A 57,107-nucleotide genomic window follows, 5' to 3' on the forward strand; every position below is an offset into this window, starting at 1 on the left:
GCTCATCCCCGTGCGGCTGTTCAGCAACCGAGGCTTCACGGCCGGATTGCTGATCTACATGTGCTTCGCCGCGTCGATCGGCGCGTTCTTCCTGATCCTGGCGCTGTACGTGCAGGGCGCACTGCGCTTCGAGGCGGTCACCTCGGGCGCGCTCGGCCTACCGTTCAGCCTGGGCGCGATGGTCGCCGCCGGCATCGCCGGCCCCCTGGCTCCGAGACTCGGACGAATGCTGCCGGCCATCGGCGGCGTCATGATGGCGGCCGGCACGGCGTGGACCGCGTACAACATCAACTCGGCCGGTGCCGGGTACTCGTCCTGGGACACCGTGTGGCCGATGCTGCTCGCCGGTATGGGCCTGACCACGATGATGGTGCCGCTGCTGGACATCTCATTGTCGACCGTCGGCCACGAGGACGCGGGCGCCGCCTCCGGCGTGATGAGCACCTTCCAGCAGATCGGCAGCGCGCTCGGCATCGCCATCGTCGGCGTGATGTTCTTCGGCAACGGTGGCAACCCACCGTCGGACGCGCAGCTGGCCCAGCTGGCGAAACTGCCACCCGCACAGCAGCATGTGTTCATGCATGAGGGGCAGCAACACGCCTTGCACGCCTTCAACGTCGGCGTCTGGGTGCCGATCGTCGGCTACGCGCTGTGTGCCGTGTTCGCCTTCCTGCTGCCGGGAATCTCGGCGGTCCGCGCGCGTGCCGAGGCCGAAGCCCTCGCGGCCGAGGAGGAAGACCTGGAGGCGACCGTCGCCGGGTAGTCTGCTCGCGATGAATCGCTGGGCACAAAACTCACTCTGTGTAGCCGCCGGTGCGGCACTCCTGACGATCGGGGCGCCGCTGGCGATCGCCGACCCGATCGCTCCGGCCCCGGCCCCGGCGACCCCGGTCACCGACCACTGCCCCTACCAGGCCGGACCGCCGCCCGCGGTCGACACCTCCGAACAGGCCGCGCCGGGCTCGACCACGCCGACGCCGCTGCCGGTGCCCTCCCCGCCCGTCGGCGGCCAGGATCTGGGTGCGTGCGGCGTCGTGGCGGCCCCGGGCGCGCCGCCGGTCCCGGCCGGCATCACCGCGGCCGGCTGGCTGATCGCGGACCTCGACTCCGGCAAGGTGATCGCCGCCAAGGACCCGCACGGGCGCTACCGGCCGGCCAGCACCATCAAGACGCTGCTGGCGCTCGTCGCCCTGAAGAACCTCGATCTCGACAAGACGGTGACCGGCACCCAGGCCGACGCCGACATGGAGGGCGATCGCGCGGGCATCGGACCGGGCGGCCGGTACACGGTCCGGCAACTGCTCGAGGGCCTGCTGCTGGTGTCCGGCAACGACTGCGCCAACGCACTGGCCGAGCTGCTCGGCGGCACCTCGCAGACGCTGGAGAAGATGAACGACGAGGCGAAGGCGTTGGGCGCCAAGGACACCCGGGCGGCCTCCCCCTCCGGACTGGATGCCGCCGGGATGAGCAGTTCGCCCTATGATCTCGCGCTGATCTTCCGTGCCGCTATGCAGAACACCGACTTCCGCGCGATCACGGCCATGCGCGACATGCAGTTCCCCGGCTACGGCGCCCCGCCGAGCCCCTCCGCATCGATCGACCCGAACAACGGCGGCTGGACCGTGTCGACACCGGGCGGCGAGCCCAGCGTGGTCGGGCACCCGTCCTGGCAGATCCAGAACGAGAACGCGCTGCTCAACCTGTATCCGGGCGCGATCGGCGGCAAGACCGGATACACCGACGACGCGCGCAAGACCTATATCGGCGCCGCCGAGCGCGACGGGCATCGGATCGTCGTCACGCTGATGTACGGGTTCAACGAGGCCGACGACAACTACTGGCATCAGGCCGGCGCCATGCTCGACTACGGGTTCGCCACTATCGGATCGGCGGGCGTCGGCAGCCTGGCGACCGCATCGGACGGGCACTCCTCGGAGGCGTCGAACGGGCACCAGGCGCCCGCCGATCAGTCCGACGACTCGGACTCCGGCTCGTCGAGCCATTGGGGCCGCAAGATCGTCTACGGCCTCATCGGCCTCGCTATCGTCTACGGCCTCGTCAGCGCGGCGCGGCGGATCAACCGGCGTTAACGACGAAGGCCGCGCAGCAGTCGGGAAATACCCAGTCCGGCAAGCAGTCCCACGCCCGCGGGCGCCAGCATCGCGGCCGGTGACGGCTCGGCCGGCATCCGCGGCGCGATGACGACCGGGTCGGGAACCGGCGCCGGCTCGAACTTCCGGTTCATCGGATCGGTGGATGCCCACGCCGTCGCGAAAAGGATGATGCGCGTGGTGAAGTAAGCGAAGACCATGAACCCGACGATCGGGCCGAAGGTGGCTCCTGCGGGCCCGGTCAGAACCGCCTTCAAGTAGAAGGTCGCGATGTATTTGAAGACCTCGAAGGCGACGGCCGTCAGCAGCCCCGCCTTGGCGGCGTTGCGCATCGGTAGTGACACTCGCGGCAATTTGGCGATCACCCAGGTGAACATCAGCCAGGACGCGGCGACAGACAACGCAATCGACACGATCCGGAGTAGCAGGCCCATTCCCCACACACCATCGAGCCCGAGCGCCGACACCAGCTGTTCGGTGAGTTTGCTGCCGGCGAGCGCGGTCAGGCCGATCGTGATCGCCAACGCTACGAACAGTCCCAGCAGCGCGACCGTGTCCGACAGCTTGGTACGCAGAAAACTCTGCTTGGGTGGCTCGTCGCCCCATTGACTGGTCAGTGCCATCCGGAGGTTGGCCATCCAGCCGAGACCCGCGTACGCGCCGCCGAGCAGGCCAATAATGCCGATCGTCGTTCGAGCAGCGATGGCTTGGTCGACCATCTTCTTGATGTCGTCACCCATCTGACCGTGCGCCGAGTCCGCGATCTTGTTCTGCAGTTCAGTCAGCAGGTGGTGGTCGTAGGCCAGGACAAACCCAACAACGGCGAAGCCGACCATCAACAGTGGGAAAAGCGCCAGAATACTGAAGTAGGTGGTCCCGGCCGCATAGAAGTCGGCATTGCTCTCCTGGTAACGCTTGCCCGCGCGCACCAGGTGGTCCAGCCACGGTCGCGCCGCCCGCTGTCTGTCCAAGAACGACGGTTTGCCGGGATCTTTCAATGGAGACGGATCTTTCGGCTTGCGCAATCGCATGCGTCATCCTTCATTACGGCAGCGGGACGAAACCCACCTTCTCATAGACCGCATTACGCGTCGCTCCGGCAATGGCGCGTGCCTTCGCCGCACCGGCAGCCAGGATCTCGTCCAGGTGCCGCTCGTCGGACATCAGTTCATCCACCTTGGCCCGCAATGGGCCGACGAATTCGGCGAGTACCTCGGCCGTATCGACCTTGAGATGGCCGTACTGCTTGCCCTCGTAGTCGGCGACCAGCTCGTCGATCGGCTTGCCGCGCAGCGCCGACTGGATCGTCAGCAGGTTCGAGACGCCCGGCTGCTTCTCGCGGTCGAAGCGGACGACGCCGTCGTTGTCGGTGACGGCCGACTTCACCCGCTTGGCGATCACCTTCGGGTCGTCGAGCAGGTTGATCAGCCCGGCCTCGCTGTCGGCCGACTTGCTCATCTTCGACGTCGGATCCTGCAGGTCGTAGATCTTCGCGACATCGCTGACGATATGCGGCTCCGGCACCACGAAGGTCTCGCCGTAGCGAGAGTTGAATCGCTGCGCCAGGTTTCGGGTCAGCTCCAGATGCTGGCGCTGGTCCTCGCCGACCGGCACGCGGTCGGCCTGGTAGGCCAGGATGTCCGCGGCCATCAGGATCGGATAGGTGAACAGCCCGACCGACGCCGACTCGGCGCCCTGCTTGGCCGACTTGTCCTTGAACTGCGTCATCCGGCTGGCTTCGCCGAATCCGGTGATGCACGAGAGCACCCAGGTGAGCTCCGCGTTCGCCGGCACATGCGACTGCAGGTAGATCGTCGACCGCTGCGGATCGACACCGAGCGCGATCAGCTGAGCCACCGCGCGCAGCGTGCGCCGTCGCAGCTCCGCCGGATCCTGCGGCACGGTGATCGCGTGCAGGTCCGGGATGAAGTACAGCGCCTCGTAATCGTCCTGCAGGCTCACCCACTGCCGCAGCGCGCCGATGTAGTTGCCGAGGTGGAACGAATCGCTGGTCGGCTGGATTCCGGATAGGACGCGGGGCGGCTGGTTGCTCACGTGATCGATTTTCTCATCCTGCGGCAACCGAATTGATCGGGGTCAGTCCGCGTAGGTCACCGCGACCGGCGCGTGGTCGGACCACCGCAGATCGTAGGCATCGGCGCGATGTACCTGGGCGCTCTGCGCGCGGGCCGCCAAGCGCTTGTTCGCCAGCTGGTAGTCGATACGCCAGCCGGAGTCGTTGTCGAATGCCTTGCCGCGCCACGACCACCACGAGTACGGGCCCGGCTCGTCGCCGTGCAGCTCGCGATGCACGTCGCGGAGCCCGTTCGAGGTCAGGTCGGCCACCCAGGCGCGCTCCTCCGGAAGGAAGCCGGGGCTGCGCTTGTTGGTCTTCCATGCCTTCAGGTCGACCTCGTTGGGGGCGATGTTCCAGTCGCCGCCGATCGCCACGTCGCGGCGCTTCCGCGCCAAAGCCGTGATATGCGCACCGAATTCGTCCATGAACCGGAATTTCTCGTCGCGCTTCTCTCCGTCTGACGCACCCTTGGGCAGGTAGAGACTCGCCACGGTCAGGTCGCCGAAGTCGGCTTCGAGATAGCGGCCGGTGTGATCGAACTCATTGCTGCCGAATCCGATTCGCACCGCATCAGGCGCGGTCCGGGACAGCACCGCGACGCCGGCATGCCCCTTCTTCTCGGCCTCGGCGAGGGACAGATGCCAGCCCTGCTCCAACGCCGGCGCCAGCGCCTCGGTCACCTGATCGTGGCTGGCCCGGGTCTCCTGCAGCAGGACGTAGTCGGGGGCGGTGTCCGAAAGCCACGGCAGGAAACCGAGATTCGTCTCCGAGCGGTGTTTGACCGCGGCGCGAATACCGTTGACGTTGACGTTTGTGATGATCACGCGGGCAGCCTAGCCGTCGAGTGCGACAGCCGCACCCAACGCCGACCAGGCCGGCGACAACGGCTTCGTGTCGACCGCGACGATGCGGAACCGCGGCGACCAGCCGGTGGTGTAGTCCGGATCATTCCAGCGCGCCTGCGCGTACCGGATGGTGGTGAGCCAGTCGCCCAGCTGGTCGGGCTCGTCGGCCAGCACCTGCGCGGCGTCCCCGATATACGTCAGATAACCACGACGCTCGCCGAGCCACTCCAGGTCGGACAGCAGGTCGATCAGCGCGTCGGCGTTGTCGCCGGAACCCGCCGGAAAGTCGAACACCCGCGACAGTTCGAGGAAAGCCGTTGCCCGCGTACGCATTCGCGCCCCGTGCACGGTGCGGACAAGCACATTCCCGGCGGCCGCCAGCGATTCCGCCGAAACGGGCTGTGCGGCCACCGCAAACGAGTACTCGGTGCGGTCGGCGACGAAGTCCGCCTCCGGCAGACGCGTCGCGACGGCGAGGCTAGCGGCGGGCCGCTTGAAGATTCTCGTCCAGCGCATTCAGGAATTCTTCGGTGGTGAGGAACGCCTGGTCGCTGCCGACGAGCAGGGCGAGGTCCTTGGTCATCTTGCCGCTCTCGACGGTGTTGATGACGACGTCCTCGAGCTGGTGGCTGAAGTCGATCACCTCGGGGGTGTTGTCGAGCTTGCCGCGGTGCTCCAGGCCTCGGGTCCACGCGAAGATCGACGCGATCGGGTTGGTCGAGGTCGGCTTGCCCTGCTGATGCTGGCGGTAGTGCCGGGTGACGGTGCCGTGCGCGGCCTCCGCCTCGCAGATCTTGCCGTCCGGCGTCATCAGCACCGACGTCATCAGGCCGAGCGAGCCGAAGCCCTGCGCGACCGTGTCGGACTGGACGTCGCCGTCGTAGTTCTTGCAGGCCCAGACATAGCCACCCTCCCACTTAAGCGAGGAGGCGACCATGTCGTCGATCAGCCGGTGCTCGTAATGAATGCCGGCAGCGTCGAACTCGGACTTGAACTCGGTCTCGTAGACGTGCTGGAAGATGTCCTTGAACTGGCCGTCATACGCCTTGAGGATGGTGTTCTTCGTCGACAGATACACCGGGTAGTTGCGCTGCAGGCCGTAGTTGAGCGAGGCGCGCGCGAAGTCCTCGATGGACTTGTTGAAGTTGTACATCCCCATCACCACGCCACCGTCCTCCGGCAGCTTGACGACCTCGTGCTCGATCGGCTCCGAGCCGTCGTCCGGGGTGAACGTCAGGGTGACGGTGCCGCCGGTGGGCGCCTTGAAGTCGGTGGCGCGGTACTGGTCGCCGAAGGCGTGACGGCCGACGATGATCGGCTTGGTCCAGCCCGGCACCAGTCGCGGGACATTCGAGATGATGATCGGTGCACGGAAGATGGTGCCGCCGAGGATGTTTCGGATCGTGCCGTTCGGCGAACGCCACATCTTCTTCAGCCCGAACTCCTCGACGCGCGCTTCGTCCGGGGTGATGGTGGCGCACTTGACGCCGACGCCGTGCTTCTGGATCGCGTGGGCCGAGTCGATGGTCACCTGGTCATCGGTCGCATCGCGGTGCTCGATTCCCAGGTCGTAGTAGTCAAGGTTGATGTCCAAATACGGGTGGATCAGCTTCTCTTTGATGAACTGCCAGATGATCCGGGTCATCTCGTCGCCATCGAGTTCAACGACCGTGCCCTCAACCTTGATCTTGCCCATGCCGCTACGCGTCTCCTTTTGGGAAATATAACGTCCGTACGGTTACAGCCTACGCACGCGGAATTTCCCGGGCGCTGTTAGACCGACCGCATTCAGGCTAGTCCACCGGCTCAGATCACATGCGCTCGCATCACCACTGAGTGGACGTCGGATCGTCGGCAGATCGTTTCCGCGGGGAAGCACGGATCCGGGGGCCGCGCCGAGTCAGATTCGGATCGACCGAAACCGTTGTTCTTCTGAATCGGACGTTGCTATATCCTTGACCACAGGTCAAGAGTGTCAGCGCGAAGTCCCGGCTCGCTGACCGGCAACCCTCCTACCGCGGTGGGGTGCCCCGGGAGAAGACCTGGTCGCAGAAAATCTGCGGCAAGCGCGGGTCCGACGGTCGGGCCCCAGCCGACTCATAGGAGATTTGGGTAGCCATGTCTGAACCCACCAACGACGCAGTAGATCCCACCGCCAACTGGTCCTTCGAGACCAAGCAGGTGCACGTGGGTCAGTCCCCGGATTCGGAGACCTCGGCGCGAGCACTGCCGATCTACCAGACCACGTCGTACACCTTCCGCGATACACAGCACGCAGCCGATCTGTTCGGCCTCGCAGAACCGGGCAACATCTACACCCGGATCATGAACCCGACCCAGAACGCGGTCGAGGAGCGCATCGCGTCCCTCGAGGGCGGCGTCGCCGCACTGCTGGTGGCGTCGGGCCAGTCGGCGACCACGTTCGCGATTCTCAACGTGGTGGAGGCCGGTAGCCACCTGGTGACGAGCCCCCGGTTGTACGGCGGCACGTTCAACCTCTTCCACTACACGCTGCCCAAGCTGGGTATCGAGATCAGCTTCGTCGAGAACCCGGACGACCCCGAGAGCTGGCGCGCGGCTATCAAGCCGAACACGCGGGCGCTGTTCGGTGAGACGATCTCCAACCCGAACAACGAGATCCTCGACATCGCCGGCGTCGCCAAGGTGGCCCACGACAACGGGCTGCCGTTGATCGTCGACAACACCGTCGCGACGCCGTACCTGCTGAACCCGCTCGCCCACGGCGCCGACGTGGTCGTGCACTCGGCGACGAAATACCTTGGCGGACATGGGACTGCGATCGGCGGCGTGATCGTCGACGGCGGCACCTTCGACTGGCGGGTCCAGCGCGACGGCGTCGATCTGTTCCCGGGCTTCACCACTCCGGACCCCAGCTACCACGGCGCCGTGTTCGCCGACCTGGGCGCACCGGCGTACGCCCTGAAGGCGCGCGTGCAGCTGCTGCGCGATGTGGGCGCCGCGATCTCGCCGTTCAACGCCTTCCTCATCGCTCAGGGTCTGGAGACCCTGAGCCTGCGCGTCGAGCGGCATGTCGCGAACGCGCAGAAGGTGGCGAAGTTCCTCGAGGGCCATGACCAGGTCGAGTCGGTCGCCTACGCCGGACTCGAGTCCTCGCCGTACTACCAGCGCGGACAGGAGCTGGCACCCAAGGGTCAGGGCGCCATCATCGGCTTCGAGATCGCCGGCGGCGTGGACGCGGGCAAGCGGTTCGTCGATGCACTGACCCTGCACTCCCATGTCGCCAACATCGGTGACGTACGGTCACTGGTGATCCATCCGGCGTCGACGACCCATTCGCAGCTGACCCCCGAGGAGCAGCTGTCGGCCGGGGTCACGCCGGGCCTGGTGCGGCTCGCCGTCGGCATCGAGGGAATCGACGACATCGTCGCCGACCTGGAAGCAGGCTTCGCGGCAGCGAAATGAGCGCGCACGCGCCAGTGAAATAGCAAGGGGCAGCAACCGCACGTGAGTATCGACGCCACCGGCACCGGGGTGACCCGACCGGCATTTCCGCGTACCTGGGAAGACCAGCCCGACGGCACCCTGACCAAGGTGCCGGTGGGGTCGATCGAACTCGACAACGGCGGTCACATCGACGACGTCACCCTGGCGTTCCAGCGGTGGGGCCGGCTGTCCCCCAGGCGCGACAACGTCGTCCTGGTGATGCACGCGCTCACCGCCGACTCGCACGTCACCGGCAACATCGGGCCGATGGATCCCGAAGGCACGCTCGGCGATACGTCGGCCGGCTGGTGGGAGGGCATGGTCGGCAAGGGCTGTCCGCTCGACACCGACGAATGGTGCGTCATCGCGGCGAACGTCCTCGGCGGCTGCCGCGGCTCCACCGGACCGGCGACGCCGCACCCGGACGGCAAGGCCTGGGGTTCACGCTTTCCGCAGGTCACCGTGCTCGACCAGGTCCGCGCCGAGGTGGCGCTGCTCGACGCCCTCGGCATCGAGCAGGTCGCCGCGGTCCTGGGCGGTTCGATGGGCGGTGCCCGGTCGCTGGAATGGGTCATCGGCTACCCCGATCGGGTCCGTTCCGGACTGATCCTGGCGGTCGGCGCCCGCGCCACGGCCGACGAGATCGGAACGCAGTCGACCCAGGTCGCCGCGATCGCCAGCGACCCCGACTGGCAAGGCGGCGACTATTACGGCACCGGCCGGGTGCCGAACGCCGGCATGCGCATCGCCCGCCGGATCGCACATCTGACGTACCGCACCGAGCATGAGCTCGATGGACGCTTCGCGAACTCCCCTCAGGGAGAAGAGGTTCCGCTCGACGGCGGCCGTTACGCGGTGCAGAGCTACCTCGAACACCAGGCCGACAAACTGGTCAGCCGGTTCGATCCCGGTAGCTATGTGGTGCTATCGAACGTGCTCAGCCACCACGACGTCGGTCGCGGACGCGGCGGCATCGACGCCGCGCTCGCCAGCGCACGGGTGCCGGTGATCATCGGCGGCATCGACTCCGACCGCCTGTATCCCCTACGGCTACAACAGGAATTGGCCGACAAGATGCCGTCCTGCGTGGGCGGCCTGCAGGTGATGCGATCCGACGACGGTCACGACGGGTTCCTCACGGAGTTCGACGCCGTCGCCGATCTGATCAAGCAGACACTCGATCTGGCTCGGCACTAGCCGAAGGCTCAGTCGGTGCCGAGGGAGTCGATGGACGACGCCAGCCACAGGATGAGCGTCCCCGCGACCGCCATTGCGGACACATCGAAGACGCGCCCGCGCACCTGCAGCAGGCCCACCTGACTGACCGGCAGGATCGCCCGCAGCACCGCGCCGACCAGAGTGCCGATGCCGAAGACCAGGGCGCCGCGGCGCCAGCGGTCGATCACCACGAACAGGATCGCGACCAGGACGAACGCGATCACGATGAGGAACGGGATCTGCGCCATCACGACGCGCCGGCGCTGCGCACGGTGCAATCGGCGGGCACGTTTCCGTGCTCGCTGCATCTCCGCCGCCGACTTGACCATCAGTTCTGGATCAGCTGTTCCGCGCGCTCGACGATGTTGGCCATCAGGAATGCCCGGGTGAGCGGACCGACGCCGCCCGGATTCGGCGATACGTAGCCGGCGACATCCACGACGTCGGCGGCCAGGTCGCCGATCCGGCCGTCCGGCCCCTTCGACGCGCCCACGTCGACGACCGCCGCGCCCGGCTTGATCATGTCCGCGGTGATGAGTCCCGGGGTGCCGGCGGCGGCGACCACGATGTCGGCGCGGCGCGTCTCGGCCGCGAGGTCACGAGTTCCGGTGTGGCACAACGTCACCGTCGCATTCTCGGAACGACGGGTGAGCATCAGCCCGATCGGCCGGCCGATGGTGGTGCCGCGGCCGACGACCACCACGTGGGCACCGTTGAGCGGGATGTCGTAGCGGCGTAGCAGGTGAATCACGCCACGTGGCGTGCACGGCAGGGCGCCGGGGGTGCCCAGCACCAGTCGGCCGAGATTCACCGGATGCAGGCCGTCGGCGTCCTTCGCCGGATCCATCCGCTCCAGGATCGCGTTCTCGTCCAGATGCTTCGGGAGCGGGAGCTGCACGATGTAGCCCGTGCAGTCCGGGTCGGCGTTGAGCTGATCGACCACCGCTTCCAGGTCGGCCTGGGTGGCGTCGGCCGGCAGGTCGGCACGGATCGAATTGATACCGAGCTTCTCGCAGTCGCTGTGCTTGAGCCGGACATACGTCGCCGACCCTGGATCCTCGCCGACCAGCACCGTCCCCAGGCCGGGCACGACGCCGCGCTCACGCAACGCATCGACTCGCTGCTTCAAGTCGGCGAAGATGTCGTCGCGGGTGGCTTTACCGTCCAGTGTCTGCGCGCTCACGGGCCCCATTCTTTCAGGTCGTGTGCGAGAGTCGACGACCCTCTCTGCATCTCCAACTTCCCAGGGCAAATACGACACCTTCGGGCCATCGCGGATGACCGTGGGAGTTGGAGATACGCGTTCCGCGGAACGCGGGCGGCTAGCGGTTACCCGGCAGCTTGGTAAGACGCCCAACGGTGTCGTCTGAGGCTCGGCCGATTCAGCAGTTGTCGTTTCTGTCGACCGTCAGGCCTCGACAGTCTGCCGACTAGAGTTGTCGGAGCCTCCGTTGGCGGGCGGCCTACCGTTCCAACGACTCACGCCGGCCCTCCACCTCAGCGGGAGCATTGGCGATGACTGGGAGTCGTATTCGCCCGCACACTCGCATGGTGATGTACTTGCGCAGCTATGTTCAAGATCCTGTTCTATGAGCCCTGCATCCCTCCGAACACGGGCAACGCGATCCGGCTGGCCGCCAATACTGGCTGTGAGCTGCACCTGGTCGAGCCGTTGGGGTTCGAGCTGTCCGACGCGAAACTCAAGCGCGCCGGGCTCGACTATCACGACATGGCGTCGGTGACCGTCCACCCGGATCTGAATGCCGCGTGGAGCGCGCTGGCACCGCAGCGGGTCTACGCCTTCACCGCGCATGCCACGACGTCGTACGCCGGGATCGCGTATCAAGCGGGCGACGTGCTGCTGTTCGGGCCCGAACCCACCGGGCTGCCCGACGAGGTGCTCGCGGATCCGCATGTGACCGCCCAGCTGCGCATCCCGATGCTGCCCGGCCGGCGATCGCTGAACCTGGCCAACGCTGCCAGCATCACCGTGTACGAGGCCTGGCGACAGCACGACTTCGGGGGCGCGGTGTAGCCGCGCCAGGTCGAGATCCCGGCGTGTCTGCCGGGGACACGCGTGTAGTTGCATAAAATGCGTGTCAAAAGTGTTGTGGCACAAAATTTGTCGGACGCCGATGGCATTCTTTCCTCATGTCCGCCGCAGCACCTGAACTCCTCGACGCAGACCTCTCGGTCACCGAGCTGATTCACGCTGTCAGCTACACCGCACGGGTGCGCGGAGCCGCCGACTACCGATTGTTGTTCGGACTGTCCCTGATCCATGAACGCCGCGAAGATGAATACGTTGCCGAGGTCGCGGCCCTCGCCGACCGGGTCCCACCGGTCGAATCCGGCAGCATCAGCGAGTTGCGAACGCCGCGGGAGAAGTTCGGGCCCAACGGCCTGGAACGGGCCATCGGCGATGTCGGCGCCGCGCTATGCGTCACTCCACAGCGGGCCCGCTGCTTGCTCACGACCGCCCACGCCGCCCGCTATCGGCTGGCAGAGACGGCCCGCACGTTGGCTGAGGGATTCATCGACCTGGACCGAATGGTCTTGGCCGTCAAGCGCACCGACCTGGTGAACGATGAAGCTATCGACCGGCTCGATCGCGAGCTCGCGGCCCAGATCGCTCATCGCGGGCCGATGTCCACGCACCGGTTCCAGGCGCTGATCGTCAAGCTGATTCACCAGCACGATCCCGAGGCGATTCGCCGACGCACCTCCCGCACCAACGACGACCGGAACATTTCGATCCGTCCGGACCGGTTCACCACCGGTCAGGCGCGGATCTCCGGCAATCTGCCGCAGGAGCAGGCGGCACTGATCAACGCCCGCCTCGACGCGATGGCTAAAGAAGTCCACAAGGGTGATGGCCGGACGCTCACGCAGCGTCGGGCCGATGCGTACGTCGCTCTCGCGCAGGGACAGCAGCATCTCATGTGCGGCTGCATCGACTGTCAAACGGCGCGCACCGCGGAGCGCGGTGCTACTGCGGCACAACCGGTTCCCGCATCATCGGCCGGCGAGGCAGCATCTTCCGCGCAGTCGGATGCCTGCAATCACCCGACCGAGCCCCTGATGTATGTGGTGGTGAACCTGTCGACGCTGCTCGGCCTCGACAACGCTCCGGCTTACCTGGATGGACAGGGCCTCATCGACGCCGACAACGCCAGAAGGCTTGTTGCCGAAGCCAAACGGGCGTATGTGACGCCGCCGCAGGAAGATCCGGACGCTGCCGCGCAGCGATACCGGCCGTCCCGCAAACTCCGGGCGCTACTGCACGCGTCGGAGCTGTGCTGCCAATTTCCCGGCTGCAACAATCCCGTCAGCGAGGCCGACTTCGACCATCATCACGCCCACCGTGACGGCGGAAAGACCGTTCGCGGCAACATCGGTCCACTGTGCCGTTTTCACCACAGACTCAAAACGTTTGGCCATTGGCGCCAATATCAGGATCTATGGCACAAGACTGTGTTCATCAGTCCGGAGAACCTGCAATATGTCGGCAACGCTTACAGCGGCGTAGACATCTTCGACACCATCGCCGCCAACCCGCCCGACCGGCCACCGAACCATCCCAGTCGCAGCCGATTCGACCGGCATCGCGCAACCGTGCGCACCAAACAACAACAGGCACAAGAATACTGGGAACGAATGAACCCACCGCCGTTCTGATCGATGTCTCACTGCCAGTCGCGCGACCTGCTGCTCACCTTCAGGTCGAGCAGCTGCAGATGCTCGGCCACCACCGACACCGCTCCGGTGGCGTTCTGCAGCCTGCCGCGAATCACCAGGGCGCGAGCCCCGGACGCAACCTTGCGATACCTCGCCCACAGCCCCCGCGAACACACCACGTTCACCATGCCCGTCTCGTCCTCGAGATTGATGAAAGTGATGCCCGACGCCGTGGCCGGCCGCTGTCGGTGAGTCACCGCGCCGGCCACCAGTACCCGCGCTCCATCGTTCTCGTCCAAAAGCTTTCCCGCCGGCACCACGCCCATCGCATCGAGGCGGTCGCGGAGAAACTCTGTCGGATACTTCGTCGGGGTGACGCCGGTGGCCCACACATCGGCGGCCGCCTCTTCGATCCCGTCCATCCCCGGCAACATCGGTGCGGTGGAGCCCGTCTGCAACGGCAGTCGGTCGGCGCGTTCGGCCGCCGCAGCACCCGCATCCCACAGCGCCCGGTGACGATTCTTGTCGAAACACCCCAAAGCGCCTGCGGTGGCCAGCGATTCGAGCTGCTTCGCCCTCATCTCGGTACGGCGCGACAGGTCGGCAGCATCCGCGAAAGGTCCGTCGGCATCGCGGGCGGCCACGATCTTCTCCGCCAACTCCTGCCCAATGTTTCGCACCGTCGCCAGCCCCAGCCGGACCTCCATGCCCCCGTTCTCCAGATTTGCATGCGGCAGCGAGGCATTCACGTCCGGGCCGCGAACAATTACGCCATGCCGGCGGGCATCAGCGACCAATGACTGCGGCGAGTAGAACCCCATCGGCTGGGCCCGCAGCAGTGCGGCACAGAACGCGGCCGGGTGGTACAGCTTGAACCACGCCGAGTAGAAGACCAGCGACGCGAAGCTGTGCGCGTGACTCTCCGGGAACCCGAAATTGGCGAAGGCCTTGAGCTTCTCGAAGATTCGATCGGCCAGCTCTTTGTCTATTCCGTGCCGCTCATACGCGCCGTCCTGGAACAGCTTCCTCAGCTCCTCCATCCGATCCTTCGATCTCTTGGAACCCATCGCCCTCCGCAAGGCGTCGGCCTGGGGTGGCGTGAATCCAGCAACGTCTTGCGCCAGCTGCATCAACTGCTCCTGAAACAGCGGCACTCCCAGCGTCTTTTTCAGGGCACGCTTCATCGAAGAATGGTCATAGGCGACCTTTTCATCGCCACTCTTGCGACGGATGAAGGGATGCACCGAGCCGCCCTGGATGGGACCTGGACGAATAATCGCCACCTCGATCACGAGGTCGGTGAACTTGTCCGGCCGCAATCGCGGCAGCGTCCCCATCTGCGCCCGGGACTCGATCTGGAAGACGCCCACCGTGTCGGCCTTGCAGATCATGTCGTAGACCTCGGGATTCGACAGATCCAGCTTCGCCAGGTCGACGTCGATCCCCTTGTGCTCCTTCACCAGGTCGAGCATGTAGTGCAGTGCCGACAGCATGCCTAGCCCGAGCAGGTCGAACTTGACGAGGTTGATCGCCGCACAGTCGTCCTTGTCCCATTGCAGAACACTGCGATTCGGCATCCGCGCCCACTCCGTCGGGCACACCTCATCGATCGGACCGTCACAGATCACCATGCCGCCGGAGTGAATGCCGAGATGCCGCGGCAGATTGGTCAGCTGTTCCGCCAGCTCGACAACGGCCTTCGGTATGCCGTCGGTATCTGCATCGTCACCCTTGACTCCGTACCACCGACTGACCTGTTTGCTCCAAGCATCCTGCTGACCGATCGAATACCCCAGTGCCCGTGCGGCATCCCGCACCGCAGAACGCCCCCGGTAGGTGATCACATTGGCGACCTGGGCCGCATACCTGCGGCCATACTTGTTGTAGACGTGCTGAATCGCCTCCTCACGACGATCCGATTCGATGTCGACGTCGATATCCGGCGGTCCATCCCGCTCGATCGACAGAAACCGCTCGAACAGCAGATCGTTCTTGATCGGGTCCACATTGGTGATCTTGAGCGCGTAACAAACGGCCGAGTTCGCCGCGCTTCCCCGACCCTGGCACAGGATGTCGCTGTCGCGGCAGAACTTGACGATGTCATGCACGATCAGGAAGTAGCCCGGGAAATTCAGGTCCTCGATGACCTGCAGTTCATGCTCGATCTGTTCGTAGGCCTTCGCATTACCCGCCGGCGGGCCATAACGCTCGCCGGCACCCCGCATGGTCAGTTTCCGCAGCCAACTGTTCTCGTCATGATCATCCGGGACGTCGTGCGGGGGTAGCTCCGGTGCCACTAGATCCAATTCAAAAGCGAGATCCTGCGCCACATGTACGGCGTTGTCGATCGCCTCGGGATGCGCGGCAAGCAGCTTCGCCATCTCATCGCCACTGCGTAGATGCGCACCACCCAGCGGCGCCAGCCACCCCTCGATCTCGTCCATCGTCCGTCGCGCCCGGATTGCCGCCATCACCATCGCGAGCCTACGTCTCTCCGGAACTGCGAAATGCGCTCCCGTGGTTCCGATGATCGGGACCCGATGTGCTGCAGCCAGATCCGCCAATGCAGCATTGCGCTCGTCGTCGCCGGCGACAACGGGCGCAGTCAGCTCGACGGCCACATTGTCGCGCCCGAAATAATCGATCAGCCGGCCCAGCTCGTGATCGGCCGCTCTGGCGCCATCCTTGGCAAGGGCTTGACGCACAGCACCTTTGCGACATCCGGTGAGGATCATCCATTGATCACGCCCGACGTCGGCAAGCTTGTCGATGTCGTGTCGTAGCAACCCTTTCTCGCCCGCCTCCATATGCGCGGCCGAGACCTGAGCGGACAACCGCCGATATCCGTCGACGTGACGGGCAAGCACCAGCAGATGCGCGCCCTCGGGATCGGGAATTCCGGTGCGGGGAGCATCGTGCCGCAGCGTCAACTCGGAGCCATAGACCGTCGGCAGCCCCAAATCCTTTGCCGCCTGGAAGAATTGGACAACCCCGTACATGCCGTCATGGTCGGTGAGCGCCAGGGCCTTGAGATCCAGCCGGTAGGCCTCTTCAGCCATCTCGTCCGGTGACGACGCGCCGTCCAGAAAGCTATAGGAACTGTGCGCATGCAGTTCGGCATACGGCACCGTCGACGGCACCGGCTTGACATCCTTGTTCGCCCGATAGTCGCCGCGATGCCGCGTCCACGCCGGACTGTCGTTGCCATCCCCCGGCACGCCGTCGCCGGTGCGCCCACCGACCGCCGGCCGGCCAGACAAGATCCGTTCCAGTTCTCCCCACGTACGCGGCCCCGTGTTCCAGCCCATCCACCCATTGTATCGAACGTATGTTCTATGCGCGGAATTGTCATCGCGCTTCACCCCGAGGTGCCTTACGCACTTCAAAGTGCCTTCTTCACGTCGGCGGATCGCGCGCCAATCATGGGTCTGGTCAGCACAAACCAGGTGAAGAGGGATGAGCTATGAGCACCACTACCTTCCGGGCAGCCGTCGTCCGTATCCCGAGCGGGCCCGACTCGATCGAGATCATCGACGTTCCCGTCGTCCAGCCCGGCCCTGGAGAGGTTCTTGTCGCGGTCGCCGCCGCGCCGGTCAACCCCACCGACCTCGGCCGCTCCTTCCGTGCGTTCTGCGTTCAGATCACACGGTAAGCAGCGCGCCGCCCGGCGTGAGAATTCCGAAGTACTCGGGGGCAGCAGGAATCAATCCGGTCCAGCTGGGCACCCTCCCCCACACGACGAGAGCGACCGGCCCTGGTCCAGTAGGAAGCGTTGTCGCCCAATCCCAATAGTTGCCGCCAAGATCGGGGCGAGCGAGTTTGTCGGGGAATCCACTGATCCCCGATCCTCCTGTGGACAGATTCACCCAACCCACGGACAACCCCGACGCGCTCGAGTTCCATCGCTGGATCACCGTGACATTCTTTGTGTCGTGGTTGATCACGGCATCAACGGTGCTGCCGGGGAAACCACCGTTCGGATGAGTGATATTGACGACCTGCCCGGTGGCTGCCGGTGTCGCGCGGAGCGTCTGCGACGCCACGCCGGCCGGTACTCCGGCCGCAACGAGTGCCGCCTCGACATCAGGTTTAGGCGCTGCCTGCGCGGTCCCCGCCCCTACGAAGCAGCCGAGCATCATGCCCACCAGCGCGATCAATATTCCGAATTTCCGCATAACCACCATGGTGCAGGCAACCGCATCCACAGGAGACCCACAGACAAGAAGGATGCCAATTTGTTTTCCAAGCCTTACTAATCTGTTGCCGCCACGGCCCGCTCGCTCCAGTCGACTAATGCCATGCACACAACGCCACGATGTTCGACCGACATGGCACGTCGGAAACTGCTCGGAAACTGCACGGTGACCGCGATCGCCAACGCCCGGCGCCAAGTGGATCTGGGCGCCATGACGCCAGCACAGCGCGCGGAGCGTCAGCCGAACGGCTGAACTTTCGCCAATCCGCCGATACCGGCGAATTCGCCATTAAAGTGAGCACTCGATTCAACGGACCTATTCGAAGGGACCATCCCGATGGCCACCTGGCAGCCCACTCGTGCAGTGGCACTCCGTATCGCAACACTCGCGCTCGCCGGTGGCGTCGCGGTCGGCCTCGCCGGCTGTTCGACCGAGAGCAAGGTCGAGGTGACCAAGACCAACCTGGCTAATACCCTGAAGACACAGATAAATCAGAACGGCACAGCGGCCAACCAGGTGAAATGCAAGGACGCGCTGGACGGCAAGGTCGGCGCCACCCAAGTGTGCGCGGTCAAGGTAAACGGACAGTGGTACACCGCAAACATCACCGCGACATCCATCGACGGCAAAGAAGTGAACTTCAACTACAAGGTCGACCCGCAGCCGACGACCGCGCCGACGTACTGACGCCGTCCCTCACCCACGTGCAGGCGACTAGTTTGATCGGGTGACCCTTCGCCCGCTCGACGCCATCGACACGCCATTTCTGTGCGTCGATCCGGCGATCCTCGACCGCAATATCGCGAAGCGGGCGGAACATGCTCGCTCCACCGGCCTCGCGTTGCGGCCGCACGCGAAGACGCACAAGTGCCTGGAGATCGCGCGACGCCAGATCGACAGTGGCGCAACCGGACTCACCGTCGCCACGATCGGCGAGGCGGAGGTGTTCGGCGACGCCGGCTTCGACGACCTGTTCATCGCGTACCCGCTGTGGCTCACCGACTCCAAGTCACGGCGGCTGCGGTCGATCGCCGACCGCGCCCGGCTGACGCTCGCGATCGATTCGGTCGACGGCGCCCGGCGCCTGTTCGACGGACTCGGCGCCGCCGCGAGTGCGGTCGACGTGCTCGTCGAAATCGATTCCGGACATCATCGGACCGGCGTCGCCCCGGCCGATGCCGGACCGGTGGCCCGCGCCGCCGCCGATGCCGGACTGCGGGTCACCGGCGTCTTCACCTTCCCGGGCCACGGCTACTCCCCCGGCGATCGTGTCGCCGCCGCGATTGGCGAGAGCACGGCGATCGCGTGCGCGACCGACGAATTACGCAGCGTAGGAATCGAACCCGTCGTCCGCAGCGGCGGATCGACGCCCACGGTGGCCGCCGCGGACGCCGGCGTGCTCACCGAGATCCGGCCCGGCGTCTACCCGTTCAACGATGCCCAGCAGATCGAGTTGGGCAGTTGCGACTTCGATGACGTCGCCCTGACCGCGATCGGCACCGTGGTCCATCGCCGGGACAGGGTCGCGATCCTCGACGCCGGCAGCAAGATCCTCGGTGCCGACAAGGCTGCCTGGGCAACTGGGTTCGGCCGGATCGCCAACGATCCGCACGCCCGAGTGACCGCCCTCTCCGAGCATCATGCGACCGTCGAGTTCGCCGGCTCGGCACCGGATCTGGGCACGCGCGTCTGCGTCATTCCGAATCATGTCTGCAACGCCGTCAACCTGGTCGACGAGTTGGTCGTGGATGCCGACGATGGCCCCGTCAGGTGGACGGTCGCGGCCCGGGGAGCGAACGCATGACGGTCCGGCGATGGGGGATCGTCGCGATGGCACTGCTGTTGCTGGCGGGATGCTCCACGTCGACCTCGACCCCGACGTCGGTGGCCCTCAGCAAGGCGCCGAAGGTTCAGTTCGACGAGGTCGGCATCGACCAGGTGCGCGACGGAGTTCCGGCGGTGGTGGCCGCGACGACCCGGCTGGGTCTGGCCCTCGCCCCGGACGCTGCGGCATCGAATGCGCTTGTCGCACCGTGGAGTACGGCGACGCTGCTGGCGATGCTCCGAACCGGCGCGAGCGGCGTGACCGCTGCCCAGCTGGATCGGCTGCTCGGCGGCGCTTCGACGGAGACGGTGACGGCATTGATCGGCCAGGTCCAGCAGGTCGACGGCGACCCGGGGACGGTCACCGTCGATGCCCCACCGCAGACCCCGGTGTACCACCAGGGTGTCGGGCTCTTCATTCGCAAGTCCATTCCGGTCGAACAGGACTTCCTGCGTCATCTCGGCACCGACTTCGGGACCGGCTACTACCCCGTCGACTTCTCCGGAAACGACCCCCTGGCCGGAGTCAGCGAATGGCTGTCGGTCAACACCGGATCGGATTCCGCGCGGGCCCCGGCCGACATCGCGGCGCCGACGAGTTCGATGACGGCGATGACCAGCGCTTTCCTCTCCGCGGCATGGGCCAGTCCGTTCGCCGACCAATCCACGGGGACCGGGGCTTTCACCACCGGCGACGGCGCGGCGCTGACCGTGCCGTTCATGTCCGGCATGCCGGCGGCGCAGTCGGCCCGCGGCGCGGGCTGGGCGGCGGTACGGCTACCGTTCGGCCCCGGCCTCGCGATGAACATCCTGCTGCCCGACCCGGCCGTACCCGCGTCGGCCATCACCTCCGACGCACTGCTCGACGCCGACGCGGCGCTGCGATCGGCGCCCAGCCAGTCCACCCCGGTCACCCTGCCGCGCTGGAGCTTTCACGGGTCGGCCGATATCGCCGGCGCCCTCGCCCGGCTGGGTGCGACTGCTGCGGTGTCGCAGTCGGCCGACTTCGCCGCGATCGGCCCGGGTGCCCATCTGTCCGCAGCCGTCGCCCGGAGCGCGATCACGATCGGCGAACGCGGGACCGTGGCAGCGTCCACCGATTCGCGGGCGATCGCCCCGCTGCCGCCGTCACCGGCTAACGGATTCGTGGCCGATCGGCCGTTCGTCTACGAGATAGTCGACACCGCAACAGGTTTACCGTTGTACTACGGCAGAGTGTCGAACCCAGGAGTGGAGCAATGACCCGATACGTAGGACTGCTGCGCGGCATCAACGTCGGCGGTGTCCGCATCAAGATGGCCGACCTGCGCGACTCGATGACCGCGCTCGGCTACTCCGATGTGAAGACCGTGCTGGCGAGCGGCAACATCGTCTTCGAGTCCCGCAAGAAGGCCGCGACAGTGACAACCGAGCTCGAATCCGCGCTCGGCGAGCGATTCGGTTACGGGGCACGAGTTCTGATCGTCACCACCGAACAGTTGCAGTCGGTCGTCGACGCCTATCCGTTCGCCGCGCGCGACGGCTGGCATTCGTACGTCATCTTCTGTTCCGAGGACGCGTTGGTGGGCCAACTGCTCGACAAGGGCGACGACCTGGACCCGACGCAGGAGCAGATCGCCGGGGGTGACTCGGTGGTGTACTGGCAAGTGGAGCGCGGTCAGACGCTCGACAGCGGCTTCGGCAAGGCGACGGGCAAGGTGATCCCGAAGCGACCCGACAGCCCGTTCGTCACCAACCGGAACCTGAACACGCTGCACAAGCTGCTCTGAGCCGGCAGACCGTGACGAACCGTTCAGCGATACGCCGAGTGGCCGGTCAGCGCCTGGCCGATGACGAGCTGATGCACCTCGCTGGTGCCCTCGTAGGTCAGCACTGATTCAAGGTTGTTGGCGTGCCGTAGGATCGGGAATTCCAAGGTGATGCCGGCCGCGCCGAGAATCGTTCGGCACTCGCGGGCAATGGCGATGGACTCACGAACGTTGTTGAGCTTGCCGAGCGAGATCTGCTCCGGACGCAACTGGTGCTCGTCCTTGAGGCGCCCGAGTTGGAGCGCCAGAAGCATGCCCTTGCCGAGTTCGAGACTCATGTCCGCGAGCTTGGCCTGTGTCAGTTGGTACGACGAGAGCGGCTTGTCGAAGATCTCCCGGTCGCCCGCGTAGGCAAGGGCGGTCTCGAGGCAGTCACGTGCGGCGCCAAGCGAGCCGAAGACGATCCCGAAGCGGGCCTCGTTGAGACACGACAGGGGCCCCTTCAGGCCACGCACGTCGGGGAAGACCGACGATGCCGGCAGCCGAACGTTATCGAGAACCAGTTCGGAGGTGACCGAAGCACGCAGGGACAGTTTGTGTTTGATCGCAGGCGCCGAGAAGCCCGGCGTGCTGGTCGGCACGACGAAGCCGCGTACGCCGCTGCCCGGCCGCGACGGATCGCCCTCATCGGTCTGCGCCCAGACCACGGCCACGTCGGCGACGGAGCCGTTGGTGATCCACATCTTGTTGCCCGAGAGGACCCAATCGTCACCGTCCCGGCGAGCCCGCGTGCGCATACCGGCCGGGTTGGAACCGAAGTCGGGTTCGGTCAGTCCGAAACAACCGATGGCCCCACCCGTCACCATCTGCGGCAGCCACTCGGTCTTCTGCTCCTCGCTTCCCCATTTCCAGATGGCGAACATCGCCAGCGATCCCTGGACCGAAACCAGCGAGCGTAACCCCGAGTCGCCGGCCTCCAACTCCAGACATGCCAGCCCGTACGCGGTCGCCGACGTGCCGGCGCAGCCATAGCCGTCCAGGTGCATGCCGAGCACCCCGAGGCTGCCGAGCTCCTTGGCAAGTTCCTTCGCCGGGATCTGTCCGGATTCGTACCAGTCGGCGATCTGCGGCTTGACCGATTTCTCGACGTACGCCCGGACGGTGTCGCGGATGTCGCGGTCCTCATCGCCGATGAGGTCGTCAATGGAAAAGAGTTCGAGCGGGGTCTGTGACATGTCGGGGTCCTAACGGAGATAGCGAACGGAGTGCCGGACGCATGCGCCGGCTGGGTGCGGTCACAACGAAACCTGCTGGCGCAGCTGGAATTTCTGAACCTTGCCGCTGGGGGTCGTCGGGAAGGAGTCGAACACGACGAGCTTTTCGGGCCAGTACTGTTTGGCAACGCCCTTGGCGGATAGGAACTCCTGCATCTGCTCGAGGTCGAGCCTGCTACCGGCTGTCAGCACCACACACGCGCATGCGCGCTCCTGCAGCCTGGGATCCGGTACCGCCACGACCGCGACCGCATCGATGTCGCGATGCTCGTAGAGGACGTTCTCGATGTAGGCGACCGGGATGTTCTCGCCACCGCGGATGATGACGTCCTTGGTTCGCCCCGAGATGCGCAGGTAGCCCTCCTCGTCGAGGAACGCGAGGTCACCTGTGTCGAACCAGTCGCCCCGGTCATCGTCGGACGCCACCATCTGCCGACGTGCCAACTCGAGCCGCTCGGCGTATCCGACGAAGACGAATGGGCCGCGCACCTGAAGAGCACCCTCGGCGCCGGGGCTCTGCTCGACGCCGTTCGCGTCGACGACCCGGATGTCCATGCCGGGCCACGGATATCCGTCGGTGTCGACGATCTTGTCTTCCGGATCGCCCGGGATGCCGATGGTGACGAGGCCTTCCTCGGTCTGTCCCCAACCGCCGACGACGACGAGACGGGGCAGCTTCTCGGTGGCCTCTCGCACCATGGCCCGCGGGATCGGAGCGCCCATGCAGCAGAAGCGGATCAGCGACGTGGTGTCGTGCTCCGCGAGACCCGGTGCAGCGACCAGGTCGTGCAGGAACGGGGTTGCCGCCGAGGTGTAGGTGATGCCATATCGTTCGACCAGTTCCACGAACGTGGACGCGTCCCAAATGTCTTGCAGCACACAGGTGGCACCGTTCTGGATGCCCAGCCGGGCGCCGTACAGGAATCCGGTGAGATGCGCCAGAGTCGAGGCCATGTGCAGCACGCTGCCGGGACCGATGCCGAGTCGTTCGGGCAACGGATCATTGGCCGCGACCATCGTGTTGTGGGTGTGCAGGACCCCCTTGGGCTCCCCGGTGGTGCCCGAGGTGAAGACCAGCAGCGTGACATCGTTGGGTTCGGGCCGCAGACTCGGGAGTACGGCCGGGTCGACCGCCTCGCCGGCCGTCAGGAGGTCATCCCAGGACCGCTCGCCCACGACCACGACCTCGGGCGCGACGTCCCAGTCGGGAGCCAGGCCATCTAGCATCGGCGGATACTCGAACCCACGGAACTCCCGCGGGACCACGATCAGCTTCGGTGCGGCGAGGCCGACCATGAATCCGACCTCGCGCTCACGGTAGATCGGGATCAACGGGTTGCTGATGGCGCCGATCTGGGTGGCTGCGTAGTGCACGACGATCCACTCGATCCAGTTGGGGATCTGGAACGACACCACGTCTCCGGAGCGGATCCCCTTCACGTACAGGCCCCGAGCGAAGGCATCGACCTCGCTCTTCAGCTCGGCGAACGTGACCTGGCGGCGGCTGTCTATGAAGGCGACCTTGTCCGGGGTCGCCGCGGCGTACTCATCGAGAAAGTCGGTGATCACCTTGCCGCGCCAGTGGCCGGCATCGGTCTCCCGGGCGATCCGCTCGGGCGTGAGAAGTGTTTCGAAGGACACCGGAGACTCCCTAGCTCATCGTGAGGCCGCCACTGACGCTGACGGTCTGGCCGGTGATGAACGCGGCTTCGTCCGAAGCCAGGAACGCGACTGCGTTGGCGAGATCCTCGGGCTGCCCGAGACGCCGCAACGGGATCGCACGCTTGAGTGCTTCGCGCAGCTTCTCCCCGCCGATGGACGCGAACAGCGCGGTGTCGGTCGGCCCGGGTGACACGCAGTTGGCCGTGATCCCCGCCCGCGCCATTTCTCGCGCAATCGTCTTGGTGAAGGCGATGACACCGCCCTTTGCTGCGGAGTAGACCGCCTCACCACTCGAGCCGACGCGTCCGGAGTCGGAGCCGATGTTCACGATCCGCCCGTAGCCCTGTGCCGCCATGATCGGCAGTACCTTGTGGCAGGTGTGGAGCTGGCCGTAGAGGTTGATCTGGAAGATCCGGTCCCAAGTTGCAGGTTCCGAGTCGACGAACGGTTCGGCCTTGTCCCAGCCCGCGTTGTTGACCAGTACGTCGACCCGCCCGAACTGCGCGACGACCTTGTCGATCATTGCATCGACCGATTCGCGGTCGGCGACGTCGGTGCGTAGACCGATCGCGCCGCTGCCCAGCTTCTGCGCCGTCGCGGCTGCGGTGTCCTCATTGATGTCGGTGACGACGACGGCGGCGCCGTCCGCGGCCAGCTTGGTGGCGATCGCCGCACCGATACCCTGGCCGGCTCCGGTGACGATCGCGATCTTGTTGTCGAGCTTTCCCATACTGTGACTCCTTGCTAGGCGGTGGGATTCGTTGCGAAGTTGTGGCGGATCACGGGTTGCAGGTGGACCACGTTGCAGGGGGACTACGGGGCGTACGCGCGGCCGAGGATGTTGCGAGCGATGACGAGCTTGGAGACCTGCGCGGTACCGTCGCCGATCTCGAGACCGATGACGTCACGCAGCCGCTGCCCCACCTTGTGCTCGGTCGAGTAACCGATGTGTCCGAGAGTGAGCAGGCACTGATGGATCACATCGGTGGCGAGCTTCGGCGCCCAGAACTTGGCCATCGCCGCCTCGGCGCTGTGTTCGAGTCCGATATCCTTGCGCCACAACGCCTCATAGCAGACGTGACGAGCCCCGGCGATATACGTCGCGCATTCGGCCAGCGGGAATGCGACCCCTTGGAAGGTGCCGATGGGTTTGCCGAACGCTTCACGATCGCGCGACCACTGCAACGCCTCGTCGAGGCTCTGCTGCGCCGCGCCGAGGCAGAGTAGACCGATGATGGCGCGGGAGTAGTCGAAACCCTGCATGACGGAGACGAACCCGCCGCCCTCATCGCCGACCATGTCCGCGCGGGTCACGCGCACGTCGTCGAAATGGATCGAGGCCCGGCCGATCGCCCGGCTGCCGAGGTCGTCGAAGGCGCCCCGTGAGATGCCCGGGTCGTCCATGTCCACCCAGAAGGCACTGACGCCACGAGCGCCCGGGCCGCCTGTGCGGGCAAGAACGACGGCGCGGTCGGCCGCCATGCCGAGGGTGATCGACGTCTTCTCCCCACTGAGCCGCCACGCGTCCTCTCCGTCGGGAATCGCGTTGAGGGACAGGCTTGCTGCGTCTGTCCCGGCACCGGGTTCGGTGATCATGATGCACGGCACCGTCTCACCCGATGCGATACCCGGCAGCCAATCGGCCCTCTGCTCGGCGGTGCAGTTGCGGACCAGGATGTCGCTGATCAATGCGGTGTTGATGATCAGGTACCCCGCATTGAAATCTGCACGACCGACTTCCTCCGCGGCGATTCCCGCGATCACGGCCGTCGCATCCTGGCCCCCGTACGCCTCGGGAATGCGTAGTCCGGTCAGACCCATCTGCGCCATGTCGATCGCCTGCTGCCGCCGGAACTGTGCGGCCTTGTCATCCGATTGATAGTGCGGGGCAAGAACTTTGTCGGTCCACCGCCGGAGCTCGGTCCGGAAGGCCTCTTCGTCCTCGTCGAATCCGTAGTGCACGACCCCTCCTCAGCGGGCGGAGGGAAAGATCGGGTCGCGCTTCTCGCGCAGCGCGGTGTAACCCTCGACCACGTCGGGAGCCATGAAACAGAGCATCTCGTAGGCGGCCGACTGGTCGAAGATCGGCGCCGCCTGCCGGACCCAGCTGTTGAGTGTGCGTTTGGTGTAGCGGATGGCCTGCTGCGCTCCGGTCGCCATCACCTGCGCCACGCGCATCGCCTCGTCGAGAACCTCCTCGCGGGGTAATGCCTTGCTGACGAGGCCGATTCGCTCGGCTTCGGCGCCGGTGAGCATCTCGCCGGTCATCAGGTAGTAGCGCGACTTCGCCATGCCGCACAGCAGCGGCCAGATGATGGCGGCGTGGTCCCCGGCGGCGACGCCGAGTTTGACATGCCCGTCCCCGAGTTTCGCGTCCTCCGCCATGATCGAAATGTCGGACAGGATGCCGACCACGGTGCCGGCACCGACCGACACCCCGTTGATCGCCGACACGATCGGCTTCTCGCAGTTGACGATGTTGTAGACCATGTCGCTCATTTCGCGAAGCATGTGATCGACCCGCTCGTGGTCACCCGCGAGCCGCTCCACCATGGAAAGGTCACCGCCCGCACTGAATGCCTTACCGGCACCGGTGATCACCGCCACCCGGGTCGCCGGGTCGTCGGAGACGTCGCGGAACACCTTCGCCAGCTCGCCATGCATCTGCTCATCCGTGGCGTTGTATTTCTCCGGCCGATTCATCGTGATCAGCAGGACACCGTTCTCCTGCCGGGTGAAGGTCAGTTGTTCGTAGTCGTCAAAGTTCACGGCACCCTCGCATTGTTAGTGAATATTAGTTCATCTACGATGAACATAGATTCACTCAGAGATGCTGTCAACGGCTCCGGCCGGAAATTTCTCATCTACGATGAACGTCGATTCACTCCCGTGGAGGTGCCATGCCCGACGTCGCTACCGACGACCCGCAGCAGATCGCTCGTCGCACCCTGGCCGAACACCGCTCGCGCCAACTCCTCGATGCGGCAGCACGATTGATGGAGCGCGACGGATCAGAATCCGTCTCGATGCAGGCACTGGCGGCAGAGGCCGGCGTCAGCGTTGGCTTGATCTACCGCTACTTCGGCAGCAAGGACGAGATACTGCTGGCGGTCATCACTCAAGTCCTCGACGCCTTCGCCCGGGAGGTCCCGGCCGCGATCGAGCAGGCAGGCGACGACCCGGTGTTCCGACTGGCCGCGGCGTTCGCGGCGTACTGCCGGGTGATCAACGAGCACCGGCACGCGGCGGTGCTCACCTACCGCGAGTCCAACTCCCTCGATGCCGCCGGCCGCCAGCGGATCAAACAGCTCGAGATCGAAACAAGCCAACCGCTGCGCGACACGCTTCGGCAGGGTGTCGAGGCCGGAAAGTTCATCGCAGACGATTCCGACCTGGTCGCCTACAACCTGCTGCTCCTCGCTCACGCGTGGGCTCTCAAGCACTGGTACTTCGAGCGAACCATGGCGCTCGACGACTACATCCGCGCGCAGCTGGCGCTCACACTTCGGGCAATCCTCGTCGCACCCACGGCCGCCGGCGACTACGCCGAGCTGCTCGAGAAATGATCCCGCCCGCGCGCTGAGGGCCTACGGCCGATAGGGCGTCGCCCGCGGAACCCACGCACGAAGACCGCACTGCGCCTGAGGCTTTGGCGTCGCACCGCGGGCGTATGCATCGCTACCGTCGCATATTGGCAGCGAGTTGGCCGGTCTCACCGAACAACTCGGGCTGCCACCGATTCAGCAGGTCCGTGTTGTCGACGTCGTTCGGATGGAATCCGACGGTGAAGTACTGGCGGATTCGCCGGCGCACCGCCGGTTTCACGAACGGCGAACGGCGCAGGCTCCAGACGCTGCGAGCAAGACGCACCGGGTTGTAGGCGGCCCGGTCTCTGAACAAGGACAGCGCAGTGGATATGACGACGCTGCCCGCAAAAGTGGATGACACCAGACGCATGGTCCAGATGCGGCGACGCTCACTACCGCCGACTGCCCGGTAGACATCGAAGGCGACGGCGCGGTGCTCGGATTCTTCATACGCGTGCCACAACAACATCTTCCGCACCTCGGTGGCGCCGAGCAGGGCCTGCGCATCCTCGTCACCAAGCAGGGATTCCGCGAGGACCGCCGTGAAATGCTCCAGCGCCGCGGTCATCGCCAGGCATGTCAGTGGGGAGAATGTTCGTTCGTCCCAGCGCAGCGCCATCCTGGTGAGTCGTTCGTTGAGCCTGGTGGGATAACCCATCTGCTGCAACCGCGCATTGAGCGCGGTGTGCTCGCGACCGTGGGTGACTTCCTGGCCGACAAATCCCTTGACCTGTTCCTTCAGAACGGGATCGGTGATCTGATCCGCGTAGTGACGCACGGACCGTACGAAGAAGTCCTCGCCTTCGGGAAAGGTCGAAGACAGATATGCGACAAGGTGACTCATCACCAGGTCGCCCTGGACGTAATGACGGTCGAGACCACCTTCCGGATAGTCGAAATGGATGCGGCGGGCCCGCACGGCGCGTGTATGGGTGTCAGTCATGCCTTTCTCCGATCGTCGGCTCCAGTTGGAACAGCCTCCAGTTGGAACAGCATTGTGGTGAAGAGGGCACGCACTTCGGCGATCTTGTCGCGCTGCCCCTCCTGGGTGGTGTCGTACAGACCAAGCCCGTCGTAGAGCGCCGTGATGGTACGGAGCAACACATCCATGAACGGCGCCGCCGCGTCGGTGAAGTACTCGGCGCCCGCCTTACGAAGAATGGCGATGTATGCGTCGTCCCAGGTCGACATCAAGGCTCGCAGCTCCGGGTCATGCCGGGCTGCGATCGAAAGCTCCATCAAGGCACGGCATTCGGGCTGTTCGTAGTACGACCACAGGATGTCCAATGCCATCTGCGGAGTGCGCTGGTGCGGATCGAGTTCGGCCATACGCGTCTCGAAATCCGCCGCGCGCTTGGCGACCAGGTGGCCGGCAGCCGCATTCACCAACGCCGCTTTGGTGGGGAAATGATGAGCGAGAGCGCCGCGGGATACACCGGCTCGTCGCACGACATCGTTGGTCGACGTAGCGGCGTAGCCCTTGTCGACAATGCATCCCAGAGTGGCCTCCAACAAGCGCTTGCGCATCGCCTCGACCCGCTCGGCACGAGGGATACGAACCGGTTCATCTGATTGCTGAGGGCGACCTCTTGCGGCCATGTCTGGACTCTAGGCCCAATTTCACAAACAGGCAAGCCTGCCTGTTATTTCGGAGTCATTCATACACCCCCTCGACCGACCAGCCCTGTCCGGCGAAATGCAGCAGCAGGGCCCGCGAATCATCCAGCAGCACTTGGGCCCTCGCCGCCGGGCCGCCGCCGTCCGGGGCCCACCAGCGTTCGTCGGTCGGCCACGGCCCGGCCCACCACTCCAGATCCCAGCTCCGGCTGCCCCACGACAGCGTGGACGGCTCCGAGCTGAAACCGCCGCGACCGGTCACCCGGACCGGCCGGCCATCCGGGTCGGTGATCTGGACCCGCTGCGACATCAGCACCGCCGGCGCCGGCTGCGGCAGCCTGGCCGGCCACGGCGCCTCCGGATCGGCGTCCGGCACCTGCTCATCACCCAGCGGAATCATCGTCACCTGTTGCGCGGGACCGGTCCCGCCGCTGCGGATCGGCACCTGCACCGCCGCGCCGCCGAGCAGTCCCTGCACCCGCATGAGAGCCCGCTTGGCCCGCTGCGCCCCCTCGGGATCGGTTCCGCCGAGGCCGACCTCGCCCAAACCCATCTGCAGCGCAGCCGAATCCACCACCTCCACCGGCTCGAGCCGCAAAGTGACGATCGGCGAATCCGGCCGATCCCCCACCCCACGAACCGCCTTGCCGGTCAACCAGCCGTCGAGCTGCCAGCGCACCCGGTCGGCCGTCGCCTCCGGCGTCAACGGCTCGGCACACCGCCACACGCGCGAACACTCCTGGCCTGTCTCGGTTTTCGCCGTCACGATCAACCGGGTACAGGCCACGCTCGCCGCGGACAACGCGGCATGCAGTTCCACCGACAGCATCCGGCCGATGAAGGCCGCGGCATCCACTCGGTCCACCGGCGGGTCGCACTGATGCTCGACCACCAGATCCGGCGGCAGCGGCTGCCCCGACGGCGGGCGATCCGGTACCGCCCGCGCGACCCGGTGCGCCGCAATGGCATCGGCCCCGAACCTCGTGGCGACGTCGGCGGGCGACAGCCGCGCGAAGTCACCGATCCGCCGAATACCCAATCGGTACAGCAGATCTACGAGATCCCCGCGGTCCTCGGCGCACAGGCTGGGCTCGGATGCGAGTTCGGCGATCGGCAGCGGCGCCAGGAATTCCGCGTCGCCGTTCTCCGGAACGATCTGCCCCCGACGGGCCGCGGTCACCGCCGTGAAGAGCTGGTCGGCCACCCCTATCGACGACTCCGCCCCATGCACCGATACCGCATCGATGAGACGCTCGGCCGCAATCTCCATACCGCCGAAATACCGCGCGGCACCCGCCGCCGACATCACCAGCAGTCCCGGCCGCAGCACCTCGACGAAGGGAATGGTCTCGATCACCCCGGCCACGACCGGTTCGAAGATCCGCGCATTTCTGCCGGCATCCGCGATCGCGACATGCAGCTCCGGCGAGATCGCCTGGCTCTCGCGTTTGCGCATCCCGCGCCGCACCCCCACCGCTCGGGCGGCGGCGTTGCAGGCCCTGACTCGCCCGTTCTCGAACACGGCGACCGGTCGATCCGGGGAAAGATCGATCTCCGCCGCCGCCGCAATGGCGGGCCAGTCGGGGCACCAGAGTGCGAGAACTCGAGGACACTCCGGGGTATCAGCTGGCTCGTGCACCCGATTCCCTTTCCGGCAGGTCCGTCGGCGCCGCCTGAATCCGTTCGACCGATGGCTGCAGTCGCATTCGGCCGTCGCTGAAGCAGACATCGACCCGGCCGTCAGCGCCGGCGAATCCTTTGCCCGCCGTGCGAACCGTCAGTGTGTATCCGCCGATCCGGCCGTATCCGGGACGTCGATCCGGCAGATGCCGATAGCCGCACACCGTGCCATGGACCTTCAGCCGCGCCCCCGACCACCGCCCGTCGACCACCATCAACGCCGCCCCCTTGCCCCGAGCCCGGGCGGTGACCACCCGGCTGCGCGAGGGCGGCACCGACATCCCGCCCAGGCCCAGCACCACCAGATCCATGCCGTCGAGCAGCACCGCGGCGATCTCCACCGGGTCGGCCCCCGGATCGGGCACCACCCCGATCCGGGACAGATCGGCACCCATATCCGCCGCCGCGGCCAGACACAGCTGCGGCCGGCCGATGACCGCGACCTGCCCGCCCGCGGCGGTCACCTCGGCCACGATCGACAGCAGCACCGAGCTGGCACCGGCGAACTCCGTGACCGTGCCGCGCACCAGCCCGCCACCGGGGAACAACGGCGACAGCGCCGCCGATACCGCCAGCACATCCTGCGGATGGTGCTCGTCGAGCGACGACACGGACGACTGCTGTCGTTGCGGAACAATGGAATTCGCCCGACTCGCCGACGAGACCGCCGCGATGCGCTGCCGCAGCTGCGCCAACTTGTCGACCCGCGCGTCCACCACCGGAGCGCTCACACTCCACCTCCCAGCCGTCGATCCGAACGCGATGACCCAGTGGGAAGCGGATGCGGCCGGGAAGGTGCAACATCACGAAAACAGTCATCGAACAAGTTTTCGAGTCAAGAGTAGGACGGGAGTCTGACAAGACGCAAACATCCAGCATCCGGCCGCCGATCACACCTGCCCCAGCCGTCACAGAGCGCGCATATCCCCATGGAGCCCAAGCGCTTTCGGATTTCCGATAGCCTGGTTCCGATGGATATCAGGGCATCGACCAACCCGATGACAGTCCGCGCCCGCAGCTGCCTGGACCGGCTCAACGCCCGTCATCCGTGGAGCCACAACGACCACTTCCACGGATGGATCCTGCGCAATCTGCCCGAGCAGCGCCGACGGGCGCTCGACGTCGGCTGCGGACGCGGCGCGCTGATCGCGGCCCTGGCCGACCGCTTCGCGCACGTCGAGGGAACCGATCACGACCAGACGATGCGGGACGTCGCGACCCAGCGCACCGCGGAACTGGCCAACGTCACCGTCACCGCCCACCAGCTGGATGAACTCGCCGGCCCCTATGACCTCATCACCATGGTCGCCGTGCTGCACCACCTGGATCTCGACCGCACGCTCGCGCAGATCCGGCGGCTGCTCGCACCGGGCGGCCGCTTCCTCGTCGTCGGGCTCGCGCCGCCGGTCAGCACAGCCGACCAGGTCTGGGATCTCACCTCCGCCGTCGCCAATCCGCTCATCGGGATCGTCAAGCATCCCCGCCCAGCGGCGACTCGGCTCGCCCCGCAGTTCCCGGTGATGGATCCGACGATCCCGTTCGACGAGCTGTGCGCTCGATTCGCCGCCGAACTCCCCGGCAGCCGACTACGTCGTCGGCTGTGCTTCCGGTACACCGCCGTGTGGACGAACGCGCAGGTAATCTGACCCGCAATGACCGAGACATCTTCCTCACAGCCGCCCCGACCGGTAGGGCCGGATTACCTGGTCGCCGGGCGTTACCGTCTGCGCTCGATGATCGGCGGCGGCGGCATGGGTGCGGTCTGGCTCGCGCATGACCAGCTGCTCGACCGCGAGATCGCCATCAAACAGGTCATCTCCACCGTCGGCATGACCGAATCGACCGCCGAGGAGATGCGTCAGCGGGCACTCCGCGAGGGACGTATCGCCGCGCGGCTGTCGCACCGCAACGCGATCGCAATGCACGACGTCGCTCTCGAAGCCGGCGAGCCGTGGCTGGTGATGGAATACCTTCCGTCGCAAAGTCTTGCGCAGATTCTCGATCTCACCGGCCCGATCCCGACGACCCAGGCCGCACAGCTCGGCGCGCAGGTCGCCGACGCGATGGCCGAGGGCCACGAGGTCGGCATCATCCACCGCGACATCAAGCCCGGCAACATCCTGATCGCTGATACCGGCCGCAACGCCGGCATCGTGAAGATCACCGACTTCGGCATCTCGCGCGCCCGCGGCGACGTTCAACTCACCCAGACCGGCGTGATCACCGGGACGCCGGCGTATTTCTCGCCCGAGGTCGCTCGCGGCGAAGAACCCACCGAGGCCTCCGACGTCTACTCCCTGGGGTCCACCCTCTACACCGCGGTCGAGGGCACTCCGCCGTTCGGTATCGACGAGAACTCGCTGGTCCTGCTCCACCGGGTGGCCGCCGGGAACATCAATCCGCCGCGCCAGGCCGGCGAGCTCGGACCGATCCTGCGGCAGATGCTCGATCCCGACCCGGCCGCCCGACCCACGATGACCCAGATCCGCGATCGGCTGGCGGTTATCGCGGCCGGTGAATCGGGCAACACCGCAACGGTTCTCACCGCACCGTTGACGGTCGGCACGATGCCGATCCGGAACTATCCGAGCGCTGCGACCACCCGGGCGCACACCCCCGCCCCGCCGCCTGCCCCACAGTATTCCGTTCCGCCCCAGCCGATCCGGACCACACAATGGCCGCACACCTCGATGGTGAGCGCCCCCGAGTGGCAGTCGGGCCCGGAGTCCGCCGGGCCCACGTCGTATCCGTCATACCCGCCGAGAGACGTTCCGGCGCATGGCTATAGCAGCTCGCCCAAGGTGCTGGCCGCCGCGATCCTCGCCGTCTTCATCGCGCTCTCGGTACTGGCGCTGGTTCTCATCGGCACCCTGCGATAACGACCGTAGCTGGTGATCAGCCGGACGTTCAGCTGGCGCCAGCTACCCGATCTGGCGGTTGGCGGCCCAGCGGGTCAGTGCGTTCCGATTCGACTGCTGCGTTTTGCGCAGCACGTTGGAGGCATGCGTCTCAACGGTTTTGATGGAGATCACCAGATCCTCGGCGATCTCCCGATAGGTGTAGCCGCGGGCGAGCAGTCGCAGCACCTCCATCTCGCGGGGCGTCAACGAATCCAGCTCTGGGTCGAGATGCGGCTCGGGCACCGCCGACCGGCCGGTGAACGAGTCCAGCACGAAACCGGCCAGCCGCGGACTGAACACCGCATCGCCCTCGGCGACCCGTCGTACCGCGTCGGCGAGTTCGGGTCCCCCGATCGTCTTGGTCACGTACCCGCGGGCGCCGGCCCGGATGGTCGCGATGACATCCTCGGCCGCATCCGACACGCTCAGCGCGAGGAAAATTGGAGACTTGTTCTCGTTAACAACCTGGCCGGCCTCCGGCCTGCCCGGCCATCGGTCGGCGACCCCGCGCAGCACCGCGACCCCGCCGCCACCGGGCATGTGCACGTCCAGCAGCACCACATCCGGTGCGGCAGCGATGATTCCGGCGACCGCGTCGGCGACCGTGCCCGCCTCGCCGACCACGTCCATCCCGGATTCGCGCGCCAGCTCGGCCCGCACCCCGGACCGGAAGACGCCGTGGTCGTCCACCAGGAACAGTCGATATCGTCCCGGCGCCTGCCCGGCCCCATCCTGCTCAGTCATTGGACTCCTGCTCCATCCCGCTCCCCGGCACCCCGGTCTCCGCTGTCCCGTTCTCCGCCGTACCGTTCTCCGTGACCACCGTCTCGCGGGACCCTATCTCTGTTTCCCGGGCTGTTTCCCGGGGCATCGTCAGGCGCACCTCGGTGCCCCGGCCGGGCGTGGACTGCACCTCGGCACTGCCGCCGCGTCTATCCACCCGGGTCAGAATGGATTTCGCGACGCCCTGCCGATCGTCCGGCACCGCATCCATGTCGAAACCCTTACCGCGATCGCGGATGAACACCTCGACCTCGAGATCGGTCACCTCGGCGTACACCGACACCTTGCGCTCACCGGAATGCTTGGCCGCGTTGACCATCGCCTCGCGCGTGGCACCCAGCAGCGCCGACCAGCATTCGACCTTCTTGGGTTCGGGATCGAAGGCCAAGTCCCCCACCGTGATCACATCCACCTCGATGCCGTAGCCGTCCTCGACCTCCGCCGCGATGGTGGCCAGCGCCGCCGCCAGGGAACTGCCCGGATCCTGATTCCCGCCGAACAGCCACCGCCGCAGCTCGCGCTCCTGGCTGCGGGCGAGCCGGGCCACCTCCTCGGGCCGGTTGCTCTGCTTCTGGATCAGCGCCAGCGTCTGCAGCACCGAATCGTGCAGGTGCGACGCGATCTCCTCGCGTTCCTCGTTGCGGATGCGGGCCGACCGTTCGGCATTGATGGTGCGCAGCATACGGATCCAGATGGGCACGGTGAGCAGCCCGACCCCGAGCAGGGTCGCGAGCACCGCGAGCACGCTGGTCGCCAGGCCGCCGATGTTCTTGGCGCCGGCCAGGACCGCGACCACCAGGCCGGCGACCACGAGCACGCTGCCACCGGCCAGACGTACCCACGTCAACGCCCGCGGCCGGGTGCGGCCCGCGCCCGTGGTGCTGTTGTCGACCTCCCGCCAGACCAGCATCGCGCCGATCGCCACGACGACCAGCGGCACCAGATATCCGGCTGGTGTTCCCGATGCCAGGAAGGCCACCACGAACATCGCCGCCGCCCCCAGCAGGGCGAGCCCGATGCCCTGCCGCCGCTCGCCGGCCGCGGGCGGGTCGGTGTCGTCGCCCTGCGGGCACATGAACCACAGCAACGCATAGGCGGCCGCACCGGCCCCCGCCATCGCCGCCAGCCCGACGAACACAACGCGCACCTTCAGCGGCTGCACGCCGAAATGGTCAGCGATGCCACCGCAGACGCCACCGATCACGCGGCCGCCGTCGCGGCGCACGATGCGCGCGGGCGAGGCGGACGCCCGGGGCGGAGATGAAGTCACGCTTCGATACTGACATGCCGGGAGCGAATCCGGCATCAGGGCAATGATCAGGGTAAATCCCGATGGCGGGCCGTCGGCGCCGTCGACAGAATCGAATCCATGAACTCCGAGCAGTTGCGTCGTCTCTGGGAGACGCGTCCCGTCCGGGTCAGCCACGGTTCCACCGTCGCCGGGGTGTGCGGCGGCATCGGATTGCGCTATCGCGTCGACCCGACACTGATCAAAGTGGCGTTCATCATCTCCACCCTCTTCGGCGGGTCGGGGCTGGCCCTGTACATCGCCGCCTGGGTCGCCTTCCCCTCGTCGACGCTGCAGGTGGAGTCGGATCCGATCCATCGACGTTTCCATCGCTCTCACGGGGTCCGCGGCATCCGCTCGATGCTGTCGCATCCGCCGACCATCGCACTGATCGTGGTGGTGGCGGTGATCGCCGGGGTCTTCAGCCCCAACAACACCTGGACCATGGGCACGATGCTGGGCCTGGTGCTCATGCTGCTCGGCTGGTGGCTGCTCTATCAGCACCAGCCGGACGCCGACCCCGGCACCAGCGCCGACACCGTCGGGCAGGAAACGGCTGCCGGCGCCGCGTCGACCGCGCCGACCGCCGAGGCGCCCGCGATGAGCTGGATCTCGACGTCGACCACCGCAACGACCGCGACCGCCGACACCGTCCCCATCGACCGGCCCGGCACCGGGCCGATCGGCGACGGACCGCGACAGCCGCCGGCCTGGGATCCATTGGGAGCGGCGCCTTTCGCCTGGGATCTGCCCGACCCCTCGCCCACCCCGCCACCTCCACCGGTCGTGCGCCGGTCCAGCCGCCTGACCCCGGTGACGATGGGCACGGCGCTGCTCACGGCCGCCATCGGAACCGCCCTCGCCACCGCCGCCGGCATCGGCTGGCTCACCGCGGCCAAGATCAGTGCACTGGCCCTCGCGGTGCTGGGTGTCGGGCTGGTGATCGCCGCCTTCCGCTATCGGCTGCCTGACGACCGACGCGGTGCGGCACTCGCGTGGATCACCGTCCCCGTGCTGGCGTTGACCGTTGCCGCGGCGGCGCTGCCCGCCTGGAAGTCCAGCCCGGGTGGCGTCGGCGACCGCACCTGGCGACCGATCACCACGACCGATATCGCGTCGAAGTATTCGCTGACGATCGGCAGCGCGTCGGTCGACCTGACCGGTCTGGCCCTCGACGCGGATCGGCAGCTGACGCTGCAGGTCGGTCTTGGCGAGGCGAAGATCTATGTGCCGGACGACATGCGGGTGCGCGCCCAGTGCGAGGTCAGCGTCGGCGATGTCAAATGCCCGGACGGCACCGTCGGTCCGGCCAGCGGCCCGCTGCTCACCGTGCACGCTCGGGCCAACATCGGCCAAGTCACCCTGATCCGTGGACGGAGCGCACCGAAATGACCGACCCTCTCGAAAACGCCTCGATGCCACCCGAATCCGAGATCCCGACACCGGCGAACTCGCCCATCGACCAACCCGAACGCCGCAGCATCCGGATCGGCCTGGCCTTCCTCGGTGCCCTCGCCCTCGTGATCTCCGGGTGGGTACTGGGCGGCGTCGACTTCGATCACCAGAACACGTCCACCCTGACCTGGGTGATCATCGCCGTCGCGGCGACCGCGGGACTCACGCTGATCGCGAGCGGCTGGCGCAAGAAGCGCTAGTGGCGGAGTGCTAGCTGGTGATCAGCTATTCCCATTCAATGGTTCCGGGGGGCTTGCTGGTGACGTCCAGCACGACCCGGTTGACCTCTTCGACCTCGTTCGTGATGCGCGTCGAAATCCGTTCCAGCACTTCGTAAGGCACCCGGGTCCAGTCGGCGGTCATCGCGTCTTCGCTGGAGACCGGACGCAGCACGATCGGGTGACCGTAGGTGCGGCCGTCGCCCTGCACGCCGACGCTGCGTACGTCGGCCAGCAGCACCACCGGGCACTGCCAGATCTGGCCGTCCAGGCCGGCAGCCGTCAGCTCCTCGCGGGCGATCAGGTCGGCGCGACGCAGGGTGTCCAGCCGGTCGGCGGTCACCTCGCCGACGATGCGGATGGCCAGGCCCGGTCCCGGGAACGGCTGGCGGGCAACGATCTCCTCCGGCAGCCCGAGCTCGCGGCCCACGGCGCGCACCTCGTCCTTGAACAGCAGCCGTAGCGGCTCGACGAGGGCGAACTCCAGGTCGTCGGGCAGACCGCCGACGTTGTGGTGGCTCTTGATGTTGGCGGTGCCGGTGCCGCCGCCGGACTCCACGACGTCCGGGTACAGGGTGCCCTGGACCAGGAAGTCGACGGTCTTGCCGGTCGCGGCCTGTTCGCCCAGCACCTCGGAGACCGCTCCCTCGAACGACCGGATGAACTCGCGGCCGATGATCTTGCGCTTGGTCTCCGGATCGCTCTGTCCGGCAAGCTCTTTGAGGAAGACCTCTTCGGCGTCGACGGTGACCAGCCGGGCTCCGGTGGCGGCGACGAAGTCCTGCTGCACCTGCTCGCGCTCGCCGGCACGCAGCAGGCCGTGGTCGACGAAGACGCAGGTGAGTCGATCACCGATGGCCCGCTGCACCAGCGCCGCGGCCACGGCCGAATCGACGCCGCCGGACAGGCCGCAGATGGCCAGTCCGTCACCGACCTGCGCACGCACCTGGTCGATCAGACCCTCGGCGATGTTGGCCGCGGTCCAGGTCGGCTCCAGTCCGGCGATCTCGTACAGGAACCGGGTCAGCACCTGCTGACCGTGCGGGCTGTGCAGGACCTCCGGGTGGTACTGGACGCCGGCCATCTTGCGTTCGACGTTCTCGAAGGCGGCGACCGGAGCGCCCGGCGTCGACGCGGTGGCGACGAAGCCGGCCGGCGGGACCTGCACGGCATCGTTGTGGCTCATCCACACCGGCTGGTCGGTCGGCAGGCCCACATGCAGCACGCCGGGATCGGAGACCGTCAGCGTGGTGCGTCCGAACTCCCGGCCACCGGTGTTGGCGACATCGGCGCCGAGGCCGAGCGCCATCGCCTGGAATCCGTAGCAGATGCCGAAGACCGGCACGTCCAGATCCAGAACCGCCGGGTCCAGGCTGGGCGCATCCTCGGCATACACCGACGCGGGTCCGCCCGAAAAGATCAGGGCCGCAGGATTCTTCGCCTTGATCTCGTCGAGCGTGGCGGTGTGCGCGATCACCTCGGAATAGATCCGTGCTTCGCGCACGCGTCGCGCGATCAGCTGCGCATACTGCGCACCGAAATCGACGACGAGGACCGGTCGCGGCGTAGTGGAGCTTGTCACCGCCCCATCTTATGCGGTGGCCGAATCCGTGGCGGTGGGGCGCTCGGCCTTGTTCACCACCGTGAGCGGCAGCCGCAGCACACCCGGCGCCCCCTCCGGGACGATCGGGGTGTTCGGCTGCACGGGCTCGATGCGCTGGTAGCCGACCTGCTGCCGCGGACGGGTGTCCTTCTCGTTCTTGTTGGGCCAGAACGACATCGCGCGCTCGGCCTGGGCGCAGATGGACAGCGACGGGTTGACGCCGAGGTTGGCGGTGATCGCCGCGCCATCGGTGACATGCAGCGTCGGGTAGTTCCACACCCGGTGGTACGGGTCGATGACACCTGTGGCCGGATTGTCGGAGATCACACATCCGCCCAGGTAGTGCGCCGTGAGGGGCATGTTGAACACGTCGCCCCAGGTGCCGCCGGCGATACCGCCGTCGAGCTTGTCGGCGATGCGCCGGGTGGCCTCGTTGCCGGCCGGAATCCACGTCGGGTTCGGCTCGCCGTGCCCCTGCTTGGAGGTGACGTACTTGAACGGACCGCGCTTACGGACGAACGTGGTCAGCGAGTTGTCGGTGGACTGCATGACCAGCGCGATGATCGTGCGCTCGCTCCACTGCCGGACGTAGAATAACCGGACGAGCAGGAACGGGTTGGCGACGATCTGCTTGAGCGCCTGCGTCAACCGATTCCGGCGGGTACCGCCGTCGGTCAGGATTGTCTGCAGGAATGCCATCGCGTTGGAGCCCTTGCCGTAGCGCACCGGCTCGACGTGCGTGTTGGACTCGGGATGGAACGACGACGTGATCGCCACGCCATGCGAATAGTCATGCGCGGCATCGTATTTGCGCGACATGGCGCCGAGGATCGACTCGGAGTTGGTGCGCGTCAGCAGACCCATCGCGTCGGAGATCTCGGGCAGCGTCGATCCCTTCGCCGCGTGCATGAGCTTCTGCGTGTTGAACGTGCCGGCGGCCATGATCACCTGTCCGGCCGTGTAGGTGCGACGCCGCGCCCCGAGCGGCCCCCACGCCGACGACCGGGTCGTCTCGACCGCCCAGGTGCCGTCGGCCCGCTGCCGCAGGCCGGTGACCGTGGTGCGCTCGATCACCGTCGCGCCCTTGGACTCGGCGAGTCCCAGATAGTTCTTGAGCAGCGTGTTCTTGGCGCCGACGCGGCAACCGGTCATGCACGACCCGCACTCGGTGCAGACGGTCCGCTCCGGGCCGGCCCCGCCGAAGTACGGATCGGCGACGGTCTCGCCGGGTGCGCCCGCACCGCCGGTCTTGTCGCCGAAGAAGACGCCGACCGGCGTCGCGACAAAAGTGTCGCCCGCGCCCATCTCCTCGGCGACCTCCTTCATCACCCGGTCCGACTCGGTGAAGGTCGGGTTGGTGACGACGCCGAGCATCCGGCGAGCCTGGTCGTAGTGCGGGCTCAGCTCGTCTTCCCAGTCGGTGATGTGATTCCACTGCGGATCGGTGAAGAACGGGGTCGGCGGCTTGTACAGGGTGTTCGCATAGTTGAGCGATCCCCCGCCGACGCCGGCGCCGGCCAGGATCATCACGTCCTTGAGCATGTGGATCCGCTGGATGCCGAGCATCCCCAGTTTCGGCGCCCACACGAACTTGTGCACCCGCCAGCTGGTCTTGGCGAACTGGTCGTCGGTGAAACGGCGACCAGCCTCGAGCACGCCGACCTTGTACCCCTTCTCCGTCAGGCGCATCGCGCTGACCGATCCACCGAAGCCGGATCCGATGATCAGAACGTCGAAATCAGGTGTGCTCACGTCGGGTACTCCTCGGGGGCTGTGAACGTCGGGGCTGTGAACGTGTCAACGGACGATGTTACATCGCCGCATGTGCAACAGATCACCCCGGCTGTGCAGCAGATCACGCAGAGACGGTGAGCCCGACTTTCTGGAATTCCTTGAGGTCGGAGTACCCGGCCTTGGCCATCGAACGCCGCAGTCCGCCAACGATATTCATCGCGCCGTGCGGATCGTGGGACGGTCCGTGCAGGATCGCCTCCAGGCTCGCCGGCTCGTCGTCGCCGACAAGGGTCAGCATGCCGCGCGGCATCGACGGGTGCGCCGCCACCGATGGCCAGTACCAGCCGCGGCCCGGCGCCTGCGCGGCGGCGGCCAGCGGCGCACCCAGCACGGCCGCATCGGCACCGCAGGCGATCGCCTTGGCCAGATCGCCCGATCCGGCGATGTCGCCGTCGGCGATGACGTGCACGTAGCGACCACCGGTCTCGTCCAGATAGTCGCGGCGAGCCGCGGCGGCGTCGGCGATGGCGGTGGCCATCGAGACGCCCATGCCCAGCACCTCGCGGGTGGTGGTGGCGCGCTCGGTGGAGCCGTAGCCAACGATCACTCCGGCCGCGCCGGTGCGCATCAGATGCAGCGCCGTGCGGTGATCGTGGACGCCGCCGGCGACCACCGGCACGTCGAGTTCGGCGATGAAGGTCTTGAGGTTCAGCGGCTCCGGCGCCCCATCGCTGTCGGCCGAGCCGTCACCGTTGGAGACGTGTTCCGCCGAGATGATGGTGCCGTGCACGACCAGCAGTTCCACGCCGGCGGCCAGCAGCGTCGGGGTCAGCCGTTGCGCATGCTGCGGGCTCACCCGCACCGCGGTCGTGACTCCGGCCTCGCGGATCCGGGTGATCGCAGCGCCGAGCAGGTCCGGGTCGATCGGTGCCGCGTGCAGCTCCTGCAGCTTGCGGGTGGTCGCACCGGCGTCGCCGCCCTCGGCGACCGCGACGAGTTCGGCGATCTTGTCCTCGGCGTTGCGGTGGCGCGCCCACAGACCTTCGCCGTTGAAGACGCCCAGCGCCCCGAGGCGACCGAGTTCGATCGCCACCTCCGGCGACATCAGCGCATCGGTCGGGTGGCCCAGGATCGGCGACTCGAACCGGTAGGCATCCAGCTGCCAGGCCGTCGACACCTCCGATGATGATCGCGTCCGGCGCGACGGGACGATGTTGATGTCGTCCAGTTCAAAGGTGCGGCGGGCGGTCCGGCCCATGCCGATGTCTACGAGATCACGCACGACGAGTGCCTTTCAGATCAGGTGGGCAGCGATTGCGCCCAGTTCGCCAGGGTTTCGGCCCCGGGTCACCGGGAATAGTAGTTCGGTGCCTCGACCGTCATGGTGATGTCGTGCGGGTGGCTCTCTTTCAGACCGGCGGCGGTGATCTGCACGAACTGCGCGTTCTGCAGTTCTTCGATGGTGTTCGCGCCGGTGTAGCCCATCGCGGCGCGCAGACCGCCGCCGAGCTGATGGATGACCTGACCGAGCGGGCCGCGGAAGGGCACGCGGCCCTCGATGCCCTCGGGGACGAGCTTCTCCTCCGACAGGACGTCGTCCTGGAAGTAGCGGTCCTTGGAGTACGACTGACGCTGCCCGGACTGGTCCGCGCGGCCCTGCATCGCGCCCAGCGACCCCATGCCGCGGTACGACTTGAACTGCTTGCCGTTGACCAGGATGAGCTCACCCGGCGCCTCGGCCGTGCCGGCCAGCAGCGAGCCGAGCATCGCGGTCGACGCGCCGGCCGCCAGGGCCTTGGCGATGTCGCCGGAGTACTGCAGGCCGCCGTCGGCGATGACCGGGACGCCGGCCGGCTTGCACGCGGCGACCGCCTCGAGCACCGCGGTGATCTGCGGGGCGCCCACGCCGGCCACGACGCGCGTGGTGCAGATGGAGCCGGGCCCGACACCGACCTTGACGGCGTCCACACCGGCATCGACCAGCGCCCGCGCGGCCGCGCGGGTCGCGACGTTGCCGCCGACGACCTGAACCCGCTCGCCCACTTCGGTTTTCAGCTTGGCGACCATCTCCAGCACCAGGCGGTTATGCGCATGCGCCGTGTCGACGATGATCACGTCCACGCCGGCATCCGACAGCGCCATCGCCCGCTTCCACTGCTCGTCACCGGTGCCGACGGCGGCACCGACGAGGAGCCGGCCGTCGCTGTCCTTGGTGGCGAGCGGATGCTGCTCGGTCTTGACGAAGTCCTTGACGGTGATCAACCCGGTCAGGCGGCCGTGGCCGTCGACGATCGGCAGCTTCTCGATCTTGTGGCGACGCAGCAGCCCGAGGGCGGCGTCCGCGGACACGCCCTCCTGGGCGGTCACCAGCGGCGCCTTGGTCATCACCTCGGACACCGGGCGGCTCGAGTCGGCCTCGAAACGCATGTCCCGGTTGGTGATGATGCCGACCAGCTGGTCGTTCTCGTCGGTCACCGGCAGCCCCGAGATGCGGTAGCGCGCACACATCGCATCGACCTCGGCGATGGTGTTGTTCGGCTTGCAGGTGACCGGGTTGGTGACCATGCCGGCCTCCGACCGCTTCACGGTCTCGACCTGACCGGCCTGCTCGTCGATCGACAGGTTGCGATGCAGCACGCCCATGCCGCCGGCGCGGGCCATGGCGATCGCCATCCGCGCCTCGGTGACGGTGTCCATCGCCGAGCTGACCAGCGGCACGCGCAGGCGGATGTTGCGCGTCAGCTGCGAGGAGGTGTCGACCTCACTGGGGATGACGTCGGAGGCGGCCGGAAGCAGCAGCACGTCGTCGAACGTCAGTCCGAGCATCGCGACCTTGTTCGGATCGTCTCCCCCGGTCCGTACGGGGGTGGACGGGGCCGTGATTTCGGTCTTCGCAGCGTCAGACATGGCCAGATCAACCTCCGCATGGATCGAGTAATTCCGGAATAGACCGCCAAGGAACGGGGTGCGCGCGCGTGGCAGATACCCATCGTATCGTCGGATCCGCTGTCACCCGAACGGCGGTATTCGGACGCCGCGCAGCTGCGTCCGCGCGCCCGGATCCGGAAGTTTCGCGGCGCACGCCGACGCAGTACGCAGCGGAAAGTGGCGCGGGCCACCGCTTGCTGACTACCGTGGAGCACGTGCGCGACAATCTTCCCCCGGGCCTGCCCCCGGACCCGTTCGCCGACGATCCCAGCGACCCGTCGGCGGCGCTGGATTCTCTTGATCCGGGCGCGCCGCTCGATCCCGCCGAACGGATGGCGGTCGAAGAGGATCTGGCCGATCTCGCGGTCTATGAGGCCCTGCTGGCTCCGCACGGCGTGCGGGGTCTGGTCGTCGTGTGCGAGGACTGCCAGCAGGATCACTACCACGACTGGGACATGCTGCGCGCCAACCTGCTTCAGCTGCTCGTCGAGGGCACGGTGCGGCCGCACGAGCCGGCCGTCGACCCGGCGCCGGACGCCTACGTCACATGGGACTACTGCCGCGGATACGCGGACGCGATGATGCGCGGCTCGGATATCGACTGACCGGCCCACAGACACAAAAACGCCGATGTCCTTCGACATCGGCCGGGTGATCTCAGGTCACCAGAGTTTCGGAAGAATCCGCGGCGCCTAAAGCCCGCCGTAGGTCGGGATCGTCGGTAGCTGGTACACCCCGGCGCCCGGCTGCACCGGCGGAATCGTCACGGGTGGCAGCGTCGGAATCACGGTCGGGATCGTAGCCGTGGGCACGGTCACCGTCGGAACGGTGACCGTGGGCAGCGACTCGGTCGGCAGCGGGAGCGTGGGCAACGTCACGGTCGGCGGCAGCGTCGGCAATGTCGGCGGCGTCACCGGTATCGACGGAACCGTATGCGAGGACGACGGCGGCTTCAGCATGTTGGTCCACGGCAGGGTCGGGATGGTCAGCGGCGACGTGACGGTCGGCGCCGTCGGCGTCGTCGGCGAGTCGAGCTGATTGCGCAGCACGTCGATCTGGCTCTCGATCTTCTGGCGGTGATCGTCGTCGTGGATCTTCGAGGCCCGATCCTGCAGGGCGTTGAGATATTGCCGCGCGGACGAGCGGTCGCCGCGACTGATGGCCGCGGTGGCGGACGAGGCCGCTTCCTGCGCGGCGGCCATGTTGGTGGTCTCGGCGGCGGCCTTGCTGAACATCACCTGCTTGACGCCCCACAGCGCCGATCCAGGCGACGCGTCGTGGGCAGCGATGGTGACACCGCCGATGGCGATGGCGATGGCGGCCGCAGCGCCCGAGACGACCTGCAGGCGTCGCATGCGGCGGTGGTGCCGGGCCCGGGTGTCGACGCGCTGGATCTCGGCTTCCACCTGCTCCAGCGTCGGCTCGGCCGGCATCGGCGTGGCTCCGGCGTCGATCCGCCATCCGGCGAGCAACGAGGCGAGCTCGTACTCCTGGTCGGACTGCGTGGCGACGTATCCATCGGTGCGCAACGCCTCGATGAGCTGATCGTCGGCGTAGACAGCAGACAGATCGAAAGGCGTTGCGTCTTCCCCGGACAGGAAGTCATCAAACTTGTCGGTCATGTGTTGTCGTCACCCACTCTCACCCTCGTCAGTTCGGTCTTCAGCTTGTTCAGTGCCCGATGCTGCGCGACCCGCACAGCGCCGGCCGTGCTGCCGACCGCCTCGGCGGTCTCCTCCGCCGACATTCCGACGACGAGGCGCAGCACGAGAACCTCACGCTGCTTTTCGGGCAGCAGTTCGAGCAGCTCAGCCATCCGCCGACTGGCGTCTGCATCGAGCGCAAGCTGCTCGGGGCCGTTGTCCACCGACATGGCCTCAGGAAGCTCCTCGACCGGATCCGCCTTCACCCGGGCAGCACCCCGGTGGGCGTCGGCCACCTTGTGGGCGGCGATCCCGTACACGAACGCCATAAACGGCCGACCCTGGTCTCGATACCGGGGCAGAGCCGTCATGACCGCCATGCACACCTCCTGTGCCACGTCGTCCGCAGACAACGTATGCCGCTCTCCAGCACCGACCCGTGCGCGGCAGTACCGCACAACCGGTGGTCTGATGCTCTCGAGGACATCAGCGAGAGCCGACCGGTCGCCCTGCACAGCGGCAGCGGCGGCGCGATCTAGCTCGTCACCTGACAGATTCATCGAAGATGTGTGCCTCAGCGTTACGGAACCGTCACTACTTCGTAGAAATAAGTAGCTTGGTCACTCGAAATTCTCCACGTAAATAGCCTGCCCAGGAAGTCCCCCGACCAGTCCTAGGCAAGCTTAGCGACCGGCCCCGACCGCTCGATGCAAACCCACCTCCGGCACATACATCCAGCTAGACAGCGTGTTCACAGCCCGAACCCAGGGACCGTCCGGATCGAGCGACCGTAGCAGCATCGCCGCGGCCCACTGCAACGGCCGTTGTCGGTGCTCATGTGATGTACCGAACACTTCCTGTGCCATCACCGTCGCCTCCCCCGCATCGCCGCTCGCCGCCGCGGTGGCCGCTCCGATCAGCACCGTCTTGAGCCGATGACGCAGCGACGGCGTGTCGGCATCCATCTGTTCGACGATCGCCCGCGCCGTGGCCGAGTCGCCGCTATAGAGCGCCAGCTCGGCGCCGACCCACTGCCGACGGAGCGTCACCCGGCCCGATCGCCACCACGGATCGTCGGCACTCGCCGCGCCGGACGCCGCCGGATCGACCTCCGCGGCACGAGCCAGCAACCGGCCGGCCGCCGTGAACTCGCCGCGGCCCAGGTTGTCGGCGGCCAACCCGACCAGCGCGTCGGCCAACGACACCGCATCATCGGCCGCCGACACCGCCCGACCATCCCACGCCAACGCGATCCGATGCTGTCCGCACTGACGCAGATGCGACGCCGTCGCACTGAACGCGAGGGAGCGCATCGCCGCCGGGGCCGGGCCGCGGGTCAGGTACCGCAGATCGGCGGCCGCCGCCGCGTAACGGCCGAGTCCGCCGAGCGCGACCGCCCGGAACCACCGCGCCTGCAGCACGTTGTCGGGTCCGAGCGGAAACGCCGCGGGTGATACGTCGAACGCGCCGGGCGAATCGCCGAACGCCGCGTCGATCAGCTGCAAAGGCACTGCAATTCCTTTTGTCCATTCGGAATTTCCGAGAAATTAACCTGAGCGGATTTTCCCACGTGTCCGATTTTTTCTTATGATCGGGTCAATTCAATATTGCCGGCAGGTTACCGATTCGACGGCCCGCAAAGCCGCCACGACACCCCCGCGCGCCCGCCGGTGACCGGCTAATCAGCCGCGAAAAGTGCTGTTGAACAGTGAAGATACTGCCTTTACCCGAGTGAACCGATGCTGGCCAGACCGCATTATCACATCGATTCGTTGACGCCTAGTGTTTACCTGGATCCGCCACAAAAGGGGTTTGGATCACCATTCGCGGGTGGTTGACGACAATTCCCACAATTGCCTACCGTGGGCGATGCCTTACCGGAAAACAGCGCGGTTCACCGGCCCGGCTCCAGCGGGATTACCCGCTTCCCATGTTCCCGGTCCACTACGGCACCGAGGTACCGGCACCAGGAGGATCAGATGCCAGCACCCAACCAACTCCCCGGCCCCAACGCGGACATCTGGGATTGGCAGATGAAGGGGACCTGTCGAGGTGTCGATTCGTCGGTCTTCTTCCATCCGGATGGCGAACGCGGCCGCGCCCGCGCCCAGCGTGAACGACGCGCCAAAGAATTGTGCAAGCAGTGCCCGGTGATCGCCCAGTGCCGTCAGTACGCCCTGTCCGTGTCCGAGCCTTACGGCATCTGGGGCGGGCTGTCGGAGTCCGAGCGCGGCGTCCTGGCCCGGCGCAGCACCGCCGGGCGGCGCATCGCCTGACGGGTTTCGCCCGTCCCCCGGAGACGACTTCGCCCCGGCACCGAATTCGGTGCCGGGGCGAAACGCTTCTTGCCGCGATCTACTTGGAGATGACCGCCAGCACGTCACGAGCCGAGAGGATCAGGTAGTCCTGTCCGGCGTACTTGATCTCGGTGCCGCCGTACTTGCTGTAGACGACGGTGTCGCCTTCCTTGACGTCGACCGGGATCCGGGTGCCGTTGTCGGTCACACGACCCTCGCCCACGGCGATGACGGTGCCTTCCTGCGGCTTCTCCTTGGCCGTGTCAGGGATGACCAGGCCGGAGGCGGTCGTCGTCTCGGCCTCGACGGCCTGGACGAGGATCTTATCCTCGAGCGGCTTGATGTTCACACTCGCCACGATTCGAGCCCTTCCATGTGGATTACGGTGTCCGCTGCAGCTAACCGCAGTGGTCACCAGGTGTTTCGGGATATAACGCATGTGGCGCCGTGCTTGGCCCGTCGTCGCGGTGCCGGACCTCACCGGTGCCAACTAGCACTCTATACATGAGAGTGCCAGCACTCAAGGCGGTTGAGCGCTGGCACTCCCCGGTACGGCCGGCGGCGCTACGCGGCGCGCCGGGCGCGCACCCCGTCGGCGATGAGCAGGCCCACGGTGCCCAGCAGTCCGACCGCGGTCAATCCGACGATGACCAGGAACCCCGCCTGCATGCCGCCGAGCAGCTCACCCTGCTTGACCGTGGTCCCCGAGCTGCCGAGGATCGCGGTGATCACGGCCAGCCAGATCGCGCCGCCAACCTGGATCGACGTGTTCACCAGCCCCGAGGCCAGCCCCTGCTCGTCGTCGTGGATACCGGCGGTCGCCTGCGAGTTGACCGACGGGAAGCAGAGGGCGAATCCCACACCCAGCAGCACGATCGTCGGCAGCAGGAAGTCCGCGTAGTTCATCCCCGGCTGCACCCGCAGGAACCACAGGTAGGCGGCCAGGAACGCGGCCAGTCCGACGACGATCAGCACCTTGGTGCTGACGCGATCGAGCACGCGATCCATCTTGGTGGCGCTCGCCGCCACGATCAGCCCGGCGGGCAGGAAGCCCAGCGCGACCTCGATCGGCGACCAGTGCAGCGAATCCTGCAGGTACAGCGTGACCATGAACTGGAACGCCATGTATCCGCCGAACATCACCATGCCGGACATGTTGGCGTGCACCAGCCGTGCCGACCGCAGGATGCCGAGCCGGACCAGTGGGTGCCGGTGGCGCCGCTGCACCAGGACGAAGATCGCCAGCAGTACCGCCGACCCGGCCAGCAGCCCGATCGTCTGCCCGGAGACCCAACCCACCTGCGGCGCCCGCACGACCGCGAACACCAGCAGCAGCATCGCCAGCGTGCTGCTGGCCGCGCCGGCCGCGTCGAACTGCGCCCAGCTGAACCGCGTCCGCTCCGAGCGCGGGATCACCCGCAGGCCGATCAGCAGCAGCGCCAGCGCGATCGGTCCAGGGAAGAACAGCGTTGCGCGCCATGACCATTCGGTCAGGAGACCGCCGAAGACCAGGCCCAGCGAGAAGCCGCTGGCGCCGCAGACGGTGTAGATCGACAGCGCCTTGTTGCGCGCCGGCCCCTCCGCGAAGGTCGTGGTGATGATCGACAGGCCGGCCGGCACGGTGAACGCCGCAGCCACGCCCTTGAGGAAGCGCAGGGCGATGATCAGCTGGTCGATGCTGACCAGCGCGCTGATCACCGACGCCACGCCGAAGACGCCGACTGCGACCAGAAGCACCCGGCGCCGGCCGAGCAGATCGCTCGCGCGCCCGCCGAGGAGCAGCAGTCCGCCATAGCCGAGCACGTATCCGCTGACGATCCATTGGAGTTGCGACGGGCCCATCCCCAGGTCACGGCCGATCGACGGGAGCGCGACACCCGCGGCCGAGACGTCCAGGCCGTCCAGGAACAGGACGCCGCCCAGCACTACGAGCAGCAGCCACACCCGGCCCGGCCAACCGGCCGCCGATGTGACGAGTTGGTGTATCGGGCGTCGACCGGCGGTCGCATCCCGAGCGCTTTCCGGAGGTTGAATGAGAAGTTCTGTCGTCATGCGAGGAACTATATGCATATGCATTAGTTCTGTCTACATATATTGCAGACGCATGTTTTGCAGTTGCATGTGTTAGGATGCGGACATGTCCGACGATGTATGCGACGAGGAGCTGGCGGCTCAGTGGCATCGACTCACCGTGCGATTCCACAAGCTCAACTGCACCATCGATCGGACGCTGCAGACCAACGCACAGGTGTCGGCCAGCGAGTTCGAGACGCTTGAACAGCTCACCGAGGCGGACGGAAAGATGCGGATGAGCGAGCTCTCCGACCTCGTCCACCTCAGTCAGAGTGCGCTATCGCGGCTGGTCACCGGCCTGGAGAAGAACGGCTACGTCAATCGCACGATGTGCGACTCCGACCGCCGATCGGTCTTCGTACAACTGACCGATGCGGGCGCCGCCAAATACGCCGAGGCCAAGGTTGTTCAGCGGGCGGTGCTGCGCAGCGAGGTCTCCCGGGCCCTGCTGCAGGCCGATGGCGAGACCCGCAGCACCGGCCTCTGCGGCGCCGACGAGTTCGCGGCCGCCGCCCGGGCCCACCTGACTGTCTAAAGTCGTCCTATCTAGAGTCGCCGCGAACGGCGTGCTCGATTGCGCGCCTGGAACTCGCGACGCGCCCGCAGGTACGCACCGCCGGCGAAGCTCGCGACCAGGGTGACCAGTCCGCCGAGGGTCAGCAGTGCTGCGAGTACCCAATTGCCGCGCCACTCGCTGGTCGAACCGAATTTGATCGCCGCGCCGGCGTCCATCAGGTACCAGGTGACGTAGGCGGCCAGCACGACCGCGACGAGCACCAGCAGCGCCTTCACGAAGGCCAGCGACCGCGCCGCGCGGAACGCCAGCACCGACGCGGGGATGATCACGATGCCGAGCACCAGCAGCAGCAGGATCGACAGCGCGTAGAACTGCGTCTTTCCGGTCGCGTCGTTCGAGCCGCCGGCCACCTTGAACCAGTCCGGCATGGCGATTCCGGGAGCGCTCAGCACGATCGCTGTGTAGATCACGCAGGCCAGGCCGAACGCGACGCCGCTGAACAGGCCGAACGCGATCGAGCCGCCGACCTCCGGGGCCAGCAGCTGATGCGGCGAGGTTTCGGTACCCGCCGGCGTTACGAGTTCGCCACGGCCGCGGCGCACTCCTGACGTATCGATCTCGCGGACCCGGCCCGACGGCGGCCCGCTCCTCCGGGTTTTCGGGGCACTGCCCGGGCGCCGGAACCGGCCGGTCACCATCGGCGGCGTCGGCGGTCGGCCGGCTGCGTCGACCCCCGATTCGAGATTCGCGGAATCCTCACGATCCACCACCGGGTCGATCGCGGGCTCCGTCACCGGTTCCGGACGGGGCGGGCGCGGCGCCGGATACGACTGCTGCGTCGGCGGGCCGGCGGGGCGTGGCGATCGCGACAGCCGACCACCCGTCGGCCGCGGCGCCGACTGACCGGTGGGCGCCGGCGGACGGGGACGACCGGCAGGTGGCGGGTCGAATCCCTGTCGGTCGAATCCCTGCGGGTCGAATCGCTGTGGGCCGGAAGCATTCCGGGCTGCGGGCGGACCGACCGGCGGCTGCGCGGGCCGCTGCACCGGCGCCGAAGGCCGCAGGGTCGGCGGGCTCCCGCCGGCATCATGCCGGCCGCTCGGCTCGGCCGCGCGGTAGCCGCCCCCGCCCGCAGCCTGCGGTCCGGCCGGCCGCTGCCACTGCGGACGACCGGGCGGCGCCCAGTCGTCATCATCGAGCGGGATGCCTCGCTCGTAGGGTTCGTGGGCGGGGTCGGGCAACGGCCGCTCGTGGTGCGGCCGACCCGGGCGGCCCCCCGGCCGTTCGTTTGACATGGGGAAAAACTAGCCAGCCCAGAACAGGGCCGCAATAGTTTCGGCCCTGCTCGGTGGCGCAATCGCCCAGCGGTCGCTCAGTAGTGCGACTGCTGCACGGACATGCCGGGGTCGGTGGCGACGGTCAGTGCCGACGGATCGATGCCGGACGCGATCAGATGCGCGCCGTAGGTCGCGATCATCACACCGTTGTCGGTACACAGGCGCGGCTTCGGGATGCGCAGGGTGATCCCGGCGGCCTCGCAACGCTCCTCGGCCAGACCGCGGATCCGGGAGTTGGCCGTCGCGCCGCCGCCAAGGACGAGGGTGTCGACCCCGACGTCGGCGCAGGCCCGCACCGCCTTCATCGTGAGTACGTCGGCCACGGCTTCCTGGAACGATGCCGCGATGTCGGCGGTCGGCAGCTCCCGACCCTCGCGGTCGCACTTCTCCACGTACCGCGCGACGGCGGTCTTCATGCCACTGAACGAGAAGTCGTGCCGGGCGTCGCGCGGGCCGGTCATACCGCGGGGGAACGTGATCGCCTGCGGATCGCCCGCCGCTGCGGCGGCATCGAGCGCCGGACCGCCCGGGAAGCCCAACCCGAGCAGCCGCGCCACCTTGTCGAACGCCTCCCCCGCCGCGTCGTCGACGGTGGTGCCCAGCTCGACGATCGGCTCGCTGAGGTCGTTGACATGCAGCAGATGGGTGTGGCCACCGGACACCAGCAGGGCCGCGCACGACGACATCGGCCCGTGTTCGAGAGTGTCGACCGCGACGTGTCCGCCGAGATGATTCACCGCGTACAGCGGCACATCCCAAGCGGCGGCATAGGCCTTGGCCGCGGCGACGCCGACCAGCAGGGCGCCCGCCAGTCCGGGTCCGATCGTGACCGCGATGGCGTCCGGGCGCTTGATCCCCGCGGCGGCCAGGGCCCGACGCATCGTCGGCACGATCGCCTGCAGATGGGCGCGCGACGCGATCTCCGGAACCACGCCGCCGAAGCGGGCATGTTCGTCGACGCTGGAGGCGACCTCGTCGGCGAGCAGCGTGGTCGTGCCGTCGGCGTTCCAACGCACGATCCCGACGCCGGTCTCGTCGCACGAGCTCTCGATGCCGAGGACGATCGGCCCCGCTCGATACGGCCCGCTCATGCGTCGTTCCCTTCCACGGCGTCGCGCCGCATGGTGAGGGCGTCGACACCGGCCTGCTGGTAGTACCCGCGGCGGATGCCGACATCGACGAATCCGTTGCGGCGATACAGATCGATGGCGGCGTCGTTGTCGACCCGCACCTCCAGGTAGGTCACGGCGCGCTCGTGGTCGGCGACCGACAGCAGCGCATCCAGCAGCGCCCGGCCCAGCCCGCGCCCCTGACTGCCGGGAGTCACCGCGATGGTGTGCACCTCGCATTCACGATCGCCCACCGGCCCGAGCACGGAAATCCCTGCGTAGCCGACGAATTCATTGTCCACCCGCAGCCCGAAATAGTGGTTGTGCGCGGCCTCGATCTCCGACCGGAACGCCTGCTCCGGCCACGGCGAGTCGCCATCGAAGAGCACCGCCTCGATCACCGCGCACCGCCCCGCGTCGGCGGTCGTCAACGGGAAGATCTCGGCGGTCTCGGTGGCGATCACAGCCGTCGCCCCGGTGCTCGCTCGACCGCGTCCGGGCGGCGCAGATACAGCGGCTCCAACGGCTCCGGCATCTCGCCCGAGACGATTCCGGGCAGCGCGACACTGACCAGTCCGACCGCATCCGGCGCCTCGGTACCCGCGATGACCTCGCCGAACGGCTCGGCGTGCGTCGGCGAGCCGGCCACCCGGTCGATCCGGTTGTCCGCCAACGCAGTCTGCAGGTCGGCGGGCGCGCTGACGCCGGGGCCGTCGATCCGGGCTCCGTCGACGTAGCGCGCGTAGTACACCTCGCGGCGGCGCGCGTCGGTCACCACCAGCAGATCATGCAGGTCGGGCGCAGTCGAAAATGACTGCACCGCAATCGCGTCCAGTGAACAGACGCCGTATACCGGGAGGCCGAGCGCGTCACCGAAGCCGGCGGCGGTGGCGATGCCCACCCGCAGTCCGGTGAACGGGCCGGGGCCGCAGCCGACCACCACGGCATCCAGGTCGTCCCGCCCGACGTCGGCATCAGCGAGCGCCGTAAGGATCAACGACGTCAGTACCTCGGCATGCCCACGCGCGTTCTCGGCCCGCCCGAGCGCCAGTTCCCGCACCTGACCATCGGTGACCGCGGCCACTCCGGCGACGACGATGGGCGTCGACGTATCCACGGCCAGAACGGTCTTCGTCTCCGCAGCCCCAGTCACCGCCACCCCCACTCGACGACGCGGGTCTCATCCACGTCCGCTCCGTCCTCTGCGACATCGTCATCGCTCGCGTCGCGGCGCAGCCGCACCAGCAGATGCCGTTCGACCAGTCGCTCGACCACGCCTGCACCCCATTCCACGACGACGACCGAATCGGTCAGGTCGCTGTCGAGATCGAGCGCATCGAGTTCGTCCAGGCCGCCGAGCCGGTAGGCATCGACGTGAATCAGGTTGGGACCGCCCGGGTTCTGCGCCCGGTGCTCCCGGGCGATGATGAAGGTCGGCGAAGATACCCGGCCGCGCACATCGAGTCCGGCGGCGATGCCCCGGGTGAGGGCCGTCTTCCCGGCGCCCAGCGGGCCGTCGAGGATCACCAGATCACCGGCGGACAGCGTGGCCGCGATCTCGCGCCCGAACTGTTCGGTATCGGCGACGGTCGGCAGCACGCGGGAACCGGAGTCGGCCAGCGCATCCGCACGATCGCCCACCGAGGTGACGCGATCAGGCATCGGGCACCAGCAGGGCCGCGCGACCGACCAGTCGATCGATCGCGTCGTCTATCACGTCCGGACATTCCAGCGGCAGCATGTGGCCCGCGTCGGGTACCCCGACCAGTTCGCAATCGGCAAGGCCGCCATGAATTTCCACCGAGTTCGCCAGCGGCGTGATTCGATCCTGGTAGCCGCAGGCCACCATCGTGGGTACCCGGGTGAGCGCCGCCAGCGAGGCCATCTCGTTGTGACTCTCCAACGCCCGCAGGAAGTTCACGATGGTGGCCACGGGCGTCTGATGAATCATCTTCTCCGCGAACCCGATCACCGACCGGTAGCGGAAACGGTGGTCGAAGCTGCCGGCCGTCAGCACCGGCGCGATCAGGCTGCGGGTCACGCCCCGACCGGCCTGCACCGCTCCCGGCATCTGCCGCACCGACATCCGGAACGCGTCCACGACCGGGTTGTGCAGTCCGCGACCGATGCCGTCGTCGGCGATGCCGCGGGCGGCCGAGGAGATGAGGCCCACGCCGATGATCTTGGTGCCGAACAGTTCTGGGCGCCGCGTGGCGAGTGCCATGACGCCCATCGCCCCCATCGAATGGCCGATGACCACGACCGGCCCCGTCGGCACGACTGCACGGATCACGGCGTCGAGATCGGCGCCGAGCTGAGCGATCGTCGAACTGGCGGCGTCGGCGGCACCGGACCGGCCGTGCCCGCGCTGATCGAAGAACACCAGCCGGGCGCGATCGCCCCAGCGGTGCTCCAGCTCGACGCGCTGGAAATGCCAGCTGCTCATCCGCAGGCAGAATCCGTGGGTGAACACGACGGTGATCGGCGCGTCGGCCGGACCCACCTCGCGCACCGTGAGCGGCACACCGTCGTCGGCGGTCACGATGCTCGCGGCGTCGTCGTAGATCGCGTCGAAATCCTCGTCGCGGTAAGGATCCTCGGCACCGCTGCACCGCCGGGTGATGTTGCGGGCCGCGCCACCGGCCGCCACCGCACCCAGCGTCGCCACGCCGGCGACGCCCGCCAGGACTTCCCACCGCTTGGTCGCGGTCCGCTGCGCCTCCATCACGTCTGCTCCCCGCCCCTGAGATTCAGGTCGGTGTACTCGCGAACCACCCGTCCTCGCACCCCGGAGACGATCTCGTAGTCGATGGTGCCGATCGCGTCGGCGATCTCGGTGGCGGTCGGTTCGCCCCGGTCGGGCCGGCCGAAGATCACGGCCCGGTCGCCCTCCGCGATGGTGCCGCGGTCTGTGCCCAGGTCGACGAGGCACTGGTCCATGCAGATACGTCCCACGCCCGGGTATCGCCGGCCATCGATCGCGACGTCGAATCGTCCCGAGAGCAGCCGCGGCAATCCGTCGGCATACCCGATCGGCAGCAGCGCCAGTGTGCCGTCCTGCGCCGCGGTCCAGGTGTGCCCGTACGACACCCCCTGGCCGGCCTTGACGTTCTTGAGCAGCGCGATCCGCGCCGAGAGGGTCATGACCTGGGTCAGCCCGAAGTCGCCCCGCTCGGGAATCGGCGACAGGCCGTACACCGCGATGCCCGGTCGCACCAGATCCCGGGCGAGGTCCGGGCGGGTGACGGTGGCCGCGGAGTTGCTGATGTGCCGGGCCGGCACGGCGACACCGACCCGGTCCAGGTCGGCGCATGCCTCGTCGAGGCGAGCCGCCTGCAGATCGTTGTGCGGGTTATCGGGCTGATCGGCCAGCGCCAGATGGCAGAAGACCGTGCGCAGTGCAACCGCCTCCTCCGCAACCGCTTTCGCGAGCGCGTCGCGGATATCCGCCCATTCGTCGGGCGCCACCCCGTTGCGCGCCAGCCCCGTGTCGACCTTCAGGTTCAGCGTGGCGGTGCGGCCCAACGAGCGAGCGGCGGCAACGATCTCGTGCAGCTGCCGCACGGACGACGCCGATACGCCGACATCCGCGGCGATCGCCGCGGCGAAATCGGCGCCCGGCGCATGCAACCAGGAGGTGATCGCCGCGGTGATGCCGTCGGCCCGCAGCGCCAATCCTTCGGCGATCGTGGCGACGCCGAGCTCGGCGGCCCCGGCGGCGACAGCCGCTCGCGCGACTTGCGTGGCGCCGTGCCCGTATCCGTCCGCCTTGACCACGGCCATCACCGATGCGCGGCCGGCGAACCCGCGCAGCACCCCGACGTTGTGCCGGACCGCAGCCAGGTCGACAGTAGCGACCAACCCCGCATCGGAGGGCGTGCGCGGGGATGCCGAATCGCTGGTCACAGTCATCGCCGCCATTGTCTCTCATCGCGGCGGATCCGGCCCAATCAATACCCCGTGCGCAGCGTCACCAGCGCCCGATGCACCGCCCCTAGCAGGGACGACGCCCCGATCGGCGCACCCTCCGAAGCCTCGATCGCGGCCAGCGAATGGACACGGGTCGCCATGGCGGCGGCCTCGGCGACCGGCAGCCCGGCGGCGAGCAGCGAACCGGCCATTCCGGACAGCACGTCGCCCGAGCCGGCGGTCGCCGCCCACGACGCCTCGGCGTCGTCGATCAGGACCATCCCGTCGGGGTCGGCGATCACCGTCGCCCGTCCTTTCAGCAGCACCGTCG

56 protein-coding genes and 1 riboswitch (2 of these 57 running past the window's edge) are annotated in these 57,107 nt (G+C 67.2%); of the genes, 19 read left to right on the forward strand and 37 right to left on the reverse strand.

Going from position 1 to position 57,107, the window contains the following annotated elements; all coding sequences use genetic code 11:
- Positions 1-763, forward strand: partial view of a DHA2 family efflux MFS transporter permease subunit gene (locus tag G341_RS0119050; protein ID WP_018180771.1) — the 3' portion only. Its footprint begins 758 nt before the window's first position; 763 of the gene's 1,521 nt are visible here — the last part of the coding sequence; its start codon lies beyond the left edge, outside the window; its stop codon occupies positions 761-763.
- 10 nt (positions 764-773) lie between these two features.
- Positions 774-2,090: a D-alanyl-D-alanine carboxypeptidase family protein gene (locus G341_RS0119055; RefSeq protein WP_018180772.1), complete on the forward strand. Its 1,317-nt coding sequence runs from the start codon at positions 774-776 to the stop codon at positions 2,088-2,090.
- Here the strand turns inward: G341_RS0119055 and yhjD are convergent.
- The 5 genes from yhjD to G341_RS0119080 are packed head-to-tail and all read right to left on the reverse strand — an operon-like array spanning position 2,087 to position 6,729.
- On the reverse strand, positions 2,087-3,142 hold the full coding sequence (gene yhjD, locus G341_RS0119060; protein ID WP_018180773.1) for an inner membrane protein YhjD: 1,056 nt from the start codon (positions 3,140-3,142) through the stop codon (positions 2,087-2,089). The genes G341_RS0119055 and yhjD overlap by 4 nt on opposite strands.
- 13 nt (positions 3,143-3,155) lie before the next feature.
- A complete protein-coding gene (gene trpS / locus G341_RS0119065) occupies positions 3,156-4,166 on the reverse strand; it encodes a tryptophan--tRNA ligase (RefSeq protein ID WP_018180774.1) in 1,011 nt (336 codons plus the stop codon).
- A 42-nt stretch (positions 4,167-4,208) separates the two neighbouring features.
- Entirely contained in the window at positions 4,209-5,012 is an 804-nt protein-coding gene (locus G341_RS0119070) for an exodeoxyribonuclease III (protein ID WP_018180775.1), read from the reverse strand.
- Between the two features lie 9 nt (positions 5,013-5,021).
- Positions 5,022-5,549, reverse strand: coding sequence for a barstar family protein (locus G341_RS23225; RefSeq protein WP_018180776.1), 528 nt, complete (start codon positions 5,547-5,549; stop codon positions 5,022-5,024).
- A complete protein-coding gene (locus G341_RS0119080) occupies positions 5,512-6,729 on the reverse strand; it encodes an NADP-dependent isocitrate dehydrogenase (protein WP_018180777.1) in 1,218 nt (405 codons plus the stop codon). Before G341_RS0119080 ends, G341_RS23225 begins: the two co-directional genes overlap by 38 nt.
- A 268-nt stretch (positions 6,730-6,997) precedes the next feature.
- Positions 6,998-7,108: riboswitch (SAM riboswitch) on the forward strand.
- 43 nt (positions 7,109-7,151) lie between these two features.
- Here G341_RS0119080 and G341_RS0119085 point away from each other — a divergent pair.
- Both G341_RS0119085 and metX read left to right on the forward strand, forming a co-directional pair.
- Complete coding sequence (locus G341_RS0119085; protein ID WP_018180778.1) at positions 7,152-8,477, forward strand: bifunctional o-acetylhomoserine/o-acetylserine sulfhydrylase; 1,326 nt, start codon at positions 7,152-7,154, stop codon at positions 8,475-8,477.
- Between the two features lie 42 nt (positions 8,478-8,519).
- Complete coding sequence (metX, locus tag G341_RS0119090) at positions 8,520-9,695, forward strand: homoserine O-acetyltransferase MetX (protein ID WP_018180779.1); 1,176 nt, start codon at positions 8,520-8,522, stop codon at positions 9,693-9,695.
- 8 nt (positions 9,696-9,703) lie between these two features.
- Here the strand turns inward: metX and G341_RS0119095 are convergent, their stop codons facing one another.
- Complete coding sequence (locus tag G341_RS0119095) at positions 9,704-10,024, reverse strand: DUF3017 domain-containing protein (RefSeq protein ID WP_026303896.1); 321 nt, start codon at positions 10,022-10,024, stop codon at positions 9,704-9,706.
- A gap of 20 nt (positions 10,025-10,044) precedes the next feature.
- Positions 10,045-10,899, reverse strand: a complete 855-nt coding sequence (locus G341_RS0119100; RefSeq protein ID WP_187329192.1) for a bifunctional methylenetetrahydrofolate dehydrogenase/methenyltetrahydrofolate cyclohydrolase — start codon at positions 10,897-10,899, stop codon at positions 10,045-10,047.
- Positions 10,900-11,286: 387 nt separating this feature from the next.
- Here G341_RS0119100 and G341_RS0119105 point away from each other — a divergent pair, with 387 nt between their 5' ends.
- Positions 11,287-11,751: a tRNA (cytidine(34)-2'-O)-methyltransferase gene (locus G341_RS0119105; protein WP_018180782.1), complete on the forward strand. Its 465-nt coding sequence runs from the start codon at positions 11,287-11,289 to the stop codon at positions 11,749-11,751.
- 116 nt (positions 11,752-11,867) lie between these two features.
- Complete coding sequence (locus G341_RS0119110; RefSeq protein WP_018180783.1) at positions 11,868-13,394, forward strand: HNH endonuclease signature motif containing protein; 1,527 nt, start codon at positions 11,868-11,870, stop codon at positions 13,392-13,394.
- Positions 13,395-13,402: 8 nt separating this feature from the next.
- On the opposite strand, the gene G341_RS0119115 is transcribed toward G341_RS0119110, so the two are convergent.
- Entirely contained in the window at positions 13,403-16,702 is a 3,300-nt protein-coding gene (locus G341_RS0119115) for an error-prone DNA polymerase (RefSeq protein ID WP_018180784.1), read from the reverse strand.
- A 155-nt stretch (positions 16,703-16,857) separates the two neighbouring features.
- On the opposite strand from G341_RS0119115, the gene G341_RS0119125 reads away from it, so the two are divergent.
- A complete protein-coding gene (locus tag G341_RS0119125; protein WP_018180786.1) occupies positions 16,858-17,046 on the forward strand; it encodes a hypothetical protein in 189 nt (62 codons plus the stop codon).
- Here the strand turns inward: G341_RS0119125 and G341_RS23610 are convergent.
- The gene (locus G341_RS23610; RefSeq protein ID WP_081622633.1) at positions 17,036-17,569 is read right to left on the reverse strand and encodes a hypothetical protein; all 534 of its coding nucleotides are present in this window, start codon (positions 17,567-17,569) and stop codon (positions 17,036-17,038) included. The two genes, G341_RS0119125 and G341_RS23610, sit on opposite strands and share 11 nt — an antisense overlap.
- A 357-nt stretch (positions 17,570-17,926) precedes the next feature.
- Here G341_RS23610 and G341_RS0119140 point away from each other — a divergent pair, with 357 nt between their 5' ends.
- The 4 genes from G341_RS0119140 to G341_RS0119155 are packed head-to-tail and all read left to right on the forward strand — an operon-like array spanning position 17,927 to position 21,183.
- A complete protein-coding gene (locus G341_RS0119140) occupies positions 17,927-18,277 on the forward strand; it encodes a DUF4333 domain-containing protein (protein ID WP_018180789.1) in 351 nt (116 codons plus the stop codon).
- Positions 18,278-18,317: 40 nt separating this feature from the next.
- Positions 18,318-19,394, forward strand: coding sequence for an alanine racemase (locus tag G341_RS0119145; protein WP_018180790.1), 1,077 nt, complete (start codon positions 18,318-18,320; stop codon positions 19,392-19,394).
- Complete coding sequence (locus G341_RS0119150; protein ID WP_155827074.1) at positions 19,391-20,656, forward strand: serpin family protein; 1,266 nt, start codon at positions 19,391-19,393, stop codon at positions 20,654-20,656. Before G341_RS0119145 ends, G341_RS0119150 begins: the two co-directional genes overlap by 4 nt.
- Entirely contained in the window at positions 20,653-21,183 is a 531-nt protein-coding gene (locus tag G341_RS0119155; protein ID WP_018180792.1) for a DUF1697 domain-containing protein, read from the forward strand. Before G341_RS0119150 ends, G341_RS0119155 begins: the two co-directional genes overlap by 4 nt.
- A gap of 23 nt (positions 21,184-21,206) precedes the next feature.
- Here G341_RS0119155 and G341_RS24215 read toward each other — a convergent pair whose 3' ends face one another.
- From G341_RS24215 to G341_RS0119180, 5 genes are all read right to left on the reverse strand, one after another.
- Complete coding sequence (locus G341_RS24215; RefSeq protein WP_018180793.1) at positions 21,207-22,397, reverse strand: acyl-CoA dehydrogenase family protein; 1,191 nt, start codon at positions 22,395-22,397, stop codon at positions 21,207-21,209.
- Positions 22,398-22,457: 60 nt separating this feature from the next.
- Entirely contained in the window at positions 22,458-24,077 is a 1,620-nt protein-coding gene (locus G341_RS24220) for an AMP-binding protein (protein WP_018180794.1), read from the reverse strand.
- 10 nt (positions 24,078-24,087) lie between these two features.
- On the reverse strand, positions 24,088-24,828 hold the full coding sequence (locus tag G341_RS0119170; RefSeq protein WP_018180795.1) for an SDR family NAD(P)-dependent oxidoreductase: 741 nt from the start codon (positions 24,826-24,828) through the stop codon (positions 24,088-24,090).
- Positions 24,829-24,911: 83 nt separating this feature from the next.
- Entirely contained in the window at positions 24,912-26,060 is a 1,149-nt protein-coding gene (locus tag G341_RS0119175) for an acyl-CoA dehydrogenase family protein (protein ID WP_018180796.1), read from the reverse strand.
- Between the two features lie 9 nt (positions 26,061-26,069).
- Complete coding sequence (locus G341_RS0119180; protein ID WP_018180797.1) at positions 26,070-26,867, reverse strand: enoyl-CoA hydratase/isomerase family protein; 798 nt, start codon at positions 26,865-26,867, stop codon at positions 26,070-26,072.
- 131 nt (positions 26,868-26,998) lie between these two features.
- Here G341_RS0119180 and G341_RS0119185 point away from each other — a divergent pair, with 131 nt between their 5' ends.
- A complete protein-coding gene (locus G341_RS0119185; RefSeq protein ID WP_018180798.1) occupies positions 26,999-27,664 on the forward strand; it encodes a TetR/AcrR family transcriptional regulator in 666 nt (221 codons plus the stop codon).
- A gap of 112 nt (positions 27,665-27,776) precedes the next feature.
- Here the strand turns inward: G341_RS0119185 and G341_RS0119190 are convergent, their stop codons facing one another.
- Genes G341_RS0119190 through G341_RS0119205 form a run of 4 tightly spaced genes read right to left on the reverse strand, consistent with a single transcriptional unit; the run spans position 27,777 to position 31,713 of the window.
- Complete coding sequence (locus G341_RS0119190) at positions 27,777-28,628, reverse strand: metal-dependent hydrolase (RefSeq protein ID WP_026303898.1); 852 nt, start codon at positions 28,626-28,628, stop codon at positions 27,777-27,779.
- On the reverse strand, positions 28,625-29,284 hold the full coding sequence (locus tag G341_RS23230; RefSeq protein WP_081622617.1) for a TetR/AcrR family transcriptional regulator: 660 nt from the start codon (positions 29,282-29,284) through the stop codon (positions 28,625-28,627). Before G341_RS23230 ends, G341_RS0119190 begins: the two co-directional genes overlap by 4 nt.
- A 55-nt stretch (positions 29,285-29,339) precedes the next feature.
- The gene (locus tag G341_RS0119200; protein WP_026303899.1) at positions 29,340-30,941 is read right to left on the reverse strand and encodes a DNA polymerase Y family protein; all 1,602 of its coding nucleotides are present in this window, start codon (positions 30,939-30,941) and stop codon (positions 29,340-29,342) included.
- Positions 30,925-31,713 (reverse strand): hypothetical protein, encoded by a 789-nt coding sequence (locus G341_RS0119205; RefSeq protein ID WP_018180802.1) that lies wholly within the window; start codon positions 31,711-31,713, stop codon positions 30,925-30,927. Before G341_RS0119205 ends, G341_RS0119200 begins: the two co-directional genes overlap by 17 nt.
- A 240-nt stretch (positions 31,714-31,953) precedes the next feature.
- Between G341_RS0119205 and G341_RS0119210 the strand changes: the two genes are divergently transcribed.
- Positions 31,954-32,628, forward strand: coding sequence for a class I SAM-dependent methyltransferase (locus G341_RS0119210; protein ID WP_018180803.1), 675 nt, complete (start codon positions 31,954-31,956; stop codon positions 32,626-32,628).
- A 6-nt stretch (positions 32,629-32,634) separates the two neighbouring features.
- Entirely contained in the window at positions 32,635-33,861 is a 1,227-nt protein-coding gene (locus tag G341_RS0119215) for a serine/threonine-protein kinase (RefSeq protein WP_026303900.1), read from the forward strand.
- 42 nt (positions 33,862-33,903) lie between these two features.
- On the opposite strand, the gene G341_RS0119220 is transcribed toward G341_RS0119215, so the two are convergent.
- On the reverse strand, positions 33,904-34,626 hold the full coding sequence (locus G341_RS0119220) for a LuxR C-terminal-related transcriptional regulator (protein WP_026303901.1): 723 nt from the start codon (positions 34,624-34,626) through the stop codon (positions 33,904-33,906).
- On the reverse strand, positions 34,619-35,935 hold the full coding sequence (locus G341_RS0119225) for an ATP-binding protein (protein ID WP_018180806.1): 1,317 nt from the start codon (positions 35,933-35,935) through the stop codon (positions 34,619-34,621). Before G341_RS0119225 ends, G341_RS0119220 begins: the two co-directional genes overlap by 8 nt.
- A gap of 99 nt (positions 35,936-36,034) precedes the next feature.
- On the opposite strand from G341_RS0119225, the gene G341_RS0119230 reads away from it, so the two are divergent.
- The gene (locus G341_RS0119230; protein WP_018180807.1) at positions 36,035-37,345 is read left to right on the forward strand and encodes a PspC domain-containing protein; all 1,311 of its coding nucleotides are present in this window, start codon (positions 36,035-36,037) and stop codon (positions 37,343-37,345) included.
- Complete coding sequence (locus G341_RS0119235; RefSeq protein ID WP_018180808.1) at positions 37,342-37,608, forward strand: hypothetical protein; 267 nt, start codon at positions 37,342-37,344, stop codon at positions 37,606-37,608. The genes G341_RS0119230 and G341_RS0119235 overlap by 4 nt, the downstream gene beginning before the upstream one ends.
- Before the next feature lie 25 nt (positions 37,609-37,633).
- Here G341_RS0119235 and guaA read toward each other — a convergent pair whose 3' ends face one another.
- The 4 genes from guaA to guaB form a co-directional block, all read right to left on the reverse strand.
- Entirely contained in the window at positions 37,634-39,208 is a 1,575-nt protein-coding gene (guaA, locus tag G341_RS0119240) for a glutamine-hydrolyzing GMP synthase (RefSeq protein WP_018180809.1), read from the reverse strand.
- Between the two features lie 9 nt (positions 39,209-39,217).
- Positions 39,218-40,981, reverse strand: a complete 1,764-nt coding sequence (locus G341_RS0119245) for a GMC family oxidoreductase N-terminal domain-containing protein (RefSeq protein WP_018180810.1) — start codon at positions 40,979-40,981, stop codon at positions 39,218-39,220.
- Between the two features lie 103 nt (positions 40,982-41,084).
- Complete coding sequence (locus G341_RS0119250; protein ID WP_018180811.1) at positions 41,085-42,245, reverse strand: GuaB3 family IMP dehydrogenase-related protein; 1,161 nt, start codon at positions 42,243-42,245, stop codon at positions 41,085-41,087.
- A gap of 65 nt (positions 42,246-42,310) precedes the next feature.
- Positions 42,311-43,870: an IMP dehydrogenase gene (guaB, locus tag G341_RS0119255; RefSeq protein WP_018180812.1), complete on the reverse strand. Its 1,560-nt coding sequence runs from the start codon at positions 43,868-43,870 to the stop codon at positions 42,311-42,313.
- 236 nt (positions 43,871-44,106) lie between these two features.
- On the opposite strand from guaB, the gene G341_RS0119260 reads away from it, so the two are divergent.
- Positions 44,107-44,496 carry a DUF5319 domain-containing protein gene (locus tag G341_RS0119260; RefSeq protein WP_026303904.1) on the forward strand — a complete coding sequence of 130 codons (390 nt, stop codon included), beginning with the start codon at positions 44,107-44,109 and terminating at the stop codon, positions 44,494-44,496.
- A gap of 87 nt (positions 44,497-44,583) precedes the next feature.
- Here G341_RS0119260 and G341_RS0119265 read toward each other — a convergent pair whose 3' ends face one another.
- The 3 genes from G341_RS0119265 to G341_RS22630 all read right to left on the reverse strand — a co-directional run bounded on the left by G341_RS0119265 (position 44,584) and on the right by G341_RS22630 (position 47,045).
- Positions 44,584-45,513, reverse strand: coding sequence for an anti-sigma-D factor RsdA (locus G341_RS0119265; protein WP_018180814.1), 930 nt, complete (start codon positions 45,511-45,513; stop codon positions 44,584-44,586).
- Positions 45,510-46,094: a sigma-70 family RNA polymerase sigma factor gene (locus G341_RS0119270; RefSeq protein ID WP_026303905.1), complete on the reverse strand. Its 585-nt coding sequence runs from the start codon at positions 46,092-46,094 to the stop codon at positions 45,510-45,512. The genes G341_RS0119265 and G341_RS0119270 overlap by 4 nt, the downstream gene beginning before the upstream one ends.
- A 123-nt stretch (positions 46,095-46,217) precedes the next feature.
- Positions 46,218-47,045, reverse strand: coding sequence for a hypothetical protein (locus G341_RS22630; RefSeq protein ID WP_155827075.1), 828 nt, complete (start codon positions 47,043-47,045; stop codon positions 46,218-46,220).
- Positions 47,046-47,513: 468 nt separating this feature from the next.
- On the opposite strand from G341_RS22630, the gene G341_RS0119280 reads away from it, so the two are divergent.
- Entirely contained in the window at positions 47,514-47,810 is a 297-nt protein-coding gene (locus G341_RS0119280) for a WhiB family transcriptional regulator (protein ID WP_026303906.1), read from the forward strand.
- 79 nt (positions 47,811-47,889) lie between these two features.
- Here the strand turns inward: G341_RS0119280 and groES are convergent, their stop codons facing one another.
- The gene (gene groES, locus G341_RS0119285; RefSeq protein ID WP_026303907.1) at positions 47,890-48,189 is read right to left on the reverse strand and encodes a co-chaperone GroES; all 300 of its coding nucleotides are present in this window, start codon (positions 48,187-48,189) and stop codon (positions 47,890-47,892) included.
- Between the two features lie 206 nt (positions 48,190-48,395).
- Entirely contained in the window at positions 48,396-49,883 is a 1,488-nt protein-coding gene (locus tag G341_RS0119290; RefSeq protein ID WP_245557059.1) for an MFS transporter, read from the reverse strand.
- Positions 49,884-49,968: 85 nt separating this feature from the next.
- On the opposite strand from G341_RS0119290, the gene G341_RS22635 reads away from it, so the two are divergent.
- Positions 49,969-50,439 (forward strand): MarR family winged helix-turn-helix transcriptional regulator, encoded by a 471-nt coding sequence (locus G341_RS22635; RefSeq protein WP_018180821.1) that lies wholly within the window; start codon positions 49,969-49,971, stop codon positions 50,437-50,439.
- A gap of 11 nt (positions 50,440-50,450) precedes the next feature.
- Here G341_RS22635 and G341_RS0119300 read toward each other — a convergent pair whose 3' ends face one another.
- From G341_RS0119300 to G341_RS0119335, 8 genes are all read right to left on the reverse strand, one after another.
- Positions 50,451-51,716 carry a hypothetical protein gene (locus G341_RS0119300; protein ID WP_155827076.1) on the reverse strand — a complete coding sequence of 422 codons (1,266 nt, stop codon included), beginning with the start codon at positions 51,714-51,716 and terminating at the stop codon, positions 50,451-50,453.
- 77 nt (positions 51,717-51,793) lie between these two features.
- Positions 51,794-52,849: a tRNA (adenosine(37)-N6)-threonylcarbamoyltransferase complex transferase subunit TsaD gene (tsaD, locus tag G341_RS0119305; protein WP_018180822.1), complete on the reverse strand. Its 1,056-nt coding sequence runs from the start codon at positions 52,847-52,849 to the stop codon at positions 51,794-51,796.
- Positions 52,846-53,331: a ribosomal protein S18-alanine N-acetyltransferase gene (rimI, locus tag G341_RS0119310; RefSeq protein ID WP_018180823.1), complete on the reverse strand. Its 486-nt coding sequence runs from the start codon at positions 53,329-53,331 to the stop codon at positions 52,846-52,848. Before rimI ends, tsaD begins: the two co-directional genes overlap by 4 nt.
- The gene (gene tsaB / locus G341_RS0119315; protein ID WP_043452128.1) at positions 53,328-54,020 is read right to left on the reverse strand and encodes a tRNA (adenosine(37)-N6)-threonylcarbamoyltransferase complex dimerization subunit type 1 TsaB; all 693 of its coding nucleotides are present in this window, start codon (positions 54,018-54,020) and stop codon (positions 53,328-53,330) included. The genes rimI and tsaB overlap by 4 nt, the downstream gene beginning before the upstream one ends.
- Positions 54,017-54,529: a tRNA (adenosine(37)-N6)-threonylcarbamoyltransferase complex ATPase subunit type 1 TsaE gene (gene tsaE, locus G341_RS22640; RefSeq protein WP_018180825.1), complete on the reverse strand. Its 513-nt coding sequence runs from the start codon at positions 54,527-54,529 to the stop codon at positions 54,017-54,019. The genes tsaB and tsaE overlap by 4 nt, the downstream gene beginning before the upstream one ends.
- Positions 54,522-55,592 (reverse strand): alpha/beta fold hydrolase, encoded by a 1,071-nt coding sequence (locus G341_RS0119325; RefSeq protein WP_018180826.1) that lies wholly within the window; start codon positions 55,590-55,592, stop codon positions 54,522-54,524. The genes tsaE and G341_RS0119325 overlap by 8 nt, the downstream gene beginning before the upstream one ends.
- Positions 55,592-56,788 (reverse strand): alanine racemase, encoded by a 1,197-nt coding sequence (gene alr / locus G341_RS0119330; protein ID WP_018180827.1) that lies wholly within the window; start codon positions 56,786-56,788, stop codon positions 55,592-55,594. Before alr ends, G341_RS0119325 begins: the two co-directional genes overlap by 1 nt.
- Positions 56,789-56,817: 29 nt before the next feature.
- A protein-coding gene (locus tag G341_RS0119335) for an NAD(P)H-hydrate dehydratase (RefSeq protein ID WP_018180828.1) crosses the window boundary here: on the reverse strand, positions 56,818-57,107 show its end. The gene runs 1,120 nt beyond the window's last position; 290 of the gene's 1,410 nt are visible here — the last part of the coding sequence; its start codon lies off the right edge, out of view; its stop codon occupies positions 56,818-56,820.

It is taken from the genome of Jongsikchunia kroppenstedtii DSM 45133 (genome assembly GCF_000380485.1).
Lineage (GTDB): Bacteria > Actinomycetota > Actinomycetes > Mycobacteriales > Mycobacteriaceae > Jongsikchunia > Jongsikchunia kroppenstedtii.

Bases quoted from the DNA above. Each gene is read 5' to 3' on its own strand.
- G341_RS0119055 (WP_018180772.1), top strand. From the start codon at position 774: ATGAATCGCTGGGCACAAAACTCACTCTGTGTAGCCGCCGGTGCGGCA.
- yhjD (WP_018180773.1), bottom strand. From the start codon at position 3,142: ATGCGATTGCGCAAGCCGAAAGATCCGTCTCCATTGAAAGATCCCGGC.
- G341_RS23225 (WP_018180776.1), bottom strand. From the start codon at position 5,549: ATGCGCTGGACGAGAATCTTCAAGCGGCCCGCCGCTAGCCTCGCCGTC.
- G341_RS0119080 (WP_018180777.1), bottom strand. From the start codon at position 6,729: ATGGGCAAGATCAAGGTTGAGGGCACGGTCGTTGAACTCGATGGCGAC.
- G341_RS0119085 (WP_018180778.1), top strand. From the start codon at position 7,152: ATGTCTGAACCCACCAACGACGCAGTAGATCCCACCGCCAACTGGTCC.
- G341_RS0119095 (WP_026303896.1), bottom strand. From the start codon at position 10,024: ATGCAGCGAGCACGGAAACGTGCCCGCCGATTGCACCGTGCGCAGCGC.
- G341_RS0119105 (WP_018180782.1), top strand. From the start codon at position 11,287: ATGTTCAAGATCCTGTTCTATGAGCCCTGCATCCCTCCGAACACGGGC.
- G341_RS0119110 (WP_018180783.1), top strand. From the start codon at position 11,868: ATGTCCGCCGCAGCACCTGAACTCCTCGACGCAGACCTCTCGGTCACC.
- G341_RS0119115 (WP_018180784.1), bottom strand. From the start codon at position 16,702: ATGGGCTGGAACACGGGGCCGCGTACGTGGGGAGAACTGGAACGGATC.
- G341_RS0119125 (WP_018180786.1), top strand. From the start codon at position 16,858: ATGAGCACCACTACCTTCCGGGCAGCCGTCGTCCGTATCCCGAGCGGG.
- G341_RS23610 (WP_081622633.1), bottom strand. From the start codon at position 17,569: ATGCGGAAATTCGGAATATTGATCGCGCTGGTGGGCATGATGCTCGGC.
- G341_RS0119140 (WP_018180789.1), top strand. From the start codon at position 17,927: ATGGCCACCTGGCAGCCCACTCGTGCAGTGGCACTCCGTATCGCAACA.
- G341_RS0119150 (WP_155827074.1), top strand. From the start codon at position 19,391: ATGACGGTCCGGCGATGGGGGATCGTCGCGATGGCACTGCTGTTGCTG.
- G341_RS0119155 (WP_018180792.1), top strand. From the start codon at position 20,653: ATGACCCGATACGTAGGACTGCTGCGCGGCATCAACGTCGGCGGTGTC.
- G341_RS24215 (WP_018180793.1), bottom strand. From the start codon at position 22,397: ATGTCACAGACCCCGCTCGAACTCTTTTCCATTGACGACCTCATCGGC.
- G341_RS0119170 (WP_018180795.1), bottom strand. From the start codon at position 24,828: ATGGGAAAGCTCGACAACAAGATCGCGATCGTCACCGGAGCCGGCCAG.
- G341_RS0119185 (WP_018180798.1), top strand. From the start codon at position 26,999: ATGCCCGACGTCGCTACCGACGACCCGCAGCAGATCGCTCGTCGCACC.
- G341_RS0119190 (WP_026303898.1), bottom strand. From the start codon at position 28,628: ATGACTGACACCCATACACGCGCCGTGCGGGCCCGCCGCATCCATTTC.
- G341_RS23230 (WP_081622617.1), bottom strand. From the start codon at position 29,284: ATGGCCGCAAGAGGTCGCCCTCAGCAATCAGATGAACCGGTTCGTATC.
- G341_RS0119210 (WP_018180803.1), top strand. From the start codon at position 31,954: ATGGATATCAGGGCATCGACCAACCCGATGACAGTCCGCGCCCGCAGC.
- G341_RS0119215 (WP_026303900.1), top strand. From the start codon at position 32,635: ATGACCGAGACATCTTCCTCACAGCCGCCCCGACCGGTAGGGCCGGAT.
- G341_RS0119220 (WP_026303901.1), bottom strand. From the start codon at position 34,626: ATGACTGAGCAGGATGGGGCCGGGCAGGCGCCGGGACGATATCGACTG.
- G341_RS0119230 (WP_018180807.1), top strand. From the start codon at position 36,035: ATGAACTCCGAGCAGTTGCGTCGTCTCTGGGAGACGCGTCCCGTCCGG.
- G341_RS0119235 (WP_018180808.1), top strand. From the start codon at position 37,342: ATGACCGACCCTCTCGAAAACGCCTCGATGCCACCCGAATCCGAGATC.
- guaB (WP_018180812.1), bottom strand. From the start codon at position 43,870: ATGTCTGACGCTGCGAAGACCGAAATCACGGCCCCGTCCACCCCCGTA.
- G341_RS0119265 (WP_018180814.1), bottom strand. From the start codon at position 45,513: ATGACCGACAAGTTTGATGACTTCCTGTCCGGGGAAGACGCAACGCCT.
- G341_RS0119270 (WP_026303905.1), bottom strand. From the start codon at position 46,094: ATGAATCTGTCAGGTGACGAGCTAGATCGCGCCGCCGCTGCCGCTGTG.
- G341_RS0119280 (WP_026303906.1), top strand. From the start codon at position 47,514: ATGCCAGCACCCAACCAACTCCCCGGCCCCAACGCGGACATCTGGGAT.
- G341_RS0119290 (WP_245557059.1), bottom strand. From the start codon at position 49,883: ATGACGACAGAACTTCTCATTCAACCTCCGGAAAGCGCTCGGGATGCG.
- G341_RS22635 (WP_018180821.1), top strand. From the start codon at position 49,969: ATGTCCGACGATGTATGCGACGAGGAGCTGGCGGCTCAGTGGCATCGA.
- G341_RS0119300 (WP_155827076.1), bottom strand. From the start codon at position 51,716: ATGTCAAACGAACGGCCGGGGGGCCGCCCGGGTCGGCCGCACCACGAG.
- tsaD (WP_018180822.1), bottom strand. From the start codon at position 52,849: ATGAGCGGGCCGTATCGAGCGGGGCCGATCGTCCTCGGCATCGAGAGC.
- tsaE (WP_018180825.1), bottom strand. From the start codon at position 54,529: ATGCCTGATCGCGTCACCTCGGTGGGCGATCGTGCGGATGCGCTGGCC.
- G341_RS0119325 (WP_018180826.1), bottom strand. From the start codon at position 55,592: ATGGAGGCGCAGCGGACCGCGACCAAGCGGTGGGAAGTCCTGGCGGGC.
- alr (WP_018180827.1), bottom strand. From the start codon at position 56,788: ATGGCGGCGATGACTGTGACCAGCGATTCGGCATCCCCGCGCACGCCC.